Consider the following 57,671-nt stretch of genomic DNA (forward strand, 5'->3'; position numbering starts at 1 on the left):
TGAACTGCACCCCCAAAGTTAGACAGTATAGTATACTGAAAATAACTTTGGGGGTGATTTTATGCCAAAAGGGATACCGAATCAAAAATACACTGGGGAATTTAAACTAAATGTTGTAGAAACAATGCATCGAGAGAAATTAAGTTATCGCGAGATAGCACTGCAATTTGGTATAAGTAGTCACAAGCGTGTCTCCAACTGGGAACGAATCTATCTGGAAGAGGGACCTGAGGGACTTTTCATAGAACGTCGAGGGCGTGGAAGCAAAGGTCGTCCTATCGGGTTACCAAAAAAAACAGAAGAAGACTTACTTGCTGAAGTCCAACGGCTGCGAGCGGAGAATGCCTATTTAAAAAAGTTGAAGGCCTTGGTTCTAGAAGAGGAACGCCAAAGCAAAAGGCGCAAGTGATTTGGGAACTGAGGCATGAACATAAGATTTCTCTGCTGCTTGAAGTATCCAGTCTGCCGCGCGCTACCTATTACTATTATGCGAAAAAAAGTACGGCAGTTGATAAGTATAGCGCGGTTAAAGAACAGATTACTGCAATCTACACGGAAAACAAAGGTCGCTATGGCTATCGACGTATCACGAATGAACTGCACAATCGCGGATATGTCATTAACCATAAGACAGTACAACGGTTGATGAAAGAACAGGGTATCGTCTGTCGGGTTCGGATGAAAAGATATTGCTCCTACAAGGGCGAGGTTGGCAAAATAGCTTTCAATCTTCTCGAACGGAATTTCGAGGCTGCAAAACCGAATCAGAAGTGGGTTACTGACGTTACAGAGTTCAAGTTATTTGGGCAGAAGCTGTATCTGTCACCGATACTGGATCTATGCAGTCGTGACATTGTCAGCTATGTTATTTCAGATCGCCCGGCACTCTCTATGGCACTGCGTATGCTGGATAAAGCATTTGCCAAGATTCCAAACAACTCGAATCTCATTCTTCACTCAGATCAAGGCTGGCAATACCAACACAAACGCTATCGGCACGCACTCAAAGAAAAGGGCATTTCCCAAAGTATGAGCCGAAAAGGGAACTGTCTGGATAATGCCGTTATGGAAAACTTCTTCGGAATACTAAAGAGTGAACTTCTGTATCTACAGGAGTTTGACTCAGTTGAACATTTCAAGTCGGAGTTGATCGATTATCTCGACTACTACAACAACCGACGCATCAAGACAAAGTTAAAGGGTTTGCCACCCGCTCTACACAGGCAGCAAACCCTTATGGCTGCTTAAAATAAATAGTTGTCTAACTTTTTGGGGTCACTTCAATTTGCCGGGACTTTTTTTGACGGAAAAAATCATTTCCGCTGCCAAGCGCCGCTGCCTAAGCTGACGCCTGAGAGAACCAGGAAAAGAGCGGCGATATGATGCCAGCCGAGCGGTTCGTAGAGAAAGAGTGCCGAAGCGAAGATTCCGGCAATGGGAATGCCGTTTTGAAAGAGCGAGGTGTTGGAAGCGCCGATGCGTTGAATGCCCCGGTTCCAAAGGTAACCTCCCAGCGCGGTGCTGCCGAAGCTGGAAATCAGCAGCATGATTAGCGGCCAGGCGTCCTTGATATTGCCGTAGCTCCAAGCATCACCGCTGCAGAGCGTTAAGAAGATGAGACCGGCGGCGGCCAATGGATGACTATAGGCGGTGACAATCAGCGGTGAGACGAGGGTGGTGGCTTTTTTTACGCAGAGATAACCAAGGACGGCGGCTAGGGTGGCTGCAAAAATTAACGCGTCGCCAAATGGCGTGGCGATCGAATGCGTGTTGCCGGAAACGACCAGCAATACGCCGCAGAAACCGAGAATAATGCCGATGATTTTGGCGGCGGACAACGGCTCGGCGGCGTAGCGGCTGGCCAGTAAAGCTGTCACCAGTGGATTCAAGCCGAGCAATAAGGAGGCGTGCGTTGCGCTGGTATTGGCCAGACCGAAGGCGAGAAAAAGTTGATGGACTAAAATCGAAAAAAAGGCGACGCCGATAATCGGCCACCAGGCGCGGCGCGGTACCGCCAGCTGCGATGAGCGGAGAATGGCTGGCAAAAGGCTGAACGCTGCCAGAGCCATGCGGATCGTCGCGAGCGCCAACGGCGGAAAATAGCCGAGCAGGTATTTAATCATCACGACGTTGACGCCCCAAAGGATGACGACAAACGTTAAAATAGCATAAGTCATACGATGTTGTTTCATGATAAGACTCCGTTTCTGCGTTAGCGGGAAATGGCGCTTGCTTTAGCGCGCAGTGTGATATATTGGTTCAGCAAGAGGCCGCAGGCAATGAGCAGTCCGCCGAGTATGCGCGGCCATGGCAGCGGAAAGGCGCAGTAATAGTCAAGCAGCAGGCCGCCGATCCATTGGCCGAGGAATAACAGCAGCGAGGAAGCGAGCAGTGCGGTACGCGGCAAGAGATGGTTGAGCGACATTACGACCAGCACGCCGATCAGGCCGCCGGTCAGCGTCCACCAAGGCAGTGCGGACAGTTCCGTAAACGGGTGGAGCGCTGCCGGAACGGCAAGGAATAAAAGCGCGGCGGCTGCGCTGCCGACGACATGGTTGATGAACGAGCCTTGCAGCGCACCGATTCGTCTGGCGAGCGACAGATTAATCAGCCAGGAAAGGACGCCGATCGCGCCGCTGGCCAGACTGAGAAAAAGATAAGTCAGCATGCGGATAACTCCTTTCTAACCAAGACCAAGCAGGACGATTCCTGCCAAAATGAGAAGAAAACCCGGTAGATGGCGCACCGTCACCGCTTCGCGCGGTGAACCGCCGATCCCCCAATGCCCTGCCGCTGCCGCACACAGGGTCTGTCCGGCGAGCGCTCCCGCCAGCGTCAGCGTCGCTCCGGCGAATTGCATACAAAAGCTGCTGAGTCCGACCATCATAACGCCTAGGAAACCGGCGCTGTACAAGAACGGGTTGGCAGGAAAATTACGCAGCGGGCGGCGCAGTGCAAACAAGAGGGCGGCAGCGCATAGCGTGCCGAAAGCATGCACCCAAAACACGGTAAAATACAGATTGCTTCGCGCTGCCAACGTTCCGTTAATGGTCAGCATCGCGGCAGATAACAAGCCGATGCAAAAAAGAGCGCCGTAATGCAAAATGATCGCCTCCTAGAGCAGCATTACTGGTTTTTATTTTCCTGGTGAAACAGCCAGGCGGAAATTAAAGCGGTCAGCGGGATCGAGCAAATGAGGCCGATACTGCCGGTCAGCGCGCGTGCGACCTCTGTGGCGATCAGACTGAGATTGAAGATCTTCAGCGGTGAGACCTGAGGTTGCGACATAATCAAAAGGACAAGCGGCAGTGAACTGCCGACATAGGCGAGGATCAGCGTGTTGGACATCGTACCCATGATGTCGCGGCCGACGTTCATGCCGGAGATAAAGAGCTGCTTGCGACTGATTTCAGGATGGGCGGCGGAGACTTCGCGCAGCGACGAAGCGATAGAAATCGAAACGTCCATTACTGCGCCAAGTGCGCCGAATACCATGCCGGAAAAAAGAATGCCCTGAAAATCGACTTGGGATAAGGTCGCTGCTTTGAGCAGCATTGCTTCTTCACTGTCGAGGCCGGTCAAGTGCATCAATTTAACGCTGGCGGCTGACAGGAGTCCGGCAATAATTACGCCGCTCATCGAACCAAGCAATGCCGCGACCGTCTTACGCGACCAGCCGCTGATCGGCAGATGGGTGAGGACTGCGATTACCGCGCAGACGCTGACGGTAAGCGCGGCTAAATTCCAAGAGCCTGAAAGGACCTGGCCGATGTAAAATTTGAAGATGATCAGCAGCGAAACGCCGATCACGATGACCGATTTCAAACCGACGATGCGAGCGAATACCAAGAGCACCAGGACGAATAATCCGACCAGATAATAGATATAGTCGAGACGGTCAAAGTCGCTGATGTTGTAAGCGGTCTTGCCGAAATCATGGCTGACTGCGACAATGACCTTATCGCCGGGCTCTACCTTCATCTCATAGGCCGATTTGCCGGAGACGTAATTGATCGTGTCGATTTCCTTGCCGATGTCCGGTCCGCTGGTCAGGCGAAAGTGGACCATCATGCCCTCGCCAAGCGCCGCTTTTTTCTGCGCGGAAAGTTCGAGCGGCGTGACGCTCAGTACAAGACCTTTTTCATATTCGATGGCTGGCGCCGCAGGAGCGGCTTCGGCCGAAATGGAAAACGACAGGCTGAGCAGTAACAGCAAAAAGAGCGATAAACGTTTCAAAATGGAATTCCTCCTTAGTCAAGATGGTTGCAATGCCTTTTTATCATAGCATATCAGGCTTTAGGTTCCTATGCTTTCGGCGATTTTTGCCGAGGGTGCTGACAACGCGCTAAAATCGTGGTAAGGTATGGACTATGAGATTTATCTCACGTAAGGAGGTGAGCAGAGAATGAAAGAACTTACGGTTACGTATCTGGAACATAGCGGTTTTGCTGTGCGCTGCGCTGACGATCTGCTGGTGTTTGATTATTTTCGCGATCCGGCCGAACGACTGCCCGTGCTGATTGAAAAGGCGAAGCGGATTTTGTTTTTTAGCTCGCATGCGCATAGCGACCACTTTGTCGCCACGATCGGCAATTGGCAAAATCAGGTGCGCGCCTATATTTTAAGTGAAGACATTCATGCGGTTAGCGGTATGGGCAGCGTAGCGCATGAAAAAATCATTTACTGCAAGCCGTACCAACGGATTGCGCTCGACGACCTAACGATAGAGACGTATGGCTCGACGGATGCAGGCGTTTCGTTTTGCGTTGCACTAAACGGCTGGCGCATTTTTCACGCCGGGGATCTGAACCGCTGGCACTGGACCGGCGATACGCCCGCCAATCGTAAGCAAGCGGATGCTGCATGGCGTCGCGAACTGGCGAAAGTGGCCGGTTTAACGATGGATTTGGCTTTTTTTCCCGTTGATCAGCGTCTGGGTGAGTACCGGGCGGCCGGCGTGAAGGAGTTTTGCGATCAGGTCAGGGTAAAGCAACTGGTTACGATGCACAGCAACGGTGCGCCGTGGCAGCCGCCGTTTGATTTTCCCGTTCCGGTCTGGAGTCCATTGCATGCCGGAGAAGAATTTGTCATGCAAAGATAAAATGAGGATGAAGAAAGAGGTTTTTTATGAGAAAAAATGGAACTGTGTTGCTGACATTACTAGCTATAGTTCTCTTGGTTTTGACCGCGGGCTGCGCTGGCGTGCCGTCCCAACCGGCAAAGCCTGATAAACCGGTTGAACAGGCTCCTGTGCAAACGCCAAGCGGTAAGAACCCGATCGCGGTATTTGAAACGTCGAAGGGAACGTTCAAGGTGGAATTGAATGCCGATAAAGCGCCGCAAACGGTGAACAATTTTGTCTCGCTGAGCCGCAAAGGCTTTTATGACGGACTCATTTTTCACCGCGTCATCGACGGTTTCATGATCCAGGGCGGCGATCCGAAAGGCAATGGTACCGGCGGACCTGGTTACAGTATTCCGGACGAGTTCAGCAAGGACCTGCGCCATTCGGGGGCGGGTATCCTGTCGATGGCGAATGCCGGACCGAACAGCGGCGGCTCGCAGTTTTTCATCACGCTGGCTCCCACGCCTTGGCTGGACGGCAAACATGCGGTATTCGGCAATGTGAGCGAAGGTCTCGATGTGGTAAAAATGATCGGCAAGGCGAAAACCGGGCCGCAGGACAAACCGGTTGAAGATATCGTGATTAAGAAAATAACGATTCAAGAAACGCCCTGATGACCGCTTACACCTATTTGCTGCGCTGCCGGGACGGCAGCCTGTACGGTGGTTGGACGACGGATCTGGAGAGTCGTATTGCAGCGCATAACCAAGGCAACGGCGCAAAATATACCCGCGGTCGCGGGCCGGTCACGCTCGCATATCACGAAGAATTTGACACGAAGCAGGCCGCGCAGGCCAGGGAATATGCAATTAAAAGGTTGACGAAACGCGAAAAGGAAGCTTTGGCGGCTGCCTATGCGAAAAAGGAGTAGTTCCTCTTGGAACTGCTCCTTTTTCTCGGATAGAGGAATTTTGCCAAAAGAGACGGAAATAGTAGAGAAATGCAGTGAAGGAGCAAAGCAGTGAAGAGCAGAGAAATGAAACGACGAAGCGTAAAAATGATATATGCAGCCATAATAATTTTTAGTTTGATGGTTTCGATCGTATCGGCAGCGGAGCAAGAAGACAGCGTGGAAGCACGACTGTACAGCATGTCGCTCGAGCAAAAGGTCGGGCAGCTGATGATCGGCTTTTTCCGTGGCCCGGTTCTTTCTGACGAATTGGCAAAGCGGCTGGAGACGCTTCACCTTGGCGGCGTGATTTTATATGGCGTCAGCGGCAATGTGGAAAATCCGCGGCAAATTGTTGCACTAACGGATTCGCTGCAGCTGCAGATGCGCACGCAGGGCGATGTGCCGCTTTTTATCTCGATCGACCAGGAAGGCGGCAGGGTGACACGATTGACGCAGGGAGTAACGGTCTTTCCAGGCAATATGGCGCTGGGAGCGACCGGCAGTGAAGAACTCGCGGCTAAGACCGCACAGGTGATAGCGCGTGAGCTGCATAGCATCGGCATTAACATGAACTTTGCGCCGGTCGTCGATGTGAACAGCAATCCGGCTAATCCGGTGATCGGCATTCGTTCGTTCGGATCGGACCCGAAGCTGGTCGCGAGACTGGGAACGGCAATGCTTGCGCCTTATCGCAACGAGCAGGTCCTTTGCGTGGCCAAACATTTTCCAGGACACGGCGATACGGCGGTCGATTCGCATCTCGGACTGCCATTGGCCGGACAGACGCGCGCTGAGTTGGAAGAGACGGCGTTGTACCCGTTCCGTCAAATGATCCGATCCGGCGTTCCGGCAGTCATGACTGCGCACGTCGTCGTACCGGCGCTCGATGAAAGCGGTCTGCCGGCGACGCTTTCGCCGACGGTCGTCGGTTTATTGCGCCGGGAAATAGGCAGCGGCCTGATCATAACCGATTCGCTCAGCATGGGGGCGATTGACCAGCGCTGGGGCATGGAGGAGGCGGCGGTGCAGGCCTTTCTGGCCGGCGCGGATTTGCTGCTCTTTGGCGCAGATACCGGACATGAACCGGCCGAACAGGCGGCGATTCATCGTGCGCTTTTGGCTGCGTTAAAAAGCGGGCGAATAACAGAGAAGAGGCTGGATGAATCTGTGCGGCGCATCTTGCAGAGCAAGGAGCGCTACGGATTGTTAGATGCAGCGCCAAAGGCGGCCGATGAAGCGGCGTTGAAGGAATTGGCTTCGCCGGAGTATTTGGCGGTGGCGGAGGAAGTGGCGAAAGCCAGTATCACGCTGTTGCGTGACAAAAATCATTTGCTGCCTCTTGTGCAGGGCGGAAGTATTCCGCTGCTATGGCCGAAGGAGTATAGCGCCGCCTTGCCGCCGCTTCTGGCGCAATGTCCGAATTTAAAACCCTGTTTGCTGCCGCTCAACGCGACAATTACTGATGTGCCGCTTGCGTTTCGTCAGGCGCCGTTGATCGTTGCCGGATCATACAATTTGTACCGTAACCGGCAGTGGCTCGAACTACTTAAAGCGCTGCCGCAGGAGCGTATGCTTATAGCGGCGATGGGCGTGCCGTATGACAGCGATTATCTGCCCGGCGTTTCAACATTTTTAGCGGTTTATGGCGATCAACCGGTGAGCGTTGCGGCGCTGGGTGCGGTATTGGCGGGGCGTCAGGCCGCGCCTGGTCGTTTGCCGGTTGCGGCGGGAAAATAATCTGCCGGACAGGCAGGAGTTTCTCTCTCGGGTAGTAAATTAAGAAAGAAAGACGGCGTAAAGGTGGAGGGGACACAGGATGGTGAATTGGACGCACAACAATGAATTTCTTGAGAATTTATATGATGGTGTCTACGGCGTCGATGACAGCCGGACGATCTTGTTTTGGAACCGTGCGGCGGAAGAGCTGACCGGTTATAAGGCGACGGAGGTCATTGGCCGTTTTTGCTATGACGAAATATTGTCGCATCTCAATGAACGGGGCGAGCGGCTTTGCGGTAAATCGTGTCCGATGCTCAAGACGATGGCGGATCAGCTTGTACGTGAGGAGCAGGTTTTCCTGCGTCACAAACAGGGGCAGCAAATTGCGGTGAATATGCGCTTTATTCCGGCGACCGACGATCAGGGAAATGTCATCGGTGCGATGGCCTTATTCGTCAAATCCGGCACGCCGACGAATCCGAGTCAGATTAAAGAATTGATGCGTAAGGCTTTTCTCGATTCATTGACAGGCCTGGCAAATCGCGAGTATATGGAGAATAAGGTGCGTATGCTCCTAGCTTCGGAAAATGAACGCGGCAGCCGCTCCTTTAGCATGCTCTTCTTTCAGTTGGAAAACTTGCGCGAAGTCAATGATGAGTTTGGCATGAGCGTAGGCAATGAAGTGCTGAAGATTATGGCCAAGACGATTGCAGAAAACATGGATGACGGCGATATCCTCAGCCGCTGGCAGGGCGGATTGTTCATGCTGCTTTGCTACAAGAGTCAAAAGGGAATGCTACTGAATTGGGCGAACAAAGTGCGCGACTTGATCCAAACAGCCGGGCAAAAATACAAGGAGGAGCTTGAACTGGCGATTTGCGTGGGCGGTGCGATCGCGCATACCGGTGCGACGGAAGAATATTTATATAAGACGCTGGAAGAACAGATTAAAGCGAGCCGCCATCAGGATAAAGGGCTTGAAATTGTAGGTTAATGGTTTGCCTCTTATTCCGGATGTGGTAAAGTAGATAAGCGGGATAGGGTAGGAATAGGAGAAACAGGAATGATGGCTAGGAAAATCATTGTCAATCAAACGTTAGTGACGACGCTGCTCCAGACGAAGGTAGAACGGATTGCCGATGAATGCGGCGTGAGCGCTGTCTTTGTTGAATGTCGGCTGCGCAAGGACCGTCGCTGGCTGAATGAATTTGAGATTCACGGCGAAGCCGGAAAGGTTGACGGTTTTTTCGTGCGGATTAAAGACTTGGAAGTGCATTAAGAATTGCTTTGAACAGAAGGCGACGTCGCGGCGGAATAGTTGCGGCAGCGCCTTCTGTTTTAACAATATTGTAATAACCATTTAAACAATAACTATTATTTTCATGGACATGGCGCTTTTGACAAGGAAAAAGGAAAGGGTGAGATGATGCGGGAAATTGATATGAAAAGTTGGTCGAGAAGGGAACATTATCAGCTGTTTTACACATATGCCAAACCGTATTTCAGTTTGAGCGCACAGCTCGATCTGACGCAATTTAAGGCATGGCTGAAAGAGACGGGACGTCCGTTTTTTCCCTGGATGGTCTATCTGGTCAGCCGTGTGGCCAATGAAATGCCGGAGTTTCGTCAGCGCATACGTGCAGGAGCCGTCGTGGAACATGATGTCGTGCATCCGTCGTTCACAATTATGCTGCCGGATGAACGGTTTGGCTTTTGTGCGACGCCTTATCAGCTCGCGGGCGACGCATTTGTCGAAACTGCGCTGGAGCGGATGGCGGCTGCGCAGAACGGTGCACTGCTGAGCGATGACGGCGATGATTTGCTCTTTATCACCAGCGTTCCCTGGGTTGCCTTTAACGGCATCAGTCATGCGATGCGAGGCGACGACAGTGACGCCGTCCCGAGGATTGCCTGGGGAAAATATGAGCAGGTCGGCGAACGTTGGAAAATGACGCTGTCAGTGCAGGTTCATCACGGGTTGGCGGATGGTCTTCATCTCGGCCGTTTTTTTGCGCGCCTACAGGCTTTCTTGACGGAACCGGCAAAATGCGTTGAAGGATGCAGCACGGTATGATAAGCTAAAAGGAAAGAATAACCAATGCGTAAGAATGGGGTGATCGCTATGTTTCCGGCAGAATCGATTTGTGTCGTAGGCAATGCAAAATCTTCGCAACAGGGGCGTTTTTCCATTTGCTTTATTGTGGATAAGGAATCGGGACTTATCGTTGATTCAAGCAGTACGACGGCGATGGAACTGACGCGGGATTTTCTCCGTTACCTTTTTATCGGCAAGAGTCTGCAGGGCGATGAAATGACGACGATTGCCGAGATTGAAAGCCGTTACTTTGGTTCTTCCATTAATGCGGTCGTCACGGCGTTTAAGGATGCGCAGCGCAAATTCGCCAGCATCAAGCGCGGCATTCCGCTGCATCTGACCGAATAACTGAAACTGACAAGGGCTGGGAAAGCAGGGAGCTTTCCCGGCCTTGTTGCTATAACGGCAGGAGTTTGTCGGCAGGGCGAGAAGGTAGTGGCAAGAAGAGAAGCGAGAGGGGGCTGCCTATGCGACGACCGGGATATGGGTTCATCATAGGGCGCTTTCTAACAGGCATACGTTTGGTGCTGCATATTTTTTGGCGTTTTTATCGCCTGAAAATCCAGAGTATCTTTAAGGACAAGGCCTGGATCGCGCTGCGGCGCGAAGCGTTATATGTGCAGACGGCCAAGGAGTTTTGTAGCGCGGCGGCAGCGATGGGCGGGCTGCTGATCAAACTGGGCCAGGTACTGAGCTCGCGCGTCGACTTGCTGCCGCGCAGCGTGCTTATTGAATTGGCTCACTTGCAGGATGAGGTGGCGCCGGTCGCGCTGCAGGATGTGACGGAGGCCGTCGAAGCCGAGTTCGCACGTCCGCTCTTAGAGGTCTTTTCTTTTTTTGAAGCGCAGCCTCTTGCTTCCGCGTCATTAGGGCAGGTTCACCGGGCCGGTTTGATCAGCGGTGAAAAGGTTGCGGTCAAGGTCATGCGTCCTTATATGGAAACGATTATTGCGGTCGACTTGACCGTGTTGGCGCAGGCGGTACGTCTGATTAAACTGTTTACCGACTGGGCGAACTTTATTGATATCGATCGAATTCACAGCGAAATCAACGAGACATTTTGGCGTGAACTGGATTACCTGCAGGAAGGTCGCAGCGCCGAACTGATCGCTGCCAATTGCAAAAGCGATCCTGGCGTACGCGTGCCGAAAATCTACTGGTCCTATACGACACGGCGCGTTCTGACGATGGAGTATATGCAAGGCGTCAAGATCACCGATTATGAAGCGCTGCAAGCGATCGGCGTCGACCGTCGCGCGTTGGCAGCGCAGCTGATCAAGCTGTATGTCGGCCAGGTCTTGGTGGATGGTTTTTTTCATGCGGATCCGCATCCGGGGAATCTGTTCGTCGATGAACAGGGGCGACTGATTCTGCTTGATTTCGGCATGACCGGCAGCATCACGGCGCTGACGCGTGAAATATTAGCGGAACTGGTCGTTGCCGCCGTGCGGCGTGATTATCTTCAGGTCGTGCATCATTTGAAGCGTCTGAACTTTTTATTGCCTGGAGCCGACAATGAAAGCGTGGGCAAGGTCGTCGGCCAGTTGATTGAACATTTGTTGGGCGATGAGCGTACGTTTACGGATGCGGCGCTGCGTGAATTTATTGCGGATCTGGAAACGATGCTCTATGAGCAGCCTTTTCAATTGCCTGCCAGTTATGTCTTCCTCGGGCGGGCGCTTGGTACCGTTTATGGTCTTTGTCTCGGACTGGATGCGGAGTTTAAATTTCTTGATGAGGCCAAGCCTTATCTGTTGCAGTTTTCTCGCAGCAACGAAAGCGTCTGGCAGGAAGCGGTGAAAAAATCGACCCAGGCGGCCGTTTCCCTTTTGGAATTGCCGCCTTTGGCGGAGCGACTGTTGCGGCGCACCGAGCGGGGCGAAATTTCGGTTCGCGTGCCGCTTACGCGCTTGGAGGAGCATTTGGGCAATATCGTGAAAATGCTGCAGGCGCTTGTCTGGAGCGTACTGGCGGGCGGAATGACAATCGCCTGCGCCTATTTATATGTACATGGCTTCGAGTTTGAGGCGAAGAGCGGAGCCGCACTGCTCTTCCTCTTGGTCCTTTGCCTGCTACGCCGTGAACGTGTGGCGAAGCGGCGATTTCTTACCGCCGGATCAGGTGTAAAAAAAGAATAGCGTTTGTTTTGTCTGAGACAGCAGAGCACAAAAAAAGGGAGCATCACAAATTCATGTGGTGCTCCCTTGCGGCTGTCGACAAAACGAAATCAAGAGGAACGTTTTTACACGAAGAGTTGAAGAAGGGAAGGCGGGAAGAGTTTATTATTACTCTTCCACTCTTTCTAACGGGCCGATAGGATCGGCCCGCTTCGCTTCTTCGTGTTATCGTTTATTTTCATTTCGTGTCCATTTTATTTTTTCAATTGTCCACACTCGAAAGAGGAAAATCAGGCCAACGTTTTTTTGAATTTCAGCAGACTGAGAAATAAAGTGGCGATGATGAACGAGGCGAGCGCAGCGGTCTGCGACCAAAGAAACTCGATGCCGATTCCCTTGAGTACGATGCCGCGCATGATTTCAAGATAGAAGGTCAGCGGCAGCAGTTGGCCGAGATGAAAGAAAAAGTCCGGCATTGCGGCGCGGGGGAACATGAAGCCGGAGAGCAGTACACTGGGCAAGAAAACGGCAAAGGAAAGCTGCATCGCCTGCATCTGCGTTTTGGTCACGGTCGAGATCAAAACGCCGAGCGAGAGCGACGCGACGATGAACAGCGTCGTCAGAATGTAAAGAAGCGTGAGGCTACCCAAGAACGGCATGTCGAAAACCAAAATGCCGATCATCAGGGCCAAGGTAGCCTGAACGTAGCCGACAAAGATGTAGGGAATGATTTTTCCCAGCATCAGTTCATACGATTTCATCGGCGTGACGATCAGCTGTTCCAACGTGCCGCGCTCACGTTCGCGTACGATGGCCATCGAGGTGATCATGACCATCGTCATCGTCAAGACGATGCCCAAAATGCCGGGGACCATGTAGTAAGCGGAAACGAAGTCAGGATTGTACCAGGGACGGATGCGAACGTCATAAGGCTGCTCGAGCAGACGTCCGCCGCTGCTTTGCAGTCGTTTCGTCAATACCTCCTGTGATTTCAACTGCCCGATCATTTGCGCGGTGCTGATGGCGGAAGATGCCGACATCGAGTCGGAGGCGTCGACGATTACTTGCAGCGCTGCGCTGCGTCCATGCTTGACGTTTTCACTGAAGTCAGGCGGGATGATGATGCCGACTTTGCAACGCCCGCTTTCGACCGCAGCCGTCACGTCCTGATAGTTGGCGGCGGTTGCTTGGATGTCAAAATACTGACTGGATTCGAAGGCGCTGAGGATATCGCGCCCTTCCTGCTGTAAGGACTGGTCAAAAACAATGGTCGGCAGATGTTTGACGTCCGTGTTGATTGCAAAGCCGAACATCAAAAGCTGAAAGATCGGAATGCCGACTAACATGCCGAAGGTCAGACGGTCGCGGCCCATCTGGATGAATTCTTTTAACAACAAAGCGCGCAGGCGGATCATCCGATCAACTCCTTGCGGTTGGTTTTTACGTAATGGACGAACACGTCTTCGAGGCTGGGCGCAATCACGCGCGGCGCAAACGGAGCAAAAGCTTCCACTTGCTCCGCTTGCACCAAAGCATGCAGACTGGTGCCATAGGGGTATAGATCGAGGCAGGGCAATGTAGCGGCTTTGATGGAATCGAAGAGCGCCATCGGCGTTGTGGTCGGCAGTTCAAGCAACGTGCCTGGCAACGCTTTCTTTAAATTTTCCGGCGTATCATCGGCAATCAATTTGCCTTCAAAGATGAAGCCGATCTTATCGCAGTGTTCCGCTTCATCCATGAAATGGGTCGTAACCATCACAGTCGTCTTGGCGGCGGCCAAATCATAGATGATATCCCAAAATAAGCGGCGCGATTTGGGATCGACGCCGCCGGTCGGTTCGTCAAGAAAGAGCAGCGGCGGCTGGTGCAGGATCGAGCAGCCGAGCGCCAGCCGCTGCTTGAAACCGCCGGACAGACTGGCGGTCAAAGCCTGACGCCGGTCCTGCAAACCGGACATGACTAGCATTTCATCGATGCGCGCCTGTTTGCGTCCACCGGATAGATTGTACATTCCGGCGTAGAAGGTAAGATTTTCGTGCACGGTCAAATCATCGTACAGGCTGAACTTTTGCGACATGTAGCCAATATGCTGCCGAATTTCTTCCTGCTGTGAACCAAGCTCCAGACCTAAAATCCTTCCTGTGCCGTGAGACGGAGCCAGTATGCCGCAAAGCATACGAATCGTCGTTGATTTGCCGGAACCGTTCGGGCCGAGAAAACCATATATGCTGCCAGCAGGGATGGAAAGATTTACTTTATCAACTGCGACAAAGTCGCCGAAGGTGCGGCTCAATTCATGTGTGTGCAGTGCGAGCGTCAAAGCATATCCTCCTTTCCCGAGAGCGCCACGAAGACATCTTCCAAAGTCGGCGTTATTTCGCGCAGGGAAAGCAGCGGAATGTCGTTCGCTGCCAGCTGTGCACGGATCAGCGGAAGTGCGGCGTCGGGGTTCTTGACGGCGATATGGTATTTTTCGCCGAAGGAATCGATATCAAGCAGATAGTCGCCGTGCAGATGACGTCGGACATCTTTCGCGGCGGCATGAAGTTCGAGCAGGCGGTGAGGATAGGCTTGCTTCAATTCAGCGGGTGTGCCGAGCGCGGCCAGACGTCCCTGATGCTGAAAGGCGATACGGTGACAAAGTTCCGCCTCTTCCATATAGGGCGTGGAAACAAAAATTGTCATGCCTTCCTGGTTTAGATGATAGAGCATATGCCAGAATTCACGGCGTGATACGGGATCGACGCCGGTTGTCGGTTCGTCGAGAAAGAAAAGTTTTGGCCGGTGCATCAGGCCGGCGGCCAGCGCCAGTTTTTGCCGCATGCCGCCGGAGAGCTGATCAGCCAAACGGTCTTTGAATGGCAAAAGATTGGTAAACGTCAGGATTTCATGCCCCAAACGGTCGACCTGAGCCTGTTCGGCGCCGTAGAGCGCGCCAAGCAAGCGAATGTTTTCCATCACCGTGAGGTCGCCGTAGAGGCTGAAACGCTGCGGCACATAACCGAGCTGACTTTTGACGGATTCCGCGCTGCTGCTCTCCAAAAGGCGAATCGAGCCGGACGAGACCGGCAGCAAGCCGAGAATCAGGCGAATGAGCGTCGTCTTCCCAGCTCCGTCCGGACCGACTAAACCAAAAATTTCGCCGGGCCGGACATGCAGCGAAATGCCGTCTACCGCCGTCTGGTCATTAAATTTTTTAACGACTTGCTCCAGGCGGATCATGGGATGACCACATCGGCCGGCATGCCCGGCTTTAGCAACCCATCGGCGTTGTCGAGCCGGACTTTGACCGCGAATACCTGGTTGGCGCGTTCTTTTTGCGTGATGCTTTGCCGCGGCGTGAATTCGGCATTTTGACTGATTTCTTTAATGCTGCCCTTGAATACGCGCGTCGGAAAGGAATCGACGCGGACGTCCACCGCTTGCCCGATGCGCAACAGTCCCAATTGTTCCGACGCGATAAATACTTTTACCCAGCAGTCGTTCATATCGCCGACTGTTGCGATCGCTGCGCCGGGATTGACGTATTCGCCTGCTTCAAAATTTTTCGTCAGAACCAGACCCGACAGCGGACTGACGATAAGAGCGTCCGCTAAGGCGGCCTTGCTTGCAGCGACAATCGCCGCAGAACGCTCCACTTCCAGGCGCTGCGCAAGAATCACGTCGCTGCGGTTGCCGGATTGAAGCAGACTTTGGCGTGCACGGGCAACGGACAAGGCATTATTCGCCACTTCGTCGCCGGAGCGAGCCGCGTCGAATTGCTGGCTCGAAATCGCACCGCTTTGATAGAGGCGGCTATAGCGTTCAAAATCACTATGCGCTTTTTGGTATTGCGATTCGGCGGCGGCCAGATTGGCCGTCGCTTCATCCAACTCCTGACTGCGCGCGCCTTTTTCCAGATCGGACAGTTGAGCGCTTGCTTTGCTGAGACCGGCTTCGTCGCGCAGCAACTGCGCTTCCAAATCCGGGCGGGAGAGAATGGCAATGCGCTGCCCGGCTTGGACGGCATCGCCTTTTTGCAGCGTGAACTGCGTCAAATAGCCGTTCGTTTTCGGCATGATGTCGGCGCGGGTGACTTCGATTGTTCCGGTCGCGGTAATTCCGGTTGGACGATTGCCGAGCAGCTTGTAGGCGGTGGCTGCGCCTAACGTCGCAAACAATAAAACGGCGATGATGATTTTCTTTCTGTCCATGCGTTTACCTCCTGATACCGTTCAGATAAATGTGTAAGGCTTGCTCGATATAACGGACGTCGTGATCTTGTCGTTCGGGGAAAAAAGCAGTGGCAAACGGTTTGGCAATGAAATAAAAATTCAAGATGCCGACAAGCGATAATGCGGCATACGCCGGATCAATATCCGATTTGAATTCACCGCTCGTGCTGCCGCTGGAGATACAGGCATGAAGAAAGTTGTAAAAGCGTTGGATATGTTTTTTGACAACACTTTCAAAGCAAGGCGTCGGATTGGCCAATTCGTTGTGCCATAAGCGGAGAAGGTAAGGATGACGCCGATGAGCCGCCAAAATAAGCTCGGCGTAACAGGAAAGACGTGCTGTCATGTCGGCAGGTAAATCGCTCAGTGAAGGCAACGATTCCGATACACTGGAAAACTGATTTTCCAGTACCGCCGTGTACAAGCCTTCTTTACCGCTAAAATAATAGGAAATCAATGCACTGTTTACAGCGGCGGCATCGGCCAACTGGCGGATGGATACGCCGCCGAGGCCTTTTTGCGCAAAGAGCGGCGTTGCCGCGTCGAGCAGGCGGATTCGGGTATCTTGTTCCATGTTGGCCTCCAATTAATTAATCGATTGATTAAAAGATACTGCAGTTGCAAAAAAATGTCAATTGCTTTAGGCTTTTTTCTTATAATAAAAAAGAAAAACCAAAGAGGCACTCGGTCGAGCCCCTTTTGGTTTTTCTGATTGGCAATGCTTGTTTGCTTAGTTTGTGAGAACTGTGAAGGAGAATTTGCTCAGAACTTAGCTGTGAGTGCGTCGAGTTGACTCAGTGCGACGTCGAAGCTGGCGTCGCCTAAGCCCATATTGGTGCCTTCGCACACCAACGTGTGAAAGTTTTGAATGCCAAGGAAGCCGAAGACATGCTTCAGGTACGGCGTGGCATGGTCGAATGTGCTGAACGGAATTTCCTGATACAGACCGCCGCGCGCTTGAATCAAAAGGATCGGTTTGTCGCTCAGCAGACCAACCGGACCGGTTTCCGTGTATGAAAACGTTTTTCCGGCGATGACCAGATTGTCGATATAAGCCTTTACCATAGGCGGAAAAAGAAAATTCCACATCGGAGCGGCAAGGATTACTTTGTCGGCTGCGAGAAATTGATCCAACAATTCATTCATTCTGCCGACTAATTTCAATTCAGCGGGCGTGTGGTTTTCTGTCTTTCCCCAGGCGGAAAAAACCGTGCTATCGATAAAGGGAATGTCCACTGCGTAAAGATCGAGACGTTCGATGCGGTCATCGGGGTGCCGTTTTGCATAGGCTGTGAGAAAGGCTTCCGTGAGACGCAGCGTATACGAAGCGTCGGTTGGCTTGGGATTGGCTGTCACTACCAGTACTTTTTTCATGAGGATGCCTCCTTTGTTTTGAAAAAATAGGGGGTGACCGGATAGGGGCCATAAGTCAATTTTAGTATTGCTTACAAAAAATGTCAAACAATAGTGTGCGCTTGTTTTAGGCGTTGGCAGGTATTTTTTTGTTGCAGGTAGAATATTATTTTTAGGCAGCAAGATGGATTTGTTAAATTGAATTTGCGAAATGGAGACGGATTGATATGAAAATCAAACGAATGGATGCGACGATCAGTACCGATAAATTACAGGAGTCGAAAGAATTTTACATGAAGCATTTTGGCTTCCGCTTAGTATATGAAGGAGATTGGTATGTTGAACTGCTCTCGCCGACGCTTAATGCCGGAATCAGTTTTACCTTACCGCAGCGGGAAGCGGGAGAATTTTTTAATGGCCGCGGCTTGATCTTGTCGTTTGAAGTGGAGGATGTCGAAACGGAATTGCAGCGACTGAAAGATGAAGGACTGCTGATTTATCAGGAATTGCAGGACAAGCCTTGGGGGGAACGCAGCTTTATCGTGAACGATCCGAATGGCGTTCATTTGTATATCTTCCAATCTATCGAGCCTACGCCGGAGTACAAGGAAATTTATGCGTCGTTTCAAAACAAATAACGCGGACGGCAAAGCAGAGGACTGACAGGAGAGAAACTAGATGACATTGACAGAATTCACCATCCGCATTGCCTGCGCCTTCTTACTGGGTGCGGCGATCGGATTTGAAAGGCAGTGGCGACAACGGATGGCCGGACTGCGTACCAATACGCTGGTCGCGACAGGATCGGCGCTGTTTGTCGCTTTGGCGGCGTTGACCGTTAACGATGCCAGCCCCAGCCGTATTGCCGCGCAAATTGTCTCCGGCATCGGTTTTTTGGGAGCCGGGGTCATCATGCGTGACGGTTTTGATATCAGGGGCTTGAACACGGCGGCGACGCTTTGGTGCTCGGCGGCCATCGGTGCATTGACCGGTTCTGGTTATCTGGTGGAAGCGATAATGGGGACTGGCGTCATTTTAGCCGCTAACGTACTGCTTCGACCTTTGGCGCGCAACGTGAACCGCCATAGCGTGATCACTGGCGAAGAAGAAGTACGATATTCGATTATGATCATTTGCGATGCCGGGCATGAAGCACAAGTGCGCGGCCAGATGCTGCAGGCGTCGGAAGGCGACGGTTTGTCGCTGATCGGTTTACATAGCCAGGAATTGCGCAACGATGCCGCTCAAGTCAAGGTGGATGCGAAGATGGTCTGCGTCGGGCGCATTGATGCCGTCGTGGAGAGTCTGGTGGGGCGGATCCGCCTGACGGAAGGTACGGCAGCGGTCAGCTGGCAGGTCGATCTGTAAAGAGACGCTTGTGTTCTTTTTCTGAAACAGGTATAATCCAATAATGTGTCATCGGCGACAAGGCGACTGCGTCTTGTCGTTTCCGTTTGTCAGAAAAGAAAAAATGAAGTGATGGAGTTTTGCATGAAAGAGCTGGTTACCCTTTTAGCATATGGAACCTACTTGTTTATGGGCGGCATTGGAAGCTTGAACAGCCTTGCGATTCTTGAAATGGGAGAAACGTTTCAGGTGGACAGCGGTGTGATCAGTTATTGGTTGACGCTTGGTTCAATTGGAACGACATTGGCTGTGTATGCCAACGGTTATTTACTGAGTCGAATCGGACCGCGCCAGATTGCGTTGACGGCTACGGCGTGCGCCGCCGGCGGTTGTCTGCTGGTGGCATCGGCAGGCAGCTTGCTGATGTTGGGTGAGGGAATCCTGCTTGGCGGCATCGGCATCGGTCTGATGTCTTCGGCAGCCAACTATCTGCTCGTGGCAACGCATAATGAGGAGGAACGCACCGGTAAATTAATGCTGGTTAACTTTTGCTACAGTTTGGCTGCGATTTTAACGCCGCTGTGGGCAGGCTGGTTATTGGCCAAAGAATGGAGTTGGCAACCGCTCTATCAAGGCTGTCTGTTTTTTGTCGTGTTATGGCTCGTGCTGGCTAGGCGTTTGCCGAAGCAGCCGCTGCCGCAGGCAAAACAGGAGGACACGGGCCGTCAGTCATGGCCAATGCGCGTTTATTTGGCGGGAACGATTTTTGTTCTGTACGTCATTGCCGAAGTTACCTATTTTAGTTGGCTGGTTGTTTATTTGCGCGAAGCGGCCGCGTTGGATGTGAAAAGCGCAGGCATCGCGCTGTCTCTGTTTTGGGCTTGCATGGCGGCCGGGCGTTTGACGTCCGGATTACTGGGGCGTTGGTTGCCGCTTAGAACGTATTTGGCGATATCGCTCTTAGTCGCAGCGTTTGCCTATCTTGGTCTGCTCTTGGCGCCGGGCAATCGTTTAGCTTGCTTTATCTTGACAGGGCTGGCCGGCCTGGCTTGCTCAGGACTCTATGCGGCCTTGCTGGCCTTTGGCACGCAACAGGCGGAACAGGCTACGCCTTCGCTGATTTCTTTCTTTTTGGGCGGCGGTTCGATTGCCGGTATTGTCTCCGGTGCGTTTGGCGGTTTTTTGAAGCAAAGCGGCGGCGTCGATGCCTGTCTGGCACTGAGCGCCGCGCTGCTGGTTGTCGTATTGCTGCTCTTTGGCGTCGCGCGGCATCTGGAAAATGTGGAACAGGAAGAGGCGGATGCACTTCCTTCATAAATGAAATTAAAAGAAAAGGCCTCCGCGAATGCCATGCGGAGGCCCTTTCTTTCAGAAAAAACGTTCCAGCAGACTGGAAAGTGAGGGACCGCTGACTTCTTTTAAATCATAGCGAACGCGCAGGAGTGGTTTGGCGATAGAAAGAACGCGGCGTAAGTCGATCGGGGTGGCGGATAAGATCAGATCGCACGGGCAGTTTTCGATTGTTGCGGACAAATCGGCAAGCTGAGCGCTGCCGTAGCCCATGGCCGGCAAGGCTTGTTCAAGATGCGGGAAGGCTGCATAGGTATCGCGCAGACTGCCTACGGCAAACGGCTTGGCATCGATGATTTGCGCGCCGTATTGTTGGGCGGCGATGACGCCCGCGCCGTACGGTAATTCGCCATGCGTCAGACTGGGGCCGTCTTCGATTACCAATACGCGTTTGCCTTGCAGCAGCGATTCGTTTTCCACATGGAGTATGGAAGCGGCGTGCAGGATGGCGGCCTGCGGCGCCATCCGACGACAGTTGTCCTCTACTTCGCTTATCGCTGCGACCGCGGCAATGTTTGTCTTGTTGATGATGACGGCCGCAGCCATGCGCAAGTTCGTTTCACCCGGATGATAGCTGATTTCATGACCGGGGCGCAGAGGGTCGGCCACTACGATGTGGAAATTGGGCTGGTAAAAAGGAAAATCGTTGTTTCCTCCATCCCAGACAAGGATATCCGCTTCCTGCTGTGCCTCTTCTAATATGGCTTCGTAATCAACACCGGCGTAGACGACGGTGCCGGCGTTTAGATGGGGTTCATATTCTTCGCGTTCTTCAATCGAACAGCGCTGCAGATCCAGATCAGCCAGCGTTGCAAAACGTTGACAGCGTTGGCGTAAAAGATCTCCGTACGGCATGGGATGGCGGACGACGACGATTCGCTTGCCTTTTTCCTGCAGCAAGGAGGTAATGTAGCGGGTGGTCTGACTTTTTCCGGCGCCGGTGCGAACCGCGCAAACCGAGATAACCGGCTTTGTCGCATGCAACATGGTGCTGAGCGGACCGGCCAGACGAAAATCAGCGCCGGCCGCTAAGATGGCGGATGCGATATGCATCAGATTTAGATGGGAAATATCACTGTAGGCGAAAATAACCTGGCGGACGTCATAGGCGGCAATGAGCGAAGGAAGCTCTGCTTCCGGCCAAACAGGAATTCCGGCAGGATAAAGAGGCCCGGCCAATTCGGCAGGGTAGTCGCGCCCGGAGATGTTCGGGATTTGCGCTGCGGTAAAAGCGACGACCTGATAACTGGCGTCATTGCGAAAGCAGGTGTTAAAGACATGAAAATCGCGTCCGGCAGCGCCCATGATGATCACGCGGATTCGTTCCATCGAAAAACCTCCTAGCGGACGGGTTTATATTTGCTAAGGACGCCGAGAAAGGCTTGCATGTAAGCGGGCAAATCGGGGGGGCGGCGACTGGAGACCAGATGTTCGTCTACGACGACTGTTTCATTGAACCAAAGCGCGCCTGCGTTCATCATATCATCCTTGATGCCAGGCGTGCTGGTAACGCGTCGTCCTTTAAGGATATGGGCAGAAATTAGGACCCAACCGGCATGACAGATTTGGCCGATTGGTTTACGCGCCTGATCCATGCTGCGAACCAATTCAAGTACTGTCTGGTCGCGGCGTAATTTGTCCGGCGCCCAGCCGCCCGGAACCAGCAAGGCATCATATTCGTCGGCGCGAATTTGCTGAAAGGAAATGTCAGAAGTGGCTGGAACGCCATATTTTCCGTGATAAATAGCGCCGGCGGATTCTCCGGCGAGAATTACCTTGGCTCCGGCTTCACGCAAACGCAGCACCGGATACCAAAGCTCTAGGTCTTCGAAATCGTCGGCAATGAGCTGTAGGATTTTTCGCGGAGCAGTTGACACGGCGGATCGCCTCCTAAAAATAACAGATAGGGACTACTTCGCGTCATTCATAGCAAAACACCTGCTGTTATGGAAAAAAATACAAACAAAAAGGAGCTGGAACCAGCATGGCGAAGAGGTAAATAACTGCAAATTTGACAGCGAATTTGCATCACGCTATAATCGTAAACGGTTGTCTAGCCGGAAAAAACTGCCGAATGGCAGCGAGGAGAATAATATGAAGCGAATGTTGCGCTGGCTTATTCGAGTTTTGTTTGCAGTGCGTCTGATTCATTTTGAAAAGTTGGCGTTGCGTGGCCCGAGTATTTTGCTGCCAAACCATATTTCCCTTTGGGATGCGATCTTCTTATATCTGTTTTTACCGGAGAATGCATGCTTTGTCGCCAGTCGTGAAGTGGTCAAACAACATCCGCTGGCTTTTCGTCTCGTTAATTATGTAGAACTGGAGCCGTTTGACATTTATTCGCTTAAGAAATTGGCGGAAATGGTGCGCAGCGGACAATTGGTGGTCTTGTTTCCGGAAGCGAGGATCAGTACGACAGGAAGTCTGATGAAACTCTATAGCGGCGTCAGCTTCTTAGCTTTAAAAACCCAAGCCAGCATTTATCCGGTCATTTTTTCCGGACTGGAATTTTCCAAGTTGTCCGGCGTTAAATCGCTGATGAACTCGCGCTGGTTTCCGCAGGTCAGCATTTATCTGGGGCAGCCGGCGACCTTACCGCTACGCCCTGGCGTGAGCTTTAAGCTGCAGAAGGAAGAAATGGACAGCCGCGTGATGACGATTATGCAGGAAGCGGTCTTCGAGGCGCATAACTTGAGGAAAGAAGTCAATCTGTTCCATGAACTGCAAGAAGCGGCGCTGCGTAACGGAACCGGCAAGGTTGTCGCGGAGGATCCAAATGGAACGATTACCTATAGCCGGACGATCATTGGCAGCTATTTGCTAGGCAGCAAACTAAAGGCTTTGCTCGGTGAAGAAGAGCGGGTCGGCGTGCTTTTGCCGACATCCGTCGGACATATGGTGACGTTGTTTGCGTTATTTTATCTGGGCAAGACGCCGGCTATCCTAAACTTCAGCGCCGGCAGCAAGAATAACATCGACTGTGCGGCGTTGGCGGGCGTTACGACGATTCTGACCTCGCGCCTCTTCGTGACGAAAGCCGGACTAGAAGAGCATGTCGAGCGCTTGGCGGCGGTTTATCAAATCGTTTATTTGGAAGATCTGCGCAGGACGATTTCGCTAACGGATAAGATAAAAGCTTATTTGCGCTACAAATGGGGCTGCCGGAGCGCGGCGCGAAACGGCGAAGTTATTGTCTTTACCAGCGGCAGCGAAAGTCGACCGAAAGGCGTTGTTCTGTCGCACTATAATATCATGACGAACATCCATCAGATTGGCAGTGTGATTGACTACACGCCACGCGACATTCTGCTGAATCCGTTGCCGATGTTTCATGCTTTTGGCCTTACGGTGGGGACGCTTTTGCCGGTACTGGAAGGTATGAAAGTGTACTTGTACCCCAATCCGCTTCAATATAAAGCGATTCCTGAAATTGCTTACCAGCAGAATATAACCATTTTGCTCGGAACGCCGACTTTTTTGCTTGGCTACGGTAAAAACGCGCATAACTATGATTTTTACAGCATGCGTTACGTGTTGGCTGGTGGTGAACGGTTGAAAGAAGAGGTGCGCCTTTTGTGGGAAGATAAATTCGGCTTGCGGATTTTTGAAGGCTATGGCACTACGGAAGCGGCTCCGGTGATCAGTTTTAACAATCCGATGTTTTATCGCAAAGGATCAGTCGGCCGATTTTTGCCAGGCATTGAATGGCGCAGCGAAGCGGTTGATGGAATTGCAGAGGGCGGAAATCTTTGGATTAAAGGACCCAATATCATGCGCGGCTATTTGCTTGCCGGACGCGGTTTTGTCGCAGCCGATGCATGGTACGACTGCGGCGATGTCGTGACGGTTGATCAGGAGGGCTTTATCGAAATCAAAGCCAGGTTGAAGCGCTTTGCCAAAATTTCCGGGGAAATGATTAGCCTCGATGCGGTGGAAAAAATGGCGGAGGACTGTTTCGGCGTGGGGCAAAATGCCGTAGTCAATATCGCCGACAGCAAGAAAGGCGAACGCCTTATTTTATATACCCAGAATAAGACGGCGAGTCGGACGTTCTTTAAAGAGTATTTGCAGCTGCAAGGCCAAAGCTTACTGCAATTGCCGTCGTTGGTGGTTGTGGTTGAAACGCTGCCGCTGCTTGGCAGCGGCAAGATCGATTACGTGTTGCTGCGCGCGCAGGCGGAAGCAGGCAAAAAAGCAGGCGATGCGGTTCAATGATGCAGGAGAAAGAGGCTGTGTTTAGCAAAACGCCGCCTCTTTTCTGCTTTTTCTTATGCTATAATGAAATGGCAGGTCAAAGCAGAGCAAAAGGAGCGAATTTGCATGGCAAAAATACCGAAGATACCAAAAGGTCGCAGCGATAAAGATATGTTTGTCGGGTTTTCCGAAACGCCAAGTTTTGAAAACCAAGTGCTGGCTGAGGAAGCGGCGCAGCCAAAGGTGAAGGCGACGACGAAAAGTGCGGATGAAGGCTTTTTGACGTCAGCGCTCAAGGAAAAAGTGGAACGGGCGCTTTTGGAACAAAAACTTTACTTATATAAACAGGGAATGGTCGATTATGAAATCAAAGTAAGCTGCCAGGCGGGCCAAGTGCTCCTGACGGCAGTGGCCAAACCGCCACGAAAGGGGTAATACCATGGACGGACAGCAATTGGATTGTTTGACGCAGTGGTTTACGGCGCATGTGCGGACTTTTGACGGCGGTGATGCCGATATGAGACTGCATATCGGGCTGAAAGAAGCGCATACCAAGCGAGTCGTGGAAACGATTACCGATCTTGTTGTGGAGTTGGAATGGGAGCCGTCGCGTCAGCGCATCGCTGCAGCTGCGGCTCTGCTTCATGATGTCGGGCGCTTTTCCCAATACTCCATTTACCGCACTTTCAATGATGCAAGATCGATTAACCATGCTTTACTGGGGACGCGAATCTTGCGCGAAGAAGGCGTATGGGAGTCGGCGGGACTTTCAGAACCGTTTGTCCCGAAGATGGAGCGGGTGATCTTGTACCATAATGTGCGTGAAGTGCCGAAGAAAGAAGAGGCGGATGTGCTTGCGATGGCTCACTTGCTTCGTGATGCCGATAAGCTTGATATTTATCAGTTGATCGCCAGCGAAACGATGCCGCCGTCGAAAGAGTTGAAAAATGTCAAAATTTCTTCGAATGCGATTGTGCAGGCTGTATTAGCGGGACGCATGGCGCATCGTCGCGATATGCTGACTTCGCTCGATCAATTGCTCTTTCGCTTGTCCTGGGTTTATAACATTCAATATGCAGCGACCTTTCGCCGCTTGGTAAACAGCGGTCTCTGGCAAAAAATATCGGAACTGGTTCCCAACCAACCGGCCGCGCGCAAAGCACTGGCGCATTTGCATCAATATGTGGTCAGGCGGGCGAAGGAAAAATAAAAGCGTAAACGGGCAGGGATAACAACGCAAGAAAACGCTTTTATGTGAATTTAATTTACAGTCTGCCCTTAAACGGGCGATAATGTGTGAATTAAAAAATAAATATGTAAAATTGAAGCAGGAATTTATTTCTTGAAAGAGAATAATGAATTTTGCATACAAAACAAATAAAAGGAAGAGGGTGGATTCGAAAGTGACTGGCGTGATATTAGCACTTATTGTAACCGTACTGGTCGGCTTTTTGATTGTGAAAAAGTATAAGCCGCAACCTGTTCTCGTCATGGGCGGGATGATCCTGATGCTCTGTGCGGTCGGTTTCCATTTGGGAACGATCTTGCCGGCGAAAGAAAGTACAGGAGCCGTGTTCTTCGACTTGTTTGAATTTATCAAGAAGACATTGAGCACGCGAGTTGCCGGATTGGGTCTTAGCATCATGGCGGTGGGCGGATTTGCCCGTTACATGGACCAAATCGGCGCCAGCAAAGTGCTGGTGCAGCTGGCGATTAAGCCGTTGCGCAAACTGAAGGCTCCATACGTGATGCTTTCCGCTTGCTTTCTGATGGGACAATTCCTCGGTCTGTTCATTAACAGCGCGTCCGGACTCGGCATGCTGCTGATGGTGACGATGTTCCCTGTCTTGGTCAGCTTAGGCGTCAGCCGTCTGTCCGCTACGGCGGCGATTGCGACGACGATGTGCCTGGACTGGAGCCCGACCGATCCCGGCAGCGTGCTGTCGGCGGAAAAAGCAGGCATGAGTATCGGCGTGTACTGGCAGGAATATCAGGTTCCGGTCGCGCTTACGGTCATGGCGGCTGTTGCCGTTCTTCACTACCTGGTACAGCGTTGGTTCGACCGTCGTGAAGGTCACAAAGTCGAGATCATTGCTCCGGCCGCAACGCCGGCCGATGCGGAAAAACTTCCGCCGGCCTGGTTTGCTTTATTGCCGATGGTGCCGCTGATCCTGATCTTGACGTTCACGATGGCCATCAAAGATATCAAGATGGATCTGGTCAATTCGATGCTGATCAGTTTGTTTGTCGCGATGGCCTGCGAATTTATTCGCAGTCGCGATCTGAACAAAGTGTTCGCCGACATCCAAGTTTTCTTTGACGGCATGGGCATGCAATTTGCTGCAGTCGTCACGCTGGTGGTTTCCGGTGAAGTATTCGCGCAGGGCCTGCGTTCCGTAGGCGCGATTGACAGCATCATTAGCTCGGCGCAAAACGCCGGCTTTGGCGCTTCCGGCATGATCTTGGTCATGGTCGGGATCATTGCGGTTTGCTCCGTCGTTATGGGCTCCGGCAATGCGCCGTTCTTCGCGTTTGCGGCATTGGCGCCCGTCGTGGCGGCTAAGATGTCGATTCCTCCGGTCTTGATGCTGTTGCCGATGCACTTTGGCGCCAGTATCTCACGCGCCGTGTCGCCGATCACGGCGGTCATCGTTGTTACGTCCGGCATCGCGGGCGTATCGCCGTTTGATTTGGTGAAGCGAACTGCAATTCCGATGGCGGGGGCGCTGATCGTCAACGTGGCTGCGACATTCGTATATTTTTATCGTTAAACGATCGAAAAAATCCTCGGGCATTTTTTGCCTGGGGATTTTTTTTGCTCTGATTTTCTTATATTAGAAATAAATTTGAGTTGCAAGAAATATATGTGAATTTAATGGTTGCTATCAGTTGCGTTTTTGAGGATAATAAGGGGGAGAGAAGAGAGACGGTTTTTAGCTTTGGAAGATAGCTGATGGGGTTGAATGAAGGAGCAGTGTTGGCAAATGAGAGTACTGATGTTGAATGAAGTCAAAGAGAATATGATTTTAGAAGAATCTATCAGCAGCCCGGACGGCAATATGGTCTTGGGACAGGGCACCGTCTTAACTACGCACTGGATTAGTCGGATGAAGGACTGGGAAATTGACCGGATTAAAGTTACGCTGCCGAAAGCCGAAGAGGCCTTTGACGTTGAAAATTTAGGTGATATGCTAAAAGATTTGTTGACGAGCAGTCGGGATACTGCGCCGAAGCAGCAAAGCGGTTTAGCAAAATTTAAAGAGACCCGTGATATTATCAAGAAAGACTTGCAGCGCGTCTTTGTACAAACGCGTTACAGCGGCGAGGTGCCGATTGCAGAAATGCAGCGCTTGACGCTGCTGATCGTGCAAAAGCTGCTGCCGATCAAGGGCGGCATCTGGTATGTGCATGAACCGGGGCGCGGTGAAGAATATTTATATCGTCATGCGCTCGACGTAGCGGTCTATACCGGTTTATTGGCGACCTGGCTTGGGCAGTCGGAAAATGAAATCAAAGAAGCGGTCTATGCCGGTCTCTTGCACGATATCGGCAAGAGCCAGGTATATCATGAAATATTGACGAAACCGGAAAAATTGAGCGTCAAAGAGACGATGATGGCCAAGGTGCATGTAACGCACAGCTATCGTCTGTTGAATGAATTGCCGGGCGTACCTCCTCATATCTCGAATGCGATTTTTCAGCATCATGAGAGACTGAATGGCGAGGGCTATCCGCGCGCGTTGTCTGGTGAGGCCATTTCGCCATTGGCGAGAATGCTGGCGATTGCCGATGTCTATGATGCGCTGACCAGCGATCGGCCGTATCGTAAGGCGATCTCGCAGCTCAGTGCGGCACAGGTGATGTGGACACAGGAACGAAGCGGACTCGATGAACAGCTCCTGATGCTCTTCATCGGCAAGATCAGAGAAAGTTTGCTTAATGAGGAAGTCATCCTGAACGATGGTCGGCGCGCCAAAATCGCCGTGTTTCCGGAACTGCCGGAAACGAAGCCAATCTTGGAACTGGCGGATGGAACGATGGTCAATTTGGCGACGGATTCGCATCTTTCGGTGAAGTCCTGGCTCTGGCCAGATGGGGCTGTTATCGCCATGCCTGGCGACAGTCCTGGAAAATAGGGCTTTTCTCAAAGGCCGTTTTATGATAAAATTCATTCCTGTATATGGTAGGCCGGATGGTCTGCAAAGAGTGTCGCCCCGGAGGGCGAAGCAGGAGGAATGGTAGAATGGATTTATGGTTTACAGAGTTTCAGACGAAGAATCTGGGCATGAAGGTTCGAGTGAAAGAAACCTTGTATATGGGAAAATCACAGTTTCAGGATGTGGCTGTGATTGATACCGAGCAGTTTGGGCGTATGTTGGTGCTTGATGGTGTGTTTCAGACATCGATTAAGGATGAGTTCACCTATCACGAAATGATCGCCCATGTACCGATGCTCACCCACCCGAACCCGAAGCGGGTCTTGGTCATTGGCGGCGGCGACGGCGGTACGATCCGTGAAGTCGTGAAGCATGCCGCGCTGGAAAAAGCGGAAATGGTGGAAATTGACGGCGTTGTGGTCGAAGTTTCCAAACAGTTCCTGCCGGAAATCAGCGAAGCCTTGCTGAATAACCACCCTAAGGTGGAACTTAAAATTTGCGACGGCATCCAACATATGAAAGATGCGGACGGGATCTATGATGTGATCATCGTTGATTGTTCGGATCCGATCGGGCCGGGCGAAGGACTGTTTACCGGCGCTTTCTATAAAGACGTCTATAAGGCTCTGAAGCCGGACGGCTTGTTTGTTCAGCAGACGGAATCGCCGTTTTTCCATCAGGAGTTGATTCGTTATCTGCACAAGGAGATTTCCGCCCTTTTCCCAGTCACGCGGATGTATCTTAGCAATGTGCCGCTCTATCCGGGCGGAATGCATTCGTTTACGATGGGCTCGAAAAAATATGATCCATTAGCGATCGAAGTGCCCGAAACTCCATTTGCCACGCGTTATTACAACAAAGACCTTCACAAGACTTGCTTTAGCCTGCCTGGTTTTGTCAAAGATTTGACCGGCAGCAAATAGAAATGAAAAAGACAGCTGCGTTTTTAATAACGCAGCTGTCTTTTTCATTTCTATGCGAGTGCTTCCGGATTCAGTCCGGCAAGTTCGTCAATTACGAAACGTCCGTCTTTGCGGATCAGGCGGTCATCGAACCAAATTTCGCCGCCGCCGCATTCTGCGGTCTGGATGCAGACGAGATCCCAATGCACAGCGGAGCGGTTACCGTTATCGGCGGTTTTGTATGCGTTGCCCGGTGTAAAGTGAAAGCTGCCTTTGATTTTTTCATCGAATAGCGTATCTTTCATTGCCGTCGTAATATGCGGGTGGATGCCGAGCGCAAATTCGCCGATATAGCGGGCGCCGGGATCGGTGTCGAGGACTTGATTGATGCCTGCCGTATTATTGGCGCTGGCTTTGACGATTTTTCCCTCTTTGAATTCGAAGCAGATGTTTTCATAGGTGACGCCCTGATAAACAGACGGCGTATTGTAGGATAGCGTGCCGTTGATCGAATCCTTGACGGGTGCGGTGTAGACCTCGCCGTCGGGAATATTGCGCAAGCCGCAGCATTTGACGGCGGGAATGTCTTTGATCGAAAACGCCAGATCGGTGCCGGGGCCGACGATGCGCACGCGATCGGTCTGGTCAAGAAGCTTAACCAGCGGCTCCATCGCCAGCGACATTTTTTGATAGTCGAGATTGCATACGTCAAAATAAAAATCAGCGAAGGCTTCGCTGCTCATGTTGGCCAGTTGCGCCATTGCGGCGTTAGGGTAACGTAAAACGCACCATTTGGTCTGGTTCACGCGCAGTTCGGAATGAACCGGGTGCCACCAATGACGTTGGTATAGGTCCATTTGCGAGCCTGGCACATCCGACAATTCACTGGCGTTGAAACCGGCACGCAGGCCGATATACGCATCCATTTCTTTCATACGGGCGGCTTCCCAAGCGGCGATGCTGTCGAGTTGTTCGCTTGTGGCGCCAAGCAGCAGGGCGCGTTGGATCGCATTGTTTTTGATGGTTACGAACGGCAGACCACCAGCCTGATAGGCTTCTGCCACAAGGGCCTTGACCAAAGGAAGTCCGTCGTCGTAGACTTCGATCAGCACTTTTTCGCCCGGCTGCAGTGATACGGAATAGTGGATTAGGTTTTTAGCAAGTGTCTTGATACGGGGATCCATAGCAATTCCTCCTTTTATGACAAACGAGTAACACTGACTCTAGTATAGTAGATAAGTCCTGATTTTAAAATGCAGTTTTTTTATGAAAACCTATTGCGATTCTTTGTGCACTTTGCTATAATTATCAATGTCGTTCCTCGGTAGCTCAGCTGGTAGAGCAATCGGCTGTTAACCGATCGGTCGTAGGTTCGAGTCCTACCCGGGGAGCCATGGCCCGTTGGTCAAGCGGTTAAGACACCGCCCTTTCACGGCGGTATCAAGGGTTCGAATCCCTTACGGGTCACCAATATTGCGGGGGATTAGCTCAGCTGGGAGAGCGCCTGCCTTACAAGCAGGATGTCGGCGGTTCGATCCCGTCATCCCCCACCATAACGAACAAGCTTTTGGATAGCATCCGAAAGCTTTTTTTTAGTGCAAATGAGCTTAAACATCACTAATTTGTCGAGTTTAGGCAGAAGATAGCAGGAAATGACGGAAAGTTGACGAAATTTTCATTCGTAGGGATGTGAGGTGTAAACGGTGGAAAATGGCGTGAGTCGCAAGACAATGATACGGTTGCTTTTGCTGGTACTTGGAATTGCGCTGCTCTGCACGATGGCAGTGCAGTTTTACAATAGCCAATATCGGCAGGTTATGCGTCAGGAACGCGTGCGTTTGCAAACGATGCAACGGCAGATCGAAGCCGAAGTGGCGATGCGCTTGATGGCGCTGCAGACTTTGGCCAGCGATGAAGGGATCTGGGAACTGGAGCCGCAACATGTGGCTAATGGGCTGAAAAGGCCGCAGCAATTATTAGGTTTTTTACATATGACGATCTACAATCGGGCAGGAACCATTTTGGCGCAGACGATGCCTCCGACTGCGCGCGCCAATGTCGATGATGATCGACAATATATCGATTTGGTTTTAAAGAATGGGCGTCCGATGGTCACGGAACTGCGCCGTGACAAGGTGACGGGCGCGAATTATTTCAGTTGGTTGGCGCCGATTTTTGATGCGCAGCAAAAAGTCAATGGCGTGATCATCGCGGACATGGCCGCGCAGGAAATGACGCGCTGGCTGCCGGAGGACAAGCTTGTGCCGGGTGAGCACTTGTTTGTACGCGATGACCAGGGCCAGTTCATCTATCATCCGGGTAATGCCGCGCCGCAAAGCGAGCAAGAGGCGCAGTGGCTGACGCAGGATCAGGGATTGGCGCTTCGCCTCGGAAACGATGGAACCTTGATCGTTCGCCGAGTGGAAGAGGAAAGGCTTTACTTATATGCGCATCTCGAGAATGCGCCGTGGCAATTTGTTTTGGCATCGACGATGCAGCGGATTTATTTGCAGGTTTTTTGGCAATCCATCTATCAGGTCGTTTTCTTTCTCTTGGTCATCGTCTTGATCCTCTTATTGTACCGGTATTTGCAGCAGGGGCAGCTTTATGAGGAAAACATGCGGCGCATGCGTTTGGAGCGCTTGCTGAGCGTAAATCAAATGGCCGCCGGACTGGCGCATGAGATACGAAATCCCTTGACCACAATCAAAGGTTTTGTTCAACTGCGGCTGCAACGTTCCAAGCTGCAAGGCGAACAGGATGAGCATTTCCAAATCATTCTTGGCGAGATTGAACGTCTCGACAAATTGGTCGGCGAGTTTCAACAATTAACCAAGCCGATGGAAAATCCGCGCTTTGTCCGTTTGGACTTAGGACGATTGGTGACGGATGTGCTCTTGCTGATGGGGCCGCAAGGCGTGGCGAAAAAGGTGAGGATCATCGTCAAGCCGATGGGGCTGCCGTCCGGCGCGCCGGTCTATATGGACGTCGCGGATGCGCTGACTGCCCGTCTGCGCTGTGAGATCATCGGCGACGAAAGTCAGTTGAAGCAGGTCGTCATCAATCTGGTGAAGAATGCGATCGAGTCGGTTGATGAAGGCGGTTGCGTCGAGGTCGGCGTAGGGATGCAGGAGGGGATGGCCGCTCTTGTCGTGCGTGACGACGGCGCGGGCATGACGAGCGAAGTCGTCGCGCGGCTCGGCACGCCGTTCTTTACGACAAAGAATGACGGCAATGGCCTGGGGCTGTCCATCAGTTATAATATCGTCGAAAATCATGGCGGACGCGTAGTCGTGAAAAGTCAGCCGGGACGAGGTGCGGTTTTCATCGTCCTGTTGCCGTTGGCTGACCGATAAGAAAAACCCGGTTTGCAGCATCCAAGAGGAGGCGTGCAGACCGGGTTTGCCTTTAAAAACCTAATTCTTCGCCGATGATGATGACGGAGATGTCGCTGCTTAACGGTTGTTTATGCAAGATCGACGTGATCGTGCAGATCCGGCTGGCGCCTTGGCAGTCGCTGCATTGGCCGGTGGTCACGCAAGGATTGGGGCGATTAAGACGCTTGTTGTTGAGCGGTGCAGCCAAAAGGCGAATGCGTTCCTGTGCGGCAGCTATATTCGGTACGATCTTGTTCGCGCCGGTTACGACGAAGACTTTGCCGGGGCCGAACGTCATTGCTGCGACGCGGTTTCCGGCGCCGTCGACGTTGACCAGTTCGCCGTTTAACGTCAGAGCATTCGTACTGGTGAGAAAGATGTCACAGGTCAGTTGCTGACGGCGAATGGCTAAACTTTCTTCCGGACTCAAGCCGGGCTTGTTGTGATTCAAGAGGTGCTGGCCGCGTTCTTCCAGGGCGGCGATCAGGCCGATTTCCTGCAGCGTCCACGAACCGGCAACGCCGACAGTGGCCGAAAGCGGGATCGCTTCCAAAAGTTCGGCGACGGCCGGAGCGGCTGTCGCGTGGTAGCAGGCCTTAAAGCGATTGGCTTGCAGTGCGCTCACGGTACGAAGCGAAAGTGTTTCATTATGCCAGGGTTGAAATGGATTCATGGCGAAACCTCCTTGTAAATTACAATGCTTTTTATGCTAAAGGTTCGCAACAGCAGAAGAATAATCCTTCCGACGAAGGGGCATTGCGAAAAAAGTAACGAAAAAAACAGGAATTAATGCTTTAGTTGACGTATTATCTAAATTTATGGGGTGATGCGAGTGCAGTTAGGACAGCTGAGAATAACTTTGGTCACATTTACGGTGATCTTGGCGGTCGGCATAGCCGGAATGATGCTGATAGAACACTTGTCGTTTATTGATGCGACATATATGGCGATTGCAACGGTGGCGACCGTTGGTTACGGCGATATTGTGCCCAAAACGATTCCCGGAAAAATTTTCACTTCACTTTTTATTTTAGCCGGGGTTGGTATGTCGTTATATACGTTTACATTGGTCGTCAGCATGTCCATCGAAGGACGTTTAAAAGATATTTTTGGGAGGAAAGAAATGGACAGACGGATTGCCGGATTGCAGAATCATATTATTGTTTGCGGCGCGGGACGGGTTGGCTCGAATGTCATTAAGAATCTGCAGCAGGAAGGCCAGACGTTTGTGGTGATTGAAAAGGATCAGGAGCGCTTTGACGGATTATGTGAACGGAAAATCCTGGCGATCCACGGCGATTCGACGTTGGATGAAGTGATCCTGCGCGCCGGATTGATGAATGCGCAGGGGATCATAACGGCGCTGTCGCATGACGCGGATAATGTGTATGTGACGCTGACCGCCAAAAGCTTGAATCCCGGCATTCATATTGTAGCGCGGGCCGATCGGCCGGAAGCGGAAGAAAAGCTGCGCCGCGCGGGTGCGGACACGGTCATCTTCCCCTCGGTCATGGGCGGGCGGCAAATGGTGTCGGCGATGACGCGACCGGTCATCACGGATTTTGTCGAAAACCTCTTTTACAATCAGGATCTGCATATGGACATCGCAGAGATTGTAGTTAGTATGGATTCTGAATTGGTGGGCAAGACATTTTTAGAAAGCGACATTAAAGGCCGCTACGATTCTATTGTTGTCGCGATCAAGCGGGGCGATCAGGTGATCACCAATCCACGCGCCAGCGATATCATTTGCGGCGGCGACATCATGATCGTATTGGGGCAGCGGGAACCGTTAAGCCGTTTGAATCAACTGGCGGTCGGACATTCGGCCGGTTAAGGAGGAGAATGGATGGATGCGAAGCAGAGAAGGCAAGAATTACTTCGTTTATTAGAGAAAGCAACGACTCCGCTTACCGGAACGCAATTGGCGCGCGAATTAGGCGTCAGTCGCCAGGTTATTGTCGGTGACTTTGCACTCTTGCGAGCCACCGGTGCGGAAGTATACGCAACGCCGCAGGGCTATTTGCTGCCGAAGCGATCCGTCGCGCAAGTGGTCTCGGCGACATTGGCCTGTAAGCATGCCCGGGAGCGGCTGCATGAAGAGTTGGCCATCATCATCGATAACGGCGGTAAGGTTGTCGACGTCGTGGTGGAACACCCGCTCTACGGCGAGATCAAGGCGACGCTGATGCTGTCGACCCGGCGCGAGCTGAATCAGTTCCTGGCACAGCTTTCCGAGAGCAATGCCGAGCCGCTGTCGGCGATTACCGACGGCGTTCACCTGCATACGGTGGAAGTTCCGGATGCAGAGACATTGGAGCGGATAAAGCACGAGTTGAAAGAAAAAGGAATCTTACTGAACTGAATAAGAAGAAGGCGCGTCGTCTCGAACAAGCGAAGAACTTGTCCAGAGACGACGTTTTTCTTTTCTCTCAGGCAAGATGTCTTGTCAGCGCGGCGGAATAAGTCTATAATATGACAAGATAGGTGTAAAGACAGCTTGAGAATAGAGGCGAAGAAAAGAATGAACCAAGAGATGCAAAAAGAAATTGAGCTCTGGAAGAAAAAACGCCGTGCGGTGATTTTCGCTCATTACTATCAGCGGCCGGAAATTCAGGCTGTGGCGGATCTGGTAGGCGATTCGCTGGAACTAGCGCGCGCCGCGGCAGAAACCGATGCAGACGTAATCGTACTCTGCGGCGTTCATTTTATGGCGGAAAGCGCTGCGTTGCTTGCATCCGAGAAGCAAGTGCTGCTGCCGGAGGCGGGCGCAGGCTGTCCGATGGCGGATATGGTGACGGAAAAAGCGCTGGCCGAATGGAAAGAAAAAAATCCAAAGGCGGTTATTGTAGCCTATGTTAACACGTCGGCTGCCGTCAAGGCGCTTAGCGATATTTGCTGTACCTCGGCGAATGCCGTCAAAGTAGTGGCTTCGCTGCCGGACGAACAAGAGGTTCTGTTTTTGCCGGATCGCAATCTCGGCGGCTATGTCATACGCCAGACAGGAAGAGAGATGGAACTTTGGCCGGGTTGGTGCAACACGCATGAATGGGTGACGCAGGAGGATGTGTTAGCGGCAAAAAAAGCGCATCCTGGCGCTCTTGTGCTGGTTCATCCGGAATGTTGCGCCGCGGTCGCTAATTTGGCCGACCATATTGCGAGCACAGCCGGAATGGTGCGTTTTGCCGCGGCGAGTGCAGCGACGGAATTTATCGTCGTTACGGAGTCGGGTATTTTAGAGCGGTTTAGTAAAACCTGTCCGGAGAAATCATTTTATCTGGCGACGCCCAAACTGGTCTGTCCGAATATGAAGCTGACGCGTTTGTCGTCGGTACTGCGTGCGCTCGAAACCATGAGTCCGGTCATTCGCGTTTCGGAAGACCTGCGTGCACCAGCGCTGACAAGTTTAACCAGGATGTTGAAACTGGGGTGAGCGGATATGGAGCGACGCTATTTGCGGAATTTCGATTTGCGGCAAATCGAGCAGGAAGAAACGATGTGCCTAATCATCGGTGGCGGCATCGCCGGGCTTTGGGCGGCGTTGGAACTTGCTCGCGCCGGAACGCAGGTTACCGTAGTCGTTAAAGGCGGCGGCAAGGACAGCAACAGTTATCATGCCCAAGGCGGCATTGCCGCTGCCGTCGGTGAGGATGATTCGGCGGCGCTTCATGCGGCCGATACGCTGATAGCCGGGAGCGGTCTGTGCGATCCGGCGGCGGTCCGCCTGGTGACGCAAGAAGGGGCGGCGGCCATTCGCGCTTTGTCTGCTGCGGGCGTTTGCTTTGATACGGCAGACGGCAGCTGGCAACGCGGTCGCGAAGGCGGGCATAACCGCCGCCGCGTCTTGCATGTCGACGGCGATGCGACAGGGGCGGGCATCATCCGGCAACTATGGCGTCTGGCGGAGGAACACCCGAATATTAACGTTGTGACGTCCTGCATCGCGGTGGATTTGCTGCGTGAAGGCGGACGCTGTTGCGGCGCGCTGCTGCAAAGGGACGGAGCGGGTTCCTTTTCGGCGGTTTGTGCGGCCAACACGATTTTAGCGACCGGCGGCGTGGGGCGTCTCTACCGTAATACCAGCAATCCGGAAGGTGCGACCGGAGACGGGGTTGCGATGGCTTACCGGGCCGGAGTTCAGTTGACGGACTTGGAGTTTGTCCAGTTTCATCCGACGGTGCTGGCCTCGCCGCATGCGCCTTCTTTTTTGATCTCGGAGGCGGTACGCGGCGAAGGGGCGCGGCTCGTGAACGGCGCAGGGCAGTATTTTATGACGGGCGTTCATCCGTTGGCGGAACTTGCGCCGCGTGATGTGGTTGCGCGGGAGATGCATCGCCAGCGTTTTGTATTAAAAGAAAGCGTCTTCTTAGATGCGACGCGTCTGACCAATTGCCAGGAACGATTTCCGGGCATTTATCAGACCTGCAAGCAATGGGGCTTTGACATGAAGCGCGACTTGCTGCCGGTAGCACCGGCGGCGCATTATTGGATGGGCGGCATTCGAACCGATCTGATGGGGCGCACCAGTCTTCCCGGCCTCTATGCCTGCGGCGAAGTGGCCTGCAGCGGATTGCACGGCGCGAACCGTTTGGCCAGCAATTCACTGCTGGAAGGCATTGTGCTCGGCGGACGGGCAGCGGCTGCAATTGGACGGGAACGGCAGCTTCAGCAGATAAAACTTACGACCTCGTCCCAGGAAGCGTTAACGTCGTTGAGCGACGGAGATTGGCGGCAACAAATCAGTGCTTGCATGGAAGAACATGTCGGCGTGGCGCGCAGCGCTGCGTCGCTACGAAAAGGCGTGCAGTTTCTTACGCAAACCGCGCAGGCGCTGCGCAATGTTAGCGCGGACACGGCGCAGGCCGTCGAAGCTTGCAATATGCTGACGGTGGGACGGCTGATCGCGCTGGCGGCGCTCTGGCGGCAAGAAACGAGGGGCGGGCATTGCCGGACGGATTATACGCAAACGAACGGGAAACCCTATCATGCGGCGCTTTATTGGCGCAGAGGAGGCGGGCGAAGATGGAGACAGGGAAATTGAAAAGCATGTTGAACGCATGGCTGGAAGAAGACATCGGACACGGCGATCTGACGAGCGAAAGCATTGTCCCGGTCAGTTTGCGAAGCAGCGGCGTCATTCATGCCAAAGCGGCGGGCGTGATCGCGGGACTGGATTTGGCGGCGGAAGTGTTTCGTCTGCTCGATCCGGAAATTGATTTTCGCTCTCGGGTCAAGGACGGCGACGCAGTCGCTGCAGGAACTGTTTTGGCGGAAGTTTACGGTTCGGCGCGGGCTCTGCTGAGCGGCGAGAGGCTGGCGCTCAATCTGCTGCAGCATCTTAGCGGCATCGCGACAAAGACAGCCGCCTGGCAAAAAGAATTAGCGGGAACGCAGACCAAATTGACGGATACGCGTAAGACGCTGCCCGGTTTGCGGCAACTGCAAAAATACGCTGTGCGGGTCGGCGGCGGTTCCAATCACCGTTTCGGTTTATATGACGGCGTATTGATTAAAGACAATCACATCAAACTGGCCGGAGGAATTGCAGAGGCTATCCAAGCGGCGCGTGAGCGTGCGCCGCATACGATTAAGATCGAGGTGGAGGTTGAAACGCTGGATGGCGTCGAAGAAGCGCTGGCAGCGGGAGCCGATATCATCATGCTGGATAACATGGAAATCGAAACAATGCGGCAAGCGGTTGCCCTCAATCGTGGGCGCGTGCTGCTCGAAGCATCTGGCGGCATTGACGGCAAAAAACTTGCGCAGGTAGCGGCGACGGGCGTCGATCTGATTTCAGCCGGCGCTTTGACGCATTCTGTGACCGGACTCGACATCAGTCTCGATATCGGCGAAGCGAAAGGGGGACGCTAAAGAGATGGCGTTAGTAAAAGAAAGGAGAGCGACGATGGATATTCTTAGTCGGATGGAGAGAATTCCGCTTGGACGCTTTCATTATCGATTATTGGCTTTTACCGGTTTCGGCTGGATGTTTGATGCGATGGACACCGGCATTATCGCCTTCGTCTTGCCGACGCTGGCGAAAGCGTGGGGCTTGAGCAGCGCGCAGATGGGCTATATCGGCAGCGCCGGACTGATCGGCATGGCGCTCGGCGCAGTATTGGCCGGTACGGCGGCTGACCGGATCGGGCGGAGGAATCTCTTCGCTGCGACGCTGGTGCTTTACAGCATCGCCACCGGACTTTGCGGTCTGGCCTGGAACTTCGAATCGTTGCTCGCGTTTCGTTTTCTCGTCGGCTTTGGACTTGGCGGACAATTGCCGGTTGCCGTCACGCTGATGACCGAATACTCGCCGCCCGATAAACGCGGCCGTTTCATCGTCCTGCTGGAAAGTTTCTGGGGGCTTGGCTGGCTGGCGGCGGCGCTCGTCGCTTATCTGGTGATTCCTCACTACGGCTGGCAGGCGGCGTTTCTGATCGGCTCCTTGCCTGCGCTGTATGTGTTTCAGGTATGGCGCGGCGTACCGGAATCGGTACGCTATCTGGTGGATAAAGGACGTGTGCAGGAAGCACATCATTTGGTTTGCCAGTTGGAACAGGCGGCTGGTCTTGCCGTTGTGGAGGAGGCCGTGCTGCCGCCGAAACAGGAACAGACGCGTGCGGCGTTCAGCGATATTTGGGGACGCGCCTTTATCCGGCGCACATTGATGCTTTGGCTGCTTTGGTTTGGCATCGTATACTCCTATTATGGGATTTTTACCTGGCTGCCTTCGCTGTTGGTCGGACAAGGTTACACGGTGCTGAAAAGTTTTGAGGCCGTTTTATGGATGACGCTCGCGCAGCTGCCCGGCTATTTTGCCGCCGCCTACTTGGTCGACAAGATAGGCCGCAAACTGACGCTGTCCGGATTTTTGACCGGTTGTGCGCTTTGCGCGTATTTCTTCGGTCAGGGCGGCAGCGAAACGATGCTCCTGGTTTGGGGCAGCCTGATGTCCTTTTTTAATCTCGGTGCGTGGGGCGTCGTTTATACCTACACGCCGGAATTGTATCCGACGCGCATCCGGGCGCTTGGTTCCGGCTGGGCCGCGGCAGTCGGGCGGATCGGCGGCATTCTGGCGCCGACGGTGGTCGGCTATATGATTGCCGGACAAGGCGGGTTTGAAAAAATATTTGCGATGTTCACAGCCGTGATGCTGGGCGTCGCGCTGATCGTGCTGCTGCTCGGCGAAGAGACAAAAGGACGGACGCTGAGCGAGATCAACAAAGGATAAAGAACCGGCTGCGTCCGCTTCTTTGAGACTGTTGAAAAAACGAAATCAAATGGGACGTTTTTACACGAAGAGCCGAAGAAGGGAAGATGGGAAGATTTTATTATTCTTCATTTCTTCCTACCGGGCCGATAGGATCGGCCCGCTTCGCTTCTTCGTGTTATTGTTTCTTTTTGTCCTGCTCTTCTTTTGTGTCCATTCTATTTTTCAATGGTCTAACCGGCTGCGGCCGGTTCTTTCTTTATCTGCGGCGAAGCTCCATGCTATAATCAAAGCAGGAAACGGAGGTGGGACGACGATGGAGCGTTTGCTTGCATTACTGGTGGATGATGACGTTAAGATCACGACGCTATTGTCCAGCTATTTTGAAAAAGAAGGCTTTTCTGTTCTGGTGGCGCATGACGGCCCGGGTGCGCTGGCGGAACTTGAGGCGAAACGGCCTGATATCATGGTGCTCGACCTGATGCTGCCCGGCATGGACGGGTGGGAAGTCTGCCGCCAGGCGCGACGAATCGGCGATGTGCCGATCATCATGCTGACGGCCAGGGACGACGAAGTGGATCGTCTGGTCGGGCTCGAGATGGGAGCGGACGACTATGTGACAAAACCGTTCAGTCCGCGCGAAGTCGTTGTGCGCGCCAAGGTGATCCTGCGCCGCACCCAGGGGAAGGCGGCGGAGAAGGAAAAAGAGAACAGCGTGCGCGTCAACGGATTGACGCTGGATCGCGATGCTTTCCGCGCCTGGTATGCAGAGAGCGAGCTCGAACTAACGCCGACCGAATTTCGCATCTTGGATCTCTTGGCATCGAGTCCCGGCCGCGTCTATAGCCGGATGCAAATTGTCGAACAGGTGCAGGGGTATGCGTTTGAAGGCTATGAACGGACGATTGACGCACATATCAAAAACCTGCGACGCAAATTGGCCGAACACAGCGGCGAACTGCAATTGATCCAAACCGTGTACGGCGTCGGTTACAAACTGGCCGGTGAAAACCATGCGTAGCATTTTGCACCGGATTGCCGGATTAATGTTCCTATCGATTGTTGCGACCGTGCTGCTCTTGGTCTATCTGGCGAACTATCAGATGGATCGCCAGTTCGGCGAATACCTTACCGTTCAACACGGACACATGCAGGAACGCATGGGCGGCGGTATGATGCTGGGACAAGGACAAGGACAAGGACAAGGACAAGGACAAGGACAAGGACAAGGACAAGGACGGCGCTTACCCGAACTGATCGGAGCGGCAGAGCAAAACTTCATGGAATCCTATCACCGCTCGCTGCTTTGGGTCGGAGCGGCTATATTAGTGATCGGCTTGGTCGGCAGTTACTTTGTCGCACGCAGCATCACCGTGCCGCTGCGCAGACTGAGCCGCGCGGTCGATGCGGTGGGGCAGGGACGCTACGGCGAACTGGTCAAAATACAAAGCGAGGATGAGGTCGGCCACTTGGGTGCGGCGTTCAATACGATGTCGCACAGCCTGGCCGACAACCAGAGACTCAGACGGCGGCTGCTTGCCGACATCGCGCATGAACTGCGCACGCCGCTGACGATCATTCAAGGCAATCTTGAAGGCATGCTCGAAGGCGTCATTGCACGCGACGACGCCCAATTGGCGTCGCTGCATGAAGAAGCGGCGCAGCTCGGTCGCCTGATCACCGATCTGCGCGATCTGTCGCTGGCCGAAGCCGGACAGTTGACGCTCGACATACAGCCGATCCGTATCGAAGCGCTGCTTGGCCGGGCCGTCGGTATGCTTGCGCCGCTGGCCGAAGAAAAAAGCATCACTCTGCTCGAACGATACGAAGATAACCTGCCGCTGATCCGCGGCGACGCCGGACGCTTAAACCAAGTCTTGTATAATTTGCTGACCAATGCGCTGCGCTATTCGCCGTACGGCGCGTCGGTCGTCGTCAGCGCGGCGCTTATCACCAAACCGCAGGCGCGCTGGCTGGAAATTGCGGTCAGCGATCAAGGGCCGGGCGTTGCGCCAAGCGATCAACCGTACATCTTTGAACATTTTTACCGCGCAGATAAAGCGCGCGATAGAGAAAGCGGCGGTTCGGGACTCGGACTGGCAATCGCCCGCCGTCTGGTCGAAGGGCATGGCGGCTCGATCGGCGTCGAGAGCGAAGTGGGGCAGGGCAGCCGTTTCTGGCTGCGTCTGCCGGTTGCGTAATAAAGCGAAAACCGTTTCTGTTTATGCCAAACTACGCATAAACAGAAACGGTTTTTTATGATGAAACAGGAACTCGATTCTGCCGGAAAAATTCTTATTTCCTTCATACTCCATTCATACTCTTTCGCTATACTTAAGACAAGCGAAAGGGAGGTGACAATCATGATGATGGGATATGGCTTCGGCGGCCCGTGGGGCGTCGTAGGAATGGGAATCTCATTTATTGTTCACGGTTTGTTTCTCTTCCTCCTGATTTTGGCCGCGATCTGGCTCTTCCGTCAAGTGTTTCGCAAAGATGGCGACGGCGAAGCCACAGCGCTTGAAATTCTCAAACGGCGTTATGCCGGCGGCGAAATCGATCAGGCGGAATATGAACGAATGAAACTGGTCTTGCGTAATCCAGGATAACAGAAGTTCTTCAAAAAACATTCATCGGTTATTCACAATTGGAAGTTACTATTAGAAATATAAAGCGAAAAAACAGGAGGAAATGAAAATGAAAAAAGCATTCGTAATGGTATTGGCAGTGGCAATCTTAGCGCTGGGCAGCGTGATGGCGTTCGCGGCGACGCCGAATCCAATGCCGGCGGCTTGTCCCGGGCAGCAGCAAATGGTTGACCGCCTGGTGCAGGATAACGTTCTGAGCGCGGAAAAGGCAAATCAATTCGTCACGTACATGCAAGCCAACTGCCCGATGCTAAAGGGTGAAAATAAAAATGGCGGCGACATGGCGCAGCTTCACAAAAACATGATGGACAAAGTGGTGGCTGACGGCGTGCTGACCAGCGAAGAAGCAACGAAAGTAAATGAATACATGACCAAGAATTGCCCGATGATGAATGGCCATCACGGCAAAGGTCACATGATGATGGGCGGCGGCCAACGCGGCGGCTGCATGATGAACCAAACCAGCCAAACGAACCAATAACAGGCTCTTAAAAGCGCTTGTCAGGAATTTGCCTGGCAAGCGCTTTTATTATGTAATATAATAGCGGTAGAGTCGGTCGGTGCAAGAGGAGGCGGTAAAAAGGTGTTAATGTGGATGATCATCATCCTGGCGGCGGGATATTTATACTATACGCGCAAACAGGCAAAAGAGAGAGCGGCGCAGATGAAACGGAAGCCGACGGAAGATTACATTGAAGCCGAAGCCAAAGTCGTCGTTGAAATTCCTTGCTCCCAATGCGGCAAACTGGTCGAAGACGATTTTCGCCACTGCCCGTATTGCGGGCAAAAGATCAAATAAAGTACGGAAAGCATTAGACAGCTTAGCGATGTTATGTTATAATGCTATTTGTGACTAATGCTTACTGCGCCTGTAGCTCAGTGGATAGAGCACCGGCCTCCGAAGCCGGGTGCGCAAGTTCGATTCTCGCCAGGCGCACCATTTGAGAATCAAACCCTCCAGCAAATTTGCTGGAGGGTTTTTTGTGTTTGTGGGGCAATAGAGAAGTGGCTATAAAGGTATTTGCTAGTATGCAATTTTGGTGTGCGTAAAATAGTGTCAATGATAAAAAACAGCATGGTTTCGAAGGTTTGGCTACTTTAAGTGGAATAGTATTAAAAAGGCATATATGCATGCCTGACCCCAAGAGACCCCTATTCAGATGACGCTTGACACGTATAGTCATTTGATGCCGGATATGCAGGAAACGGCTCTTAAGGCATTACATTTAATGGATATGTAGTTATAGCAATGAGGTAAAAGACTCAATGATGGATAGTTAAAATTAAAAATGAATCAAATTTAATAAAACGCAAAAAAAAATGCAGGAATATAGGTGTTTTGGAAAGAAGTAAGTGTTAATTCCTTAAAAACGCAAAAAAAAAATGCGTATTTAAAATACTTTTAATAAGGTTTTTAGAGGAAGATTGTAAGGAGGAAATATTATGTTGTTAGAAAAAATTCGAATCGATGGTTTTAGAAATATTGTTGATACTACAATTGATTTCAACGAGTACATTTCAGCTATACTAGGATTTAATAATTATGGTAAAACAAATTTGTTGACGGGTATAGAATTTGCTAAAAATTTTATTGATAATTCACCTAAAACAAAAACTAGAATGATGAATGATTCTAATATGGTTCCTATCAATAATTTAACTGCGGATAAAGACTTTTCCTTTGGGATGGAATTTATTTCAAGTGAAACTGGGGAATCTGTGAAGTATTCCTTTTCTTTTGAGTGGGTTAAAAATGAGGAGCAAGGGGCTCGCATAAAAGAGGAGTCATTAAGTATAAAAGAAAAAAATTCATCTAAGTATAAAAACTATATAAAACGAAATTTTGAAAATGGTTATTATAGAACTACATTATCGGGGCGAGTAGATAATAAAATAGAGGTTAAAAAAAATGAGCTTATTTTGAATAAGCTAAGAGAACATGAGGATATTATCTATGCGAAGATATTGAAGGAAATTTTAAATGCTAAATTTGAAGTTAATTCTTTCTTCGGTATAGATGCAGCATTAAAAGGAATTGCAATTACAAATGGAAATGATGTTGATTTTAAATATACCTTTGATCGCGAAAATGGAGCAGATATTGCGAGAGTAATTTACAATATACAAAAGAACTGTCCAGATAAATATCAATTACTTATTAATTCACTACAGAGTTTGATCCCAACAATTGAAAAATTTGAACCTGTTTGCATAGATTTTAAAGAGCACTTTATGGCTAGTTTTGAAGCTGAACTTGAAGAGAAAATACCATTTAAAGTTCCGGAAAAATACTATGATATTCGAGTTAAAGAAAAATACAATAATCAGTCAACTAGCGTACAGTCATTGTCATCAGGAACAAAGAGGATCATAGTATTATTAACATCGGTAATTATAGCTGATCTCGAAAATGTTAAATTAATGTTGCTTGAAGAACTAGAAAATTCAATTCATCCATACTTATTTCAAAACTTATTGATAATTTTAAGTGAAATTGCCAGTAATTGCCGAATATTAATCAGTAGTCATTCACCATACTTGGTAAGATACCTTGACTTAGAAAATATTTATGTTGCGGTTCCATCGAATTCTGGTTTAGCTAAGTTTAGAAAAGTTAAAAAATCTATGCGTAGAAGTTTGTATAGAAACGCGGAAGTAAGTGATATGAACGTAGGAGACTATCTCTTTGATTTGCTTATTGAAAGTGTAGAAGATCAATCAGATATTTGTCATTACATAGATTGTGATTGAGAAGAAAGGAGTAGTATGGCGAAAAAAACAAAGCAAAATATTAAAAAAGGCATAGTTATTTTTGTTGAAGGTGAAACAGATAAGTTTTTTTATGAAGCTCTTTTAATTTATTTTAAAACTATCTCAGAATCTGAAATTATAGTAGAAAAACCTTTAATATTTAATCTAAAAGGTGTAGGTAATTATAATGCCAAAGCGCTAAGTAAGTTTAAGAAGGATTGTGTAGAAAAATATCCAGACGTGAGTTTTACAGTTTTTTGTGCTTATGATACAGATATTTTTGAATATGCTGTAAAGCCAGCAGTTAATTGGAGTAGGGTTGAAAAGATTCTTAAGGATAGTGGTGCAAAAAAGGTAATTCATTTAAAAGCCAAGCGTAACATAGAAGATTGGTTTATGCTTGATAGTGAAGGTATATGTAGATATTTAGGTATGAAATTAACTACGGTAACTGGGAAAGATGGATTAGATAAGATTAAAAAATTGTTTAAACAGAAAAATAAAGTTTATCAAAAAGGATCTTATACAGAAAAATTCATCCCATATTTAGATTTAAGCCTTTTGTATCAACAACTTCACACTACTTTAGAGCCATTAAAAAAAGCTTATCAATAATGATTGCTTTCATTATGAAAGATTTCCCGAGTTGCAATCGGATCAAGGGAGTAAGTTGCTTTTTCCGGTCTGAAATTCTCATATGAATTGGAACTGAAACGGGCAGATCTTCGAAAGAACAAAGAATACATAGTTAATTAGGAGGACAATACGCCATAAAACTGCTTGGGAAGAGCAGACTGAATAAAAATAGCTCTAACCCTAAAGTGTTGATATTACTGACTCCGTGGACTCCGTAATATTATGTAAAATCGCCCGGTATGTACTCCGAAGCCGGGTGCGCAAGTTCGATTCTCGCCAGGCGCACCATTTGAGAATCAAACCCTCCAGCGAATTTGCTGGAGGGTCTTTTTGCGTTTATGGGGAAATAAATAGAGAGGCTATAAAAATTTGCGACTCTGTACGGCTCTGTAGTTTTGGCGTGCTTAAAATAGTGGCAATGATAAAAAACAGTATGGTCTCGAAGGTTTCAACTATTTAAGTGGAATAGCAAAAAGACATATATGCATGCCTGACCCCGAGAGACCCGAAAGGGCGGAATTTTTTCGGGTTATGAAAACAATGAAGTCATCCCCTTGTTTGGATGAAAAAGGAATATAGACATGAATGATCCTAAGAAAAAAGCGAGCATCTGCCCCGGATATTTCATGAGTTTACAGAATATAACTGATTTTTGATTTTTTTGGAAGGATTTTGATAAAGTGGTGTGAATATATTATGACAGAACAAGTTTTGAAAAGTGATAAGTTATAAATAGTAAATAGAAACGTCTTCTTATCGTTTGGGAAAAGCATAGAAAATACTAAGAGAGAATGCGGTGAATACTATGCAAGATAATCGACGAGATTTTACAGAAAATGAAAAAATGCTTCTGCATACAGAAGTAAAAGGAAGATGTCCTCTTTGCGGCGATATATTAACACATGCAAAAAACAATAAAATTAACAAAACATTTGAAGTTGCACATATTTATCCGGCTAATCCACGACATGATGAAGTGGTTTTATTGGCTAATGAGGAAAGGTTAAGTGCTGATGTGAATGATATGAAAAATGTAATTGCGGTATGCAGAAAATGCCATAGGATTTTTGATACTCCGCGTACTGTTGAAGAGTATAGGAAATGGTTTCGGCTTAAGAAAAAACTAATTCAAGATGCAGAAGTGAAAAGCGCATATGCAGTGTTCAATATCGAGCATGAAATTCGATTCGTATTAGAAAGACTTAATGAACAGTTTCTGGAATCAGAAATTGTTCCGCTAAGTTATAATTCATTAAAAGTTGACCAAAAGGCAAACAATACGCTGCCTTACGTGATTAAGCAATCAATAAAACGTGATGTAGTGGATTACTTTGACTACGTTAGGAGAATTTTTATTGAAATAGATAAGAATACACCATATAAATTTGATACTTTAGCGGCTCAAATAAAGGGATTTTATAGTAAGTGTATGCAAATAAATCAAAATCAAGAATATGTATATAATGCATTAGTTGACTGGATAAACGAAAAGACCGACTCATATTCTCGAAAGTCATGTGAAATTATTGTTGCCTACTTTATTCAAGATTGCGAGGTTTTTTCATGATATTACCTAATAAGCTAATAAATTTTCACGATAGTATAATGGGGAAATTGGTGTATATATTAGATGAAGTTATCACAGAAAAGCAAAATATTGCCTGTCTCTATGACAAAGTAAAGAATAATTTTGAAGATATAAACCAGTATATTTTGACTTTAGATGTTCTTTGTGTTCTTAAAAAAATAAGAATGGATGAGGAAAAGCAGGTGATTATATATGTTGGAAAAAATAATTTGTGATAAATTTGTTCAAAATGAAATTACATTTAAGCCGAGTCTGAATGCTGTTGTAGGAGATACGATTGCATCGAACTCTATTGGTAAATCCACGATGTTGATGATTATTGATTTCGTTTTTGGTGGGGAAGGCTATATTAATAAAAATCACGATGTAATAGATCATGTAGGACACCATGAATTCAAATTTGTTTTTAAATTTGAAGGGGAGAGGAAATACTTTAAGAGAGATACTGGTAATTACAAACAAGTGTCTGTCTGTAATCAGAATTTTAGTGTGGAGAAAGACATTAAGGTTGAAGAATTTACCAGTATATTGCAAGAAAAATATGCCTGTGAACTTGAAGATGTATCTTTTAGAGACATGATTGGGCGCTATTTCAGAGTTTATGGGAAAGAAAATTTAAATGAAAGAAAGCCGATACAATATTTTGAAAAAGAAGGAGCAGCCGATTCAATTATTGCACTCATTAAGCTCTTTGATAAGTATAAAATCATTAGAGAGTTTGAAAAGCAAATCAAAAAACTAAGTGATGAACGTGCTCTCTTGATTGCGGCGGCAAAACAAGATTTGATTCCACGGATGACAAGAACAATTTTCAATAAAAATGAAAAAAAGTTAGAAGATTTAACAAAACAATTAGAGTCTTTGAAATCAGAAATTGTAAGCACATCTGTAAGTCTTGAAGCCTTAATTTCAAACGAAGTTTTAGCTCTTCAGAAAGAGAAAGGTATGTTGTTGATCCAGGTAAATGTCTTAAAAAATAGATTAAATCGAACTCAAATTAATCTCAAAAATAAGAATGTAAATATTCAACCGGAACTTGACAAGTTAATTGATTACTTTCCGGATTTTAATGTTGAGGAAATAAGAAAAGTAGATATTTTTCATGAATCTATTACAAAAATTTTAAAAGAAGAATTAAAGGGCGCAGAAAAAGAGATTAAAATTCAATTATTGGAACTTGAGAAAGAAATTTTTCGACTTGATGAAGAAATTAAATCCAAATTGACAATAAAAAATGCACCTAAATTTGCAATTGATAAAGTCGTCGAGCTAGCAGCGCAAATAAAACAATTGGATGATGAAAACGGTTACTTTAAGAGGAAAGAAACCTTGGATGATAATATAGAAAGCGCAAGGGGAAATTTGGATTCTTTAAAAGCGAAAATTCTTGATGATATGTGTAGTCAAATCAATAGTAAAATGCATGAACTAAATAGGGCGATTTATCCAGATGCGCGACGTGCGCCGGAAATTAACATTCATAGTAATAAATATATTTTTAGTACTTATGGTGATACGGGAACGGGAACTGCTTTTGCAAATTTGATTACATTTGATTTAGCATTGTTGAGTTTAACTTGCCTGCCTGCGATTGCTCATGACTTACCTCTACTTAAAAACATTGAAAATACTGCAATGGGGAATATAGTTAAAATTTATAGTGAATCAAAAAAACAAATTTTTATTGCTATTGATAAGCTGAGCTCATACAGCGAAGAAACTGTAAAAATGGTCGAATCATGTAAGGTGTTGCAACTTTCAAAGGAGAAACTTCTTTTTACACAGAATTGGAAGCGGAGAAAGGAAAATGAAGTGTAGTTAATTTCGGTTACAATGAATAAGTATGAAGATAAGCTAAAAGCGTTTGTGCGAAACAATTGAATGGTGATTTTATAGCAATAGTCGTGGTATAAAAAAAATGGCGGTCTCTAAGAGACGCGGGGACAGTTTTTCATGCTTCGATCTTATGAAAAATAACGCTAGAAAAGAGGTGAGCGGACGTTAATCCGTTTACCTCTTTTTTGTCGTAATTCGTTTTTCGTGATTTGCGGCCTCCTGATCCCCGTCGCTGCGGTTTTTTCAGAACGTTACGTCCGAGGAGAGAAGGACATGGTTTGGCGGGCAAAAGAGCGGAGACGTGCGACAGGGATGTCGCACGCCAGCAGAGGGTCGACGAAACCGGATGTTTTTAGTGTCAAACGCGCCATGGATGGCATAGCGTTTGACCATGGATGGCCCTTATGCTGGGGATGTCGGCGATTGCAGAACGCCAAGCCTTGGCCGACCCGCTGGACATTTTTTGTTCTGATAAAATCGCAGCGACGCAAGGGGCCTAGGTGTCGATGGACGAAGCACGACCAAATTCAAATTGCTGGGCCATGCAATCACGTTGAGCGAAACCATCAACCGACAAAAGGCATAAAAAAAGCAGGCGCAGCTTTCAGCATTTGAAAACCGCGCCTGCCAGGAAGGGGAGACGAATTGTCGATAATTGCAAGTTTCGTTATAAAAAATGAGTAGAGCAAGAGGCTTAGCTTTTGTTTTTCACTTTCAAGGCCACGAGAGCCGAAGCGACAGCTGCGGCGATTAGAAAGAGGAATGCCATGTCGAAGGAACCGTGGTTCAAGTCGATCAGGTAGCCCATGACCCAAGGGGAGATGAAACCGGCTACCTGGCCGCCGAAGTTGACGGTGCCGGAACTTGCGCCCATTATTTCCTGGGGAATGGAATCGATGACCAGACCCCAAAAAGCGGCGAAGGCCAGGAAGAGGAATAAAGCCGAAATGCATTGGAAGGCGACTGCCAAGGAAGCAGACGTGACCGTGAAGGTAAAGTAGAGAAACACCGCAGATAAGAGCGTACTGGGAATGAACAACCACTTCCGGTAGCCCTTGAAACGATCGGAGAGGTAACCGCCTGCCAGCATGCCGATCGTGCCGACGAAGAACGGCAACGAACCGTAGATGCCGGTCTTGATCAGAGAAAAGCCTCTGACTTTCATCAGATACGAAGGCAGCCAGGAGATGAAGCCCCAAAAGGTGATATCGAACAGGAACCAGATCAGAACCATTTGCCAGATCATTTTACTTTTGATGAACTGGCTGAACTTTATTTCCTTGGTCTGCTCGGCGCTGTCGGCGTTCGACTCGGCCAACTCGCTCAGTTCGGATGCGCTGATATGCGGATGCTGGGCGGGGTTGTCCTTGATGTAGAACCAAATCAGCAAGGCGATAAAGATGCCGGGCAGGCCTAAGGTGACGAATACGCTCTGCCAGCCGAAGGCGGCGATGATGCTTGCGCCGATCAGGGAGGCCAGCGCCGGGCCCAGCGTATTGACCGAAGCCTGGATCGCGGTCGCGGTCGCCCGTTCATTGGAAGGAAAATAGGTTGCGATGGTCTTCCAGGAAGAACCGGGGAAACAGCCTTCGCCGACGCCGAAGACGAAGCGGCAGAGCAGCAAAAGCGGATAGGAAACGACAAGGCCGGTAAGGCTTGTGAAAACAGACCACCAGGCAATCGCGAGCGCCATGACCCGCCTGGGGCCGAATTTATCGGCCAGCAGACCGCCTGGGATTTGAAAAAGCGAATAACCGGCGAAAAAGGTGCTGAGGATGATTCCCTGTGAAGCGGCATCGAGCTGAAAGTCTTTCCCGATGAAGGGCAGCGCGATGCTTACGACCATTCGGTCTAAAAAGGAGAATAACCAACTTACCCACAAGATGCTGAGCACAGAATAGCGAACTTTCCAACGGAATTTACGCTGTGGAGAAGTAGACAGGGATGTCACGTGAATTCCCCCTAATTCTTTTTGTGGTATACGTCTAAAGCGGCTTGAACAGCATCACCTAGGGAAATCTTGGCATGATGGCGGTAGAGGACGGCTTCGAGAGCGCTCAGCACATGAAGTATATTTTTTTGTCTGCAGCTGTAGCCCATGCTGCCGATGCGCCAGATCTTGCCTTTCAAAGGGCCGAAGGAACTGGCGATTTCGATTTCGAAATCATTCAGGAGCATCGCGCGAACGGCTTCGCCGTCGATGCCGTCCGGGATGGAAATCGCGGTCACGACAGGCAGTTTGGCGGCGCTGTCGCCGTATAGATTGAGGCCCATCGCTTTTATTCCGGCGGTAAGCGCCGCTTCATGCAGCTTGTGGCGGGCAAACCGTTCTTCCAGTCCTTCTTCCAAGACGAGGCGCAGACCTTCGCGCAGTGCATACAGCATCGAGGTTGCTTCGGTATGATGGTTCAGGCGGACTGGACTCCAGTAATCCATCAGTTGGCTAAGGTCGAAGTAATTTGTCCGGATCAGGCGGTCCTGTTCCGCGTCGTACGTGGCGGGATCGGCCAGGCCGCGTTCGATTTTCTTGCGCTGCAAGAGGATTTTTTCGACGCGGGCATTGAAGGTGATCGGCGCCATGCCGGAAGGCACGGAGAGACATTTTTGCGCACCGCCGATCGCGGCGTCGATTTTCCATTCGTCGACTTTGACTTCCGTGCCGCCGAGCGTTGCGACCGCATCGACGACAAAGAGAACATCCTGTGCGCGGCAGGCTGCGCCGATTTCTTTAAGCGGCTGCATGCAACCGGTGGAGGTTTCGCCATGCACCATTGCGACGATTTTCGGTTTGACTCTTTTTATTTCATCTATGACGACTTGCGGCTCAAATACGCTGCCCCATTCCGTTTCGATGGTAGCTACCTTGGCGCCGTAGCGCTGGGCGATTTCAACCAGCAGATGGCCGAAGCGGCCGTAGATGGGAACGAAAACGAGATCGCCGGGCTCGATCAGGCTCGCTAAGACGGCTTCGATGCCGGCGCGCGATGTGCCGTCGATTGGAAAAGCCCACTGGTTTTCGGTCTGGAAGACACGGCGGATCATTTCCATCGTCTCGTTCATAAGCGTGGTAAAGGCGGGATCGAATTGCCCTAAGATGGGCGTGCACATCGCGCGCAAAACGCGCGGATCGACTTCGACAGGGCCTGGCGTCATAATGGTTCGTAAGGTGGCGTTCAGTTCTTTATACATGAGCGTGTGTCCTTTCTTCTTCACTTGCGCGATATTCCATATTCTCCAAAAACCTATGCCAGGCGGCATAGGTTTTTGTTTAATGTGAATTATCTTATTTCTTGTTCGAAAAAAATGCAATAGAAAAACGATCTTTTTGCAGATGCTACTGTACACATGTAAAATTATAAACGCTTTGTCTGCATAAGTCTTCGCGGCTTTTGGATAAAAACACACCCTCTTTTTATCCAAAAGCGACAAAAGACAGAAAAATGAAAAAGGGTTGAAGTTTCGAGAAGGTTTTGTTGTCGTGACGTAGAAAAGAGCTAGTGCCAAATCTGTTTCTTTTTCTTAAGTTGATGCAGTAGACTCTCTTTGCAGATGCGTTTTACTGAACAATGAAAAGGGGGCAGAAACAGAGATGAATAAACGTAGTTTGGGTCTTACGCAAAAATTGATTCTCTCGTTCATCACGATTTTACTCATTCCCAGCGTATGCATCGGTTGGTTCTCCTATAAAACGGCATACGACAAAGTGGAGCAGGCGATGCTGGAAAACGCCAATGGCAATGTCGTCATGCTCAATCACACGCTGGATCAAATGATCGGCGGCACGAAGAAAGAAGTGGATTTTTTGGCCAACCGTTTGCCGCTGGGCGCGATCGGGCCTGTCCAAGGCGATGAGGACGCTTTTGTCCGCGCGATGCTGGATGCGTACAGAGCGAAGAATCCCGAAGTGGAATTGGCGGCGGTGGGAACCGATAAAGGCGTTTACATCAATTCGCCTAAAAGTGCGGTGAATCCGGCAGGCTATGATCCGCGAAAACGCCCCTGGTATATGATGTCATCCGAGAATAAAGGCAAGCCTACGGTGATCAATCCGTACGTTTCGACCAATAGCGGACAGGTGGTGGTGACGGTTGCGCAGACGGCCGACGATAATCACGGCGTCGTCTCCGTCAGTTTGTCGATCAAGGCGCTGACCGATATCGCGAGCCAGATCAAGATCGGAAAGGAAGGCTATATCTTCATTGTCGATAAAAACCGCAACATGCTGGTGCATCCCACGATAAAACCGGGGACGAAGAATGAAGACGCTTTGATCGAGGAGATGGCCAAGCAGAAAAACGGTACGATCCGTTATGAATACCAGGGCGAGAAGAAGCTCGTCTTCTTTACCACGAATGAGATGACTGGCTGGCTGATTGCGGGCACGATGGCGGAAGCGGAAGTGGCGGCCAGCACCCGATCGATTTTGCTGACGACGGCGGGCGTGATCGCGATATTCCTTGTCGTTGGCGGCATCCTGATTTATCTGGTGATCGGTTCCGTCAGACGGCCGTTGGTCGCGATGGTCGACGCTGCGGAACGAATCTGCAACGGCGATTTGACGGTGGAAGTGCCGGTCACGTCGCAGGACGAATTGGGCAGGGTGAGCGCGAGCTTCAATAAGATGAGCGCGGCGCTGCGCCGTTTCCTGCGGCAGATACAGCAAACCGGCGATCATCTGTCGGCTTCCAGCGAGCAGCTTTCGGCAAGCGCGGGCGAGTCTTCGCAGGCGGCCTGTCAGGTGGCGGATGCGATTACCGATGTGGCAGGCAGTATGGAACGGCAGCGCAATTCGGTGAAAGGCACAAGCGCTGTCTTAGAAAAAATGACGGCAAGCATGGGACAGGTCGCGGTGCATAATGAAGCGGTTGCGAAGCAGTCGGCAAAAGCCGCAGCGAAAGCGGTCGACGGCAGCGACGCGATCAGCAAAGCGGTAGGACAGATGGCGAAAATCGAGCAGACGGTCAATAGTTCTGCGCAGATTGTGGCAAAACTGGGCGACCGTTCGAAGGAGATCGGGCAGATCGTCGATACGATTTCCGGCATTGCCGGGCAGACGAATCTGTTGGCGCTCAACGCGGCGATCGAAGCGGCCAGAGCCGGAGAGCAGGGGCGCGGCTTTGCGGTCGTGGCGGATGAAGTAAGGAAGCTGGCGGAACAATCGCAGGAAGCGGCCAAACAAATCGCCGCATTGATTGCTGAGATCCGGACCGATACTGATATGGCGGTCAGCGCGATGAGCGACGGCACGAAAGAAGTGGAAATGGGTGCGGCGGTCATCCATACCACGGGGCAGGTCTTTGAAGAAATCACTGCCGTGGTTACGGATGTTTCCGTTAAAATGAATGATGTCACGGCGGATATCGCGCAAACCGTAAGCGGCAGCGAACAGATCATCGCCGCAATGAAAGAGATTGATGCGATGAGCAGAAAAGTGGCGGAAGAAGCGGACACGGTTTCGGCGGCGACGCAGGAACAGACGGCTTCGATGCAAGAGATTGCTTCCGCCAGTCAGGTGCTGTTGCAGTCGGCGCAAAATTTGCAGGATGAAGTGAATAAGTTCCGTCTGTGATAAAAAAAGGGGACGGTCTCAAAAGAGTTTTTTGAGACCGTCCCTTTTTCGTATGAAGCTGTAGCGACCGATGCCTTTTCCTGTCTGTTTTTTAAGGCGTTTCATTGCCTGCGTTCGCCTTATCGTCTAACCAGCTGAGGATTTCTTCGTAAACAAAGCGGCCGGATTCATCGCTGGTGTCCCGGTCGAAGTCATGCGCTTCGCGGTAGAGCGTGAGGAGGCGGGCGTTTGGAATCTGTTTGCTGAGGGTCTTTGACATCCGGTAAGGCACATCGGGGTCCAGCGTTGCCGCCGCCAAGAAGGTCGGCGGAAAGACCGCCAGTGTTGCTTCGTCCAGCGAATAGTTCGCGGGATTTTCGTCGCCGCAGAGTTGCTTGAGCCACGTTCCGTCCTGCCTTGCTTTTATGTAGAGCGAAAAGCGCAGCGCGATGGGGCCGTAGGTCTGCGGCGCGCCAAGAACGATTTTGGCGATGGTTTCGTCGGGGACGGGCGGCAGTTTGTTGTAAAATTTGCTGGGCGCAGCGAATTGCGGCTCGTCGAGTCTGGCATAGCCGTAGAGGCTGATGACGGCGAGCGGCGGAGTTGTTTTGTTTTTTAGCAGCAACGCACAGAGCATCAAGGAGAGGTAAGCGCCGGCCGAACGGCCGAACAGGATATAACGTTCGTTCTGCAGATTGAATCCGTCCTGCCGGTTTGCAAAATAAAAAGACAGCGCTTCAAAGGCGGAGCGCAGGATCAAAGGCAGCGGCGCTTCGGGCGCTAAGGGATAATCGAGCGCGAGAAAGTCATAGCCTGCTGCTAAAAATTGCTGAAGGTAGGGGGTGGGAAGATCGTCTCGTGTTCCGTAGAGCAAACCGCCGCCGTGAAAATAAAGAACGGTTATGTTTTTTCGTTTACTCTTGGCCCGGTGCAATTCGAAGGTCAACCGGATATTTTCTTTCGTCGTAAAGCAGAATGATTCTGCGTCATTCATTGAGTTTTCTCCCATCGATCAATTTGAACAAGCGGGTTGCGATTTGAATTTGAAGCAGTTCTTCTGAATTGCTGAAATCAAGCGTAAGAATGCTTTTTATTTTTTCAATGCGATAGCGTACTGTTTTGGGATGGAGGAAAAGTTTTTCCGCGGTGTGATTATAACTTTGGTTTGTGTCCAGAAATGTTTTTAGCGTTTCGAAGAGCTGCGGGTATTCGCGTCCGAACGCGGCGATTTTGGGCGAGATGAATTTTGTAAGATCGTTTAGGTTGTTGGAATCTAAGAAGAGTTTGTAAATGCCGAGTTCTTCGTACGGCAGGATGGTGTTTGCATTGTGAAATAAGCGCAGCACTTTTTGCGTGTCCAGAACTTCGCGGTTTGCACGGGGGATGCTTAGTTTTTCCACGTGCGAGCTGATGCTGACATGGTAATACAGATCTTTGAAGAGATTGTTTTCCGTCAGGCTGTTCATTGCCTTTTCGATTGCGTCTACAGCAAGGCTGGGCTGGTTAGCGCCAAAGTTAAGGATGAATGCGACGACATCGAGCTTTTCGAGGAAAACAATATCTTTAAAGATGGATTTGAACTTGAGTCGCAGGTGACGTAAGGCTTGCGGCAGGATGTTTTTGTCCAGATGCTTGTGTTCGTCTTGCGGGTACAGCTTGATCAGCATGACTTGATAGTATTTGTGCTTGTTGATGCCAAGAGATTCGAGAACTTCGTCGATGTCTTTTTCCTCGTAGAGCCGGTCGTTTAATAAATCGCCGATGATGTTGTTTTTCTGTTGGAATAAGTTTTGCGAGATTACGTAGTTTTTCAATAGCTCCATCTGCAAGAACTTTACGGCATTTTCGATGATCATGAAGTCTTCCGGACCGATTTTCTCCGGCAGTTCGTGGATGACAAGCTCGTAGTCGTCATAGCCGAGGTGGGGGATGTGAACGCGAAGTTGGGTTCCTTTCGTTTCGGGAACGAGGCCGTTGTAAACGACAGTCCGGCGCTCGTATTTGAAATGCGCATATTTTTCCGTTGAAACATCGCTGACGCCAAGCAGGGTCACGTCGCAAAGGGCAGGCGTGGTGGCGACTTCCGTTCCCTTCGTTGCATTGATGAGACTTACATCGCGTTGGATCATTTTTTTGAATTCGCCAAGGATGGTATTCAGGGAAGGCATCTTCAGCGCGAGGCTCGTCAACTCGCTGTGCACTTCATAGTATTTGTTCAGCAGATTCATATTGTTGTTGATGATCGGGCCTAAGATGGCCAGAATGATGGCCTCGTATTTCACGTCCTTGCCGATTTGAATGAGCGGGATCAGATATTTGTCGCAAAGCTCGATCATCCGCCCTGGAATCTGAGGAACCAGCCGGTCGATCTTTAGGATGATCGCGCTGATTCCGACGCTGTGCAGCTTTTCGAAGAACACATCCAGTTCCTGCTCATCCAGATTTTGCAATGCGAAAAAACTGGTGAGCAGCACTTCGCCGGAGCGTCCCCAGTTTGCGATGTCGGTCGCTTCGAGGATATTGACGCTGCTGATTTCATTAAGAATCCCGTTCTTGCCGGCGATTAGTTTCGCGTCGCAAAGCGAGGGGATCTTCAATATATCTTTGATGTTCAA

The 57,671-nt window shown here is 50.5% G+C and carries 56 protein-coding genes and 4 tRNA genes; 42 read left to right on the plus strand and 18 right to left on the minus strand.

Going from position 1 to position 57,671, the window contains the following annotated elements:
- Positions 1-61 precede the first annotated feature (61 nt).
- Both QTL79_RS13575 and QTL79_RS13580 read left to right on the plus strand, forming a co-directional pair.
- Positions 62-409, plus strand: a complete 348-nt coding sequence (locus QTL79_RS13575) for a helix-turn-helix domain-containing protein (RefSeq protein WP_346354983.1) — start codon at positions 62-64, stop codon at positions 407-409.
- Positions 406-1,248 carry an IS3 family transposase gene (locus QTL79_RS13580; RefSeq protein WP_346354984.1) on the plus strand — a complete coding sequence of 281 codons (843 nt, stop codon included), beginning with the start codon at positions 406-408 and terminating at the stop codon, positions 1,246-1,248. The genes QTL79_RS13575 and QTL79_RS13580 overlap by 4 nt, the downstream gene beginning before the upstream one ends.
- A gap of 65 nt (positions 1,249-1,313) precedes the next feature.
- Here QTL79_RS13580 and QTL79_RS13585 read toward each other — a convergent pair whose 3' ends face one another.
- Genes QTL79_RS13585 through QTL79_RS13600 form a run of 4 tightly spaced genes read right to left on the minus strand, consistent with a single transcriptional unit; the run spans position 1,314 to position 4,236 of the window.
- Positions 1,314-2,192: a DMT family transporter gene (locus tag QTL79_RS13585; RefSeq protein WP_346355511.1), complete on the minus strand. Its 879-nt coding sequence runs from the start codon at positions 2,190-2,192 to the stop codon at positions 1,314-1,316.
- A 20-nt stretch (positions 2,193-2,212) separates the two neighbouring features.
- Positions 2,213-2,668, minus strand: a complete 456-nt coding sequence (locus QTL79_RS13590; protein ID WP_346355512.1) for a DMT family transporter — start codon at positions 2,666-2,668, stop codon at positions 2,213-2,215.
- Positions 2,669-2,683: 15 nt separating this feature from the next.
- Positions 2,684-3,103: a DMT family transporter gene (locus QTL79_RS13595; protein WP_346355513.1), complete on the minus strand. Its 420-nt coding sequence runs from the start codon at positions 3,101-3,103 to the stop codon at positions 2,684-2,686.
- Between the two features lie 23 nt (positions 3,104-3,126).
- Positions 3,127-4,236 carry a YibE/F family protein gene (locus QTL79_RS13600; RefSeq protein ID WP_346355514.1) on the minus strand — a complete coding sequence of 370 codons (1,110 nt, stop codon included), beginning with the start codon at positions 4,234-4,236 and terminating at the stop codon, positions 3,127-3,129.
- Between the two features lie 169 nt (positions 4,237-4,405).
- Between QTL79_RS13600 and QTL79_RS13605 the strand changes: the two genes are divergently transcribed.
- From QTL79_RS13605 to QTL79_RS13645, 9 genes are all read left to right on the plus strand, one after another.
- Positions 4,406-5,101 (plus strand): MBL fold metallo-hydrolase, encoded by a 696-nt coding sequence (locus tag QTL79_RS13605; protein WP_346355515.1) that lies wholly within the window; start codon positions 4,406-4,408, stop codon positions 5,099-5,101.
- Between the two features lie 26 nt (positions 5,102-5,127).
- Positions 5,128-5,739 (plus strand): peptidylprolyl isomerase, encoded by a 612-nt coding sequence (locus tag QTL79_RS13610; protein WP_346355516.1) that lies wholly within the window; start codon positions 5,128-5,130, stop codon positions 5,737-5,739.
- Positions 5,739-5,996 (plus strand): GIY-YIG nuclease family protein, encoded by a 258-nt coding sequence (locus tag QTL79_RS13615; RefSeq protein WP_346355517.1) that lies wholly within the window; start codon positions 5,739-5,741, stop codon positions 5,994-5,996. The genes QTL79_RS13610 and QTL79_RS13615 overlap by 1 nt, the downstream gene beginning before the upstream one ends.
- 90 nt (positions 5,997-6,086) lie before the next feature.
- Positions 6,087-7,754, plus strand: coding sequence for a glycoside hydrolase family 3 protein (locus tag QTL79_RS13620; RefSeq protein WP_346355518.1), 1,668 nt, complete (start codon positions 6,087-6,089; stop codon positions 7,752-7,754).
- Positions 7,755-7,833: 79 nt separating this feature from the next.
- On the plus strand, positions 7,834-8,730 hold the full coding sequence (locus tag QTL79_RS13625; RefSeq protein ID WP_346355519.1) for a diguanylate cyclase domain-containing protein: 897 nt from the start codon (positions 7,834-7,836) through the stop codon (positions 8,728-8,730).
- 69 nt (positions 8,731-8,799) lie between these two features.
- On the plus strand, positions 8,800-9,015 hold the full coding sequence (locus QTL79_RS13630) for a hypothetical protein (protein WP_346355520.1): 216 nt from the start codon (positions 8,800-8,802) through the stop codon (positions 9,013-9,015).
- Between the two features lie 144 nt (positions 9,016-9,159).
- Positions 9,160-9,810, plus strand: coding sequence for a CatA-like O-acetyltransferase (locus QTL79_RS13635; protein WP_346355521.1), 651 nt, complete (start codon positions 9,160-9,162; stop codon positions 9,808-9,810).
- A 24-nt stretch (positions 9,811-9,834) separates the two neighbouring features.
- A complete protein-coding gene (locus QTL79_RS13640) occupies positions 9,835-10,179 on the plus strand; it encodes a DUF3870 domain-containing protein (protein WP_346355522.1) in 345 nt (114 codons plus the stop codon).
- Between the two features lie 119 nt (positions 10,180-10,298).
- The gene (locus QTL79_RS13645; protein WP_346355523.1) at positions 10,299-11,969 is read left to right on the plus strand and encodes an ABC1 kinase family protein; all 1,671 of its coding nucleotides are present in this window, start codon (positions 10,299-10,301) and stop codon (positions 11,967-11,969) included.
- Positions 11,970-12,238: 269 nt separating this feature from the next.
- On the opposite strand, the gene QTL79_RS13650 is transcribed toward QTL79_RS13645, so the two are convergent.
- The 6 genes from QTL79_RS13650 to QTL79_RS13675 form a co-directional block, all read right to left on the minus strand.
- Positions 12,239-13,363: an ABC transporter permease gene (locus QTL79_RS13650; RefSeq protein WP_346355524.1), complete on the minus strand. Its 1,125-nt coding sequence runs from the start codon at positions 13,361-13,363 to the stop codon at positions 12,239-12,241.
- Positions 13,360-14,268 (minus strand): ABC transporter ATP-binding protein, encoded by a 909-nt coding sequence (locus QTL79_RS13655; protein ID WP_346355525.1) that lies wholly within the window; start codon positions 14,266-14,268, stop codon positions 13,360-13,362. The genes QTL79_RS13650 and QTL79_RS13655 overlap by 4 nt, the downstream gene beginning before the upstream one ends.
- Positions 14,265-15,170, minus strand: coding sequence for an ABC transporter ATP-binding protein (locus tag QTL79_RS13660; RefSeq protein ID WP_346355526.1), 906 nt, complete (start codon positions 15,168-15,170; stop codon positions 14,265-14,267). The genes QTL79_RS13655 and QTL79_RS13660 overlap by 4 nt, the downstream gene beginning before the upstream one ends.
- Positions 15,167-16,141 (minus strand): HlyD family secretion protein, encoded by a 975-nt coding sequence (locus QTL79_RS13665; protein WP_346355527.1) that lies wholly within the window; start codon positions 16,139-16,141, stop codon positions 15,167-15,169. Before QTL79_RS13665 ends, QTL79_RS13660 begins: the two co-directional genes overlap by 4 nt.
- Positions 16,142-16,145: 4 nt before the next feature.
- A complete protein-coding gene (locus QTL79_RS13670; RefSeq protein ID WP_346355528.1) occupies positions 16,146-16,736 on the minus strand; it encodes a TetR/AcrR family transcriptional regulator in 591 nt (196 codons plus the stop codon).
- A gap of 188 nt (positions 16,737-16,924) precedes the next feature.
- Positions 16,925-17,536 (minus strand): FMN-dependent NADH-azoreductase, encoded by a 612-nt coding sequence (locus QTL79_RS13675; RefSeq protein ID WP_346355529.1) that lies wholly within the window; start codon positions 17,534-17,536, stop codon positions 16,925-16,927.
- A gap of 206 nt (positions 17,537-17,742) precedes the next feature.
- On the opposite strand from QTL79_RS13675, the gene QTL79_RS13680 reads away from it, so the two are divergent.
- The 3 genes from QTL79_RS13680 (at position 17,743) to QTL79_RS13690 (ending at position 20,179) form a co-directional block, all read left to right on the plus strand.
- Positions 17,743-18,153, plus strand: coding sequence for a VOC family protein (locus tag QTL79_RS13680; RefSeq protein WP_346355530.1), 411 nt, complete (start codon positions 17,743-17,745; stop codon positions 18,151-18,153).
- Between the two features lie 40 nt (positions 18,154-18,193).
- Entirely contained in the window at positions 18,194-18,883 is a 690-nt protein-coding gene (locus QTL79_RS13685) for an MgtC/SapB family protein (protein WP_346355531.1), read from the plus strand.
- A gap of 123 nt (positions 18,884-19,006) precedes the next feature.
- Positions 19,007-20,179 carry an MFS transporter gene (locus QTL79_RS13690; RefSeq protein ID WP_346355532.1) on the plus strand — a complete coding sequence of 391 codons (1,173 nt, stop codon included), beginning with the start codon at positions 19,007-19,009 and terminating at the stop codon, positions 20,177-20,179.
- A gap of 51 nt (positions 20,180-20,230) precedes the next feature.
- Here QTL79_RS13690 and QTL79_RS13695 read toward each other — a convergent pair whose 3' ends face one another.
- On the minus strand, positions 20,231-21,541 hold the full coding sequence (locus QTL79_RS13695) for a cyclic 2,3-diphosphoglycerate synthase (protein ID WP_346355533.1): 1,311 nt from the start codon (positions 21,539-21,541) through the stop codon (positions 20,231-20,233).
- Positions 21,542-21,552: 11 nt separating this feature from the next.
- Positions 21,553-22,089: a type 1 glutamine amidotransferase domain-containing protein gene (locus QTL79_RS13700; RefSeq protein ID WP_346355534.1), complete on the minus strand. Its 537-nt coding sequence runs from the start codon at positions 22,087-22,089 to the stop codon at positions 21,553-21,555.
- Positions 22,090-22,306: 217 nt separating this feature from the next.
- Here QTL79_RS13700 and QTL79_RS13705 point away from each other — a divergent pair, with 217 nt between their 5' ends.
- From QTL79_RS13705 to speE, 6 genes are all read left to right on the plus strand, one after another.
- The gene (locus QTL79_RS13705) at positions 22,307-24,427 is read left to right on the plus strand and encodes an AMP-binding protein (protein ID WP_346355535.1); all 2,121 of its coding nucleotides are present in this window, start codon (positions 22,307-22,309) and stop codon (positions 24,425-24,427) included.
- Positions 24,428-24,532: 105 nt separating this feature from the next.
- Positions 24,533-24,841, plus strand: a complete 309-nt coding sequence (locus tag QTL79_RS13710) for a hypothetical protein (protein WP_346355536.1) — start codon at positions 24,533-24,535, stop codon at positions 24,839-24,841.
- Positions 24,842-24,845: 4 nt separating this feature from the next.
- On the plus strand, positions 24,846-25,616 hold the full coding sequence (locus QTL79_RS13715) for an HD domain-containing protein (protein ID WP_346355537.1): 771 nt from the start codon (positions 24,846-24,848) through the stop codon (positions 25,614-25,616).
- A 193-nt stretch (positions 25,617-25,809) separates the two neighbouring features.
- Complete coding sequence (gene dcuC, locus QTL79_RS13720) at positions 25,810-27,177, plus strand: C4-dicarboxylate transporter DcuC (protein WP_346355538.1); 1,368 nt, start codon at positions 25,810-25,812, stop codon at positions 27,175-27,177.
- 213 nt (positions 27,178-27,390) lie between these two features.
- A complete protein-coding gene (locus tag QTL79_RS13725) occupies positions 27,391-28,542 on the plus strand; it encodes an HD-GYP domain-containing protein (RefSeq protein WP_346355539.1) in 1,152 nt (383 codons plus the stop codon).
- 107 nt (positions 28,543-28,649) lie between these two features.
- Positions 28,650-29,486, plus strand: coding sequence for a polyamine aminopropyltransferase (speE, locus tag QTL79_RS13730; protein WP_346355540.1), 837 nt, complete (start codon positions 28,650-28,652; stop codon positions 29,484-29,486).
- Positions 29,487-29,536: 50 nt separating this feature from the next.
- Here the strand turns inward: speE and QTL79_RS13735 are convergent, their stop codons facing one another.
- Positions 29,537-30,649 carry an aminopeptidase gene (locus QTL79_RS13735; RefSeq protein ID WP_346355541.1) on the minus strand — a complete coding sequence of 371 codons (1,113 nt, stop codon included), beginning with the start codon at positions 30,647-30,649 and terminating at the stop codon, positions 29,537-29,539.
- A 134-nt stretch (positions 30,650-30,783) separates the two neighbouring features.
- Between QTL79_RS13735 and QTL79_RS13740 the strand changes: the two genes are divergently transcribed.
- The 4 genes from QTL79_RS13740 (at position 30,784) to QTL79_RS13755 (ending at position 32,821) form a co-directional block, all read left to right on the plus strand.
- A tRNA-Asn gene (locus tag QTL79_RS13740) sits at positions 30,784-30,859 on the plus strand.
- A 1-nt stretch (position 30,860) separates the two neighbouring features.
- A tRNA-Glu gene (locus QTL79_RS13745) sits at positions 30,861-30,935 on the plus strand.
- Between the two features lie 7 nt (positions 30,936-30,942).
- Positions 30,943-31,018: transfer RNA gene (locus tag QTL79_RS13750), tRNA-Val, on the plus strand.
- A gap of 150 nt (positions 31,019-31,168) precedes the next feature.
- Positions 31,169-32,821, plus strand: coding sequence for a sensor histidine kinase (locus tag QTL79_RS13755; protein ID WP_346355542.1), 1,653 nt, complete (start codon positions 31,169-31,171; stop codon positions 32,819-32,821).
- A 52-nt stretch (positions 32,822-32,873) separates the two neighbouring features.
- Here the strand turns inward: QTL79_RS13755 and QTL79_RS13760 are convergent, their stop codons facing one another.
- Positions 32,874-33,515, minus strand: coding sequence for a lactate utilization protein (locus QTL79_RS13760; RefSeq protein ID WP_346355543.1), 642 nt, complete (start codon positions 33,513-33,515; stop codon positions 32,874-32,876).
- 159 nt (positions 33,516-33,674) lie between these two features.
- Here QTL79_RS13760 and QTL79_RS13765 point away from each other — a divergent pair, with 159 nt between their 5' ends.
- The 17 genes from QTL79_RS13765 (at position 33,675) to QTL79_RS13845 (ending at position 49,490) form a co-directional block, all read left to right on the plus strand.
- Positions 33,675-34,679 (plus strand): potassium channel family protein, encoded by a 1,005-nt coding sequence (locus QTL79_RS13765; protein ID WP_428845483.1) that lies wholly within the window; start codon positions 33,675-33,677, stop codon positions 34,677-34,679.
- 12 nt (positions 34,680-34,691) lie between these two features.
- On the plus strand, positions 34,692-35,207 hold the full coding sequence (locus QTL79_RS13770) for a transcription repressor NadR (protein ID WP_346355545.1): 516 nt from the start codon (positions 34,692-34,694) through the stop codon (positions 35,205-35,207).
- Positions 35,208-35,366: 159 nt separating this feature from the next.
- Complete coding sequence (gene nadA, locus QTL79_RS13775) at positions 35,367-36,275, plus strand: quinolinate synthase NadA (protein WP_346355546.1); 909 nt, start codon at positions 35,367-35,369, stop codon at positions 36,273-36,275.
- A gap of 6 nt (positions 36,276-36,281) precedes the next feature.
- Positions 36,282-37,883, plus strand: coding sequence for an L-aspartate oxidase (gene nadB / locus QTL79_RS13780; RefSeq protein WP_346355547.1), 1,602 nt, complete (start codon positions 36,282-36,284; stop codon positions 37,881-37,883).
- Positions 37,865-38,713 carry a carboxylating nicotinate-nucleotide diphosphorylase gene (gene nadC / locus QTL79_RS13785; RefSeq protein WP_346355548.1) on the plus strand — a complete coding sequence of 283 codons (849 nt, stop codon included), beginning with the start codon at positions 37,865-37,867 and terminating at the stop codon, positions 38,711-38,713. Before nadB ends, nadC begins: the two co-directional genes overlap by 19 nt.
- Before the next feature lie 34 nt (positions 38,714-38,747).
- Complete coding sequence (locus QTL79_RS13790; protein ID WP_346355549.1) at positions 38,748-40,070, plus strand: MFS transporter; 1,323 nt, start codon at positions 38,748-38,750, stop codon at positions 40,068-40,070.
- Between the two features lie 295 nt (positions 40,071-40,365).
- Complete coding sequence (locus QTL79_RS13795) at positions 40,366-41,070, plus strand: response regulator transcription factor (RefSeq protein ID WP_346355550.1); 705 nt, start codon at positions 40,366-40,368, stop codon at positions 41,068-41,070.
- The gene (locus QTL79_RS13800) at positions 41,063-42,250 is read left to right on the plus strand and encodes a sensor histidine kinase (protein WP_346355551.1); all 1,188 of its coding nucleotides are present in this window, start codon (positions 41,063-41,065) and stop codon (positions 42,248-42,250) included. Before QTL79_RS13795 ends, QTL79_RS13800 begins: the two co-directional genes overlap by 8 nt.
- Positions 42,251-42,412: 162 nt before the next feature.
- On the plus strand, positions 42,413-42,658 hold the full coding sequence (locus QTL79_RS13805; RefSeq protein WP_346355552.1) for an SHOCT domain-containing protein: 246 nt from the start codon (positions 42,413-42,415) through the stop codon (positions 42,656-42,658).
- Between the two features lie 88 nt (positions 42,659-42,746).
- A complete protein-coding gene (locus tag QTL79_RS13810) occupies positions 42,747-43,178 on the plus strand; it encodes a hypothetical protein (protein WP_346355553.1) in 432 nt (143 codons plus the stop codon).
- A 108-nt stretch (positions 43,179-43,286) separates the two neighbouring features.
- The gene (locus tag QTL79_RS13815; RefSeq protein ID WP_346355575.1) at positions 43,287-43,496 is read left to right on the plus strand and encodes a zinc ribbon domain-containing protein; all 210 of its coding nucleotides are present in this window, start codon (positions 43,287-43,289) and stop codon (positions 43,494-43,496) included.
- Between the two features lie 66 nt (positions 43,497-43,562).
- Positions 43,563-43,637, plus strand: a tRNA-Arg gene (locus tag QTL79_RS13820).
- Positions 43,638-44,140: 503 nt separating this feature from the next.
- The gene (locus QTL79_RS13825) at positions 44,141-45,448 is read left to right on the plus strand and encodes an AAA family ATPase (RefSeq protein WP_346355554.1); all 1,308 of its coding nucleotides are present in this window, start codon (positions 44,141-44,143) and stop codon (positions 45,446-45,448) included.
- Between the two features lie 15 nt (positions 45,449-45,463).
- The gene (locus QTL79_RS13830; RefSeq protein ID WP_346355555.1) at positions 45,464-46,063 is read left to right on the plus strand and encodes a hypothetical protein; all 600 of its coding nucleotides are present in this window, start codon (positions 45,464-45,466) and stop codon (positions 46,061-46,063) included.
- Positions 46,064-46,889: 826 nt separating this feature from the next.
- Positions 46,890-47,651 (plus strand): ABC-three component system protein, encoded by a 762-nt coding sequence (locus QTL79_RS13835; protein ID WP_346355576.1) that lies wholly within the window; start codon positions 46,890-46,892, stop codon positions 47,649-47,651.
- Entirely contained in the window at positions 47,648-47,887 is a 240-nt protein-coding gene (locus QTL79_RS13840) for an ABC-three component system middle component 7 (protein ID WP_346355556.1), read from the plus strand. Before QTL79_RS13835 ends, QTL79_RS13840 begins: the two co-directional genes overlap by 4 nt.
- Positions 47,865-49,490 carry a DUF2326 domain-containing protein gene (locus QTL79_RS13845; RefSeq protein ID WP_346355557.1) on the plus strand — a complete coding sequence of 542 codons (1,626 nt, stop codon included), beginning with the start codon at positions 47,865-47,867 and terminating at the stop codon, positions 49,488-49,490. Before QTL79_RS13840 ends, QTL79_RS13845 begins: the two co-directional genes overlap by 23 nt.
- Before the next feature lie 712 nt (positions 49,491-50,202).
- Here the strand turns inward: QTL79_RS13845 and QTL79_RS13850 are convergent.
- Positions 50,203-51,459: an MFS transporter gene (locus QTL79_RS13850; protein ID WP_346355558.1), complete on the minus strand. Its 1,257-nt coding sequence runs from the start codon at positions 51,457-51,459 to the stop codon at positions 50,203-50,205.
- 11 nt (positions 51,460-51,470) lie between these two features.
- Positions 51,471-52,697 (minus strand): pyridoxal-phosphate-dependent aminotransferase family protein, encoded by a 1,227-nt coding sequence (locus QTL79_RS13855; protein ID WP_346355559.1) that lies wholly within the window; start codon positions 52,695-52,697, stop codon positions 51,471-51,473.
- Between the two features lie 400 nt (positions 52,698-53,097).
- On the opposite strand from QTL79_RS13855, the gene QTL79_RS13860 reads away from it, so the two are divergent.
- Positions 53,098-55,077 carry a methyl-accepting chemotaxis protein gene (locus tag QTL79_RS13860; protein ID WP_346355560.1) on the plus strand — a complete coding sequence of 660 codons (1,980 nt, stop codon included), beginning with the start codon at positions 53,098-53,100 and terminating at the stop codon, positions 55,075-55,077.
- 91 nt (positions 55,078-55,168) lie between these two features.
- On the opposite strand, the gene QTL79_RS13865 is transcribed toward QTL79_RS13860, so the two are convergent.
- Both QTL79_RS13865 and QTL79_RS13870 read right to left on the minus strand, forming a co-directional pair.
- Complete coding sequence (locus tag QTL79_RS13865) at positions 55,169-56,050, minus strand: alpha/beta hydrolase (protein WP_346355561.1); 882 nt, start codon at positions 56,048-56,050, stop codon at positions 55,169-55,171.
- Positions 56,043-57,671, minus strand: coding sequence for a PucR family transcriptional regulator (locus QTL79_RS13870; protein WP_346355562.1), 1,629 nt, complete (start codon positions 57,669-57,671; stop codon positions 56,043-56,045). The genes QTL79_RS13865 and QTL79_RS13870 overlap by 8 nt, the downstream gene beginning before the upstream one ends.

It is taken from the genome of Azotosporobacter soli (assembly GCF_030542965.1).
Taxonomy (GTDB): Bacteria; Bacillota; Negativicutes; order SG130; family SG130; genus Azotosporobacter; species Azotosporobacter soli.

Coding starts and splice junctions, on each gene's coding strand:
- QTL79_RS13575 (WP_346354983.1), top strand. CDS start 62: ATGCCAAAAGGGATACCGAATCAAAAATACACTGGGGAATTTAAACTA.
- QTL79_RS13585 (WP_346355511.1), bottom strand. CDS start 2,192: ATGAAACAACATCGTATGACTTATGCTATTTTAACGTTTGTCGTCATC.
- QTL79_RS13590 (WP_346355512.1), bottom strand. CDS start 2,668: ATGCTGACTTATCTTTTTCTCAGTCTGGCCAGCGGCGCGATCGGCGTC.
- QTL79_RS13605 (WP_346355515.1), top strand. CDS start 4,406: ATGAAAGAACTTACGGTTACGTATCTGGAACATAGCGGTTTTGCTGTG.
- QTL79_RS13610 (WP_346355516.1), top strand. CDS start 5,128: ATGAGAAAAAATGGAACTGTGTTGCTGACATTACTAGCTATAGTTCTC.
- QTL79_RS13615 (WP_346355517.1), top strand. CDS start 5,739: ATGACCGCTTACACCTATTTGCTGCGCTGCCGGGACGGCAGCCTGTAC.
- QTL79_RS13625 (WP_346355519.1), top strand. CDS start 7,834: ATGGTGAATTGGACGCACAACAATGAATTTCTTGAGAATTTATATGAT.
- QTL79_RS13630 (WP_346355520.1), top strand. CDS start 8,800: ATGATGGCTAGGAAAATCATTGTCAATCAAACGTTAGTGACGACGCTG.
- QTL79_RS13635 (WP_346355521.1), top strand. CDS start 9,160: ATGATGCGGGAAATTGATATGAAAAGTTGGTCGAGAAGGGAACATTAT.
- QTL79_RS13640 (WP_346355522.1), top strand. CDS start 9,835: ATGCGTAAGAATGGGGTGATCGCTATGTTTCCGGCAGAATCGATTTGT.
- QTL79_RS13645 (WP_346355523.1), top strand. CDS start 10,299: ATGCGACGACCGGGATATGGGTTCATCATAGGGCGCTTTCTAACAGGC.
- QTL79_RS13650 (WP_346355524.1), bottom strand. CDS start 13,363: ATGATCCGCCTGCGCGCTTTGTTGTTAAAAGAATTCATCCAGATGGGC.
- QTL79_RS13660 (WP_346355526.1), bottom strand. CDS start 15,170: ATGATCCGCCTGGAGCAAGTCGTTAAAAAATTTAATGACCAGACGGCG.
- QTL79_RS13665 (WP_346355527.1), bottom strand. CDS start 16,141: ATGGACAGAAAGAAAATCATCATCGCCGTTTTATTGTTTGCGACGTTA.
- QTL79_RS13670 (WP_346355528.1), bottom strand. CDS start 16,736: ATGGAACAAGATACCCGAATCCGCCTGCTCGACGCGGCAACGCCGCTC.
- QTL79_RS13675 (WP_346355529.1), bottom strand. CDS start 17,536: ATGAAAAAAGTACTGGTAGTGACAGCCAATCCCAAGCCAACCGACGCT.
- QTL79_RS13680 (WP_346355530.1), top strand. CDS start 17,743: ATGAAAATCAAACGAATGGATGCGACGATCAGTACCGATAAATTACAG.
- QTL79_RS13685 (WP_346355531.1), top strand. CDS start 18,194: ATGACATTGACAGAATTCACCATCCGCATTGCCTGCGCCTTCTTACTG.
- QTL79_RS13690 (WP_346355532.1), top strand. CDS start 19,007: ATGAAAGAGCTGGTTACCCTTTTAGCATATGGAACCTACTTGTTTATG.
- QTL79_RS13695 (WP_346355533.1), bottom strand. CDS start 21,541: ATGGAACGAATCCGCGTGATCATCATGGGCGCTGCCGGACGCGATTTT.
- QTL79_RS13705 (WP_346355535.1), top strand. CDS start 22,307: ATGAAGCGAATGTTGCGCTGGCTTATTCGAGTTTTGTTTGCAGTGCGT.
- QTL79_RS13710 (WP_346355536.1), top strand. CDS start 24,533: ATGGCAAAAATACCGAAGATACCAAAAGGTCGCAGCGATAAAGATATG.
- QTL79_RS13715 (WP_346355537.1), top strand. CDS start 24,846: ATGGACGGACAGCAATTGGATTGTTTGACGCAGTGGTTTACGGCGCAT.
- QTL79_RS13725 (WP_346355539.1), top strand. CDS start 27,391: ATGAGAGTACTGATGTTGAATGAAGTCAAAGAGAATATGATTTTAGAA.
- speE (WP_346355540.1), top strand. CDS start 28,650: ATGGATTTATGGTTTACAGAGTTTCAGACGAAGAATCTGGGCATGAAG.
- QTL79_RS13735 (WP_346355541.1), bottom strand. CDS start 30,649: ATGGATCCCCGTATCAAGACACTTGCTAAAAACCTAATCCACTATTCC.
- QTL79_RS13760 (WP_346355543.1), bottom strand. CDS start 33,515: ATGAATCCATTTCAACCCTGGCATAATGAAACACTTTCGCTTCGTACC.
- QTL79_RS13770 (WP_346355545.1), top strand. CDS start 34,692: ATGGATGCGAAGCAGAGAAGGCAAGAATTACTTCGTTTATTAGAGAAA.
- nadA (WP_346355546.1), top strand. CDS start 35,367: ATGAACCAAGAGATGCAAAAAGAAATTGAGCTCTGGAAGAAAAAACGC.
- nadB (WP_346355547.1), top strand. CDS start 36,282: ATGGAGCGACGCTATTTGCGGAATTTCGATTTGCGGCAAATCGAGCAG.
- nadC (WP_346355548.1), top strand. CDS start 37,865: ATGGAGACAGGGAAATTGAAAAGCATGTTGAACGCATGGCTGGAAGAA.
- QTL79_RS13790 (WP_346355549.1), top strand. CDS start 38,748: ATGGATATTCTTAGTCGGATGGAGAGAATTCCGCTTGGACGCTTTCAT.
- QTL79_RS13795 (WP_346355550.1), top strand. CDS start 40,366: ATGGAGCGTTTGCTTGCATTACTGGTGGATGATGACGTTAAGATCACG.
- QTL79_RS13800 (WP_346355551.1), top strand. CDS start 41,063: ATGCGTAGCATTTTGCACCGGATTGCCGGATTAATGTTCCTATCGATT.
- QTL79_RS13805 (WP_346355552.1), top strand. CDS start 42,413: ATGATGATGGGATATGGCTTCGGCGGCCCGTGGGGCGTCGTAGGAATG.
- QTL79_RS13810 (WP_346355553.1), top strand. CDS start 42,747: ATGAAAAAAGCATTCGTAATGGTATTGGCAGTGGCAATCTTAGCGCTG.
- QTL79_RS13815 (WP_346355575.1), top strand. CDS start 43,287: ATGTGGATGATCATCATCCTGGCGGCGGGATATTTATACTATACGCGC.
- QTL79_RS13825 (WP_346355554.1), top strand. CDS start 44,141: ATGTTGTTAGAAAAAATTCGAATCGATGGTTTTAGAAATATTGTTGAT.
- QTL79_RS13830 (WP_346355555.1), top strand. CDS start 45,464: ATGGCGAAAAAAACAAAGCAAAATATTAAAAAAGGCATAGTTATTTTT.
- QTL79_RS13835 (WP_346355576.1), top strand. CDS start 46,890: ATGCAAGATAATCGACGAGATTTTACAGAAAATGAAAAAATGCTTCTG.
- QTL79_RS13840 (WP_346355556.1), top strand. CDS start 47,648: ATGATATTACCTAATAAGCTAATAAATTTTCACGATAGTATAATGGGG.
- QTL79_RS13845 (WP_346355557.1), top strand. CDS start 47,865: ATGTTGGAAAAAATAATTTGTGATAAATTTGTTCAAAATGAAATTACA.
- QTL79_RS13855 (WP_346355559.1), bottom strand. CDS start 52,697: ATGTATAAAGAACTGAACGCCACCTTACGAACCATTATGACGCCAGGC.
- QTL79_RS13860 (WP_346355560.1), top strand. CDS start 53,098: ATGAATAAACGTAGTTTGGGTCTTACGCAAAAATTGATTCTCTCGTTC.
- QTL79_RS13865 (WP_346355561.1), bottom strand. CDS start 56,050: ATGAATGACGCAGAATCATTCTGCTTTACGACGAAAGAAAATATCCGG.